The sequence below is a fragment of the Actinoplanes sandaracinus genome (genome assembly GCF_030009775.1).
Taxonomy (GTDB): Bacteria; Actinomycetota; Actinomycetes; order Mycobacteriales; family Micromonosporaceae; genus Actinoplanes; species Actinoplanes sandaracinus.
This window is the reverse complement of sequence record NZ_JASCTH010000043.1, coordinates 1-56,457: the sequence shown is the minus strand read 5'-3', so window position 1 is coordinate 56,457 and position 56,457 is coordinate 1. Positions and strand designations below refer to the sequence as shown.

The following is a 56,457-nucleotide window of genomic DNA, read 5'->3' as shown; positions in this document are numbered from 1 at the left end:
GGCGTCTGGTCCCGCTTCCCGAGCGCCGGCTCCTACTAGGCGTCTGGTCCCGCTTCCCGAGCGCCGGCTCCTACTAGGCGTCTGGTCCCGCTTCCCGAGCGCCGGCTCCTACTAGGCGTCTGGTCCCGCTTCCCGAGCGCCGGCTCCTACTAGGCGTCTGGTCCCGCTTCCCGAGCGCCGGCTCCTACCAGGCGTCTGGTCCGCTTCCCGAGCGCGCTCCGGCCAGGCGTCTGGTCCCACCTCCGGAACGGCGCAGGCCGGAATGGATGAGCGGGCCGCCGCGCGTACCAGGAAAAGGGAGCCCGCCGCGCGCTGCGCAGGGCCGGGTGAAGCAGGGCCGGGTGACGTAGGTGGCCCGCGCCGCTACGGGGGGAGCGGCGCGGACCGAACGTAACGATAACCGTCGTTTCGGTAGAAAGCGAGGAGTTGTCGCCGATGCATAGGAAATGCATAGGTAAGCGGCCTTGCCGGAGCTGGCGGGGGAGACCCGGCGCCTTGTCCGGCGGCGATCGGATGACGCCGGCGTTCGCCGGGCGGCGGACCGTTTCAGGCGGCTGATCGATCCGGCTGCCGGCGGCCGATCAGGGTCCGCAGCTCCGTGACGAGCTGCCGGGGGGACAACGGCTTGGTGAGGTATCCGTCGGCGCCCGAGTCCATGCCGGCGTCGAGGTCGTAGGCGTGGGCGTTGCCGGAGACCATGAGGATCGCCATGTTCCGGATCTCCGGGTTGCCGCGGGCCAACTGGCACAGCTCCATGCCGTTCATGGCCGGCATCCGCACGTCGGTGATCATGCCGACCGGCTTGGCGACGGTGAGGATCCGGGCGGCGGTGTGCCCGTCCTTCGCGCCCAGGGCGTGGAAGCCGGCGGCCTCCAGCGTGACCGTGAGCATGTCGCGGACATCGCTGTCGTCGTCGGCGATCAGGATCAGGTTGGGGTTCATCGGGGTTCCCTCCTCGTGGATACCTGCCTGATCGGCGGGAAACCCCGGGGCCACGAGTGTCATCCGGGTGCCGACCGGTTGCACGGAAACGGCCCCGCTCCACCGGAGCAGGGCCGTTGCGCGCCGAACGTCAGGAGTCGACGGGCCTGGTCTCGGTCGAGGTGATGAAGGCGTCCAGCGAGATCTGCAACTCCCAGCCCTTGAGGCCGGAGTTGAGTTTGGCCGACTCGATCAGCACCGCTCGGGGCTGCTCGCTCTGCAGGTGCTTGAGGAACGGAGTGATCTTCTCGATCCGGCCCTCGATGTTCAGGGTGATCGGAAGCTGGGAGACCGTCGGAGTGGTCTCCGAGACTTCTGGAGCGGAGGCGCCGTATCCGCTGACCTCGATGCCGTAGGTGGTGCCGAGGGTCTGCAACTGCTTGAGGAACTCGGGGATCTTGTTGGTTGTCTTCCCGTACGGCAGGGCCTTCTGCGCCGTGCTCAGGGTCGCCTTGTACTCGTCGACCTTTTTGAGCTGTTCTTTCAGCCCGGCCAGCTTCTTCTGCTCCTTGGCCAGTTGGATGACCGTGTCGGCGGTGTCGGCCTGGACACTGTCCCGGGCGGTGTACTGCGGCTTGATCATCATGAACCAGCCGCCCACGACGAGCAGGATGGCCAGCGCCAGTCCGCCGAACAGCCAGATCTGATCGATGCGGCGTGTGGTCATCATTTACCCCCGCTCGGGCATTCGTCAGCGAAGCGGCCGCACAGCGCCTTGTCGGTGATCGTGATCGAGATGGTGTACGAGAAGCCGTCCTGGCCCTTCGTCACGTTCGTGACGAACGGGTTCACCAGGTCCTCCAGATCGCCGAGCTCGTTGACGTAGTCGGCGACGATGCGCTTGTTGTCGGCCGTGCCGGTGACGGTCAGCGTGCCGACGACCCCGGCCGGGACCTCGGCGTCCCCGGCCGCGGCCAGGGAAGCGGTGATCTCCCTGATGGTCATGGTCGGGTCGGTGTCCTCGGCGCGGTCCCGGAGCAGGTTGATCAGGTTGGTCCAGGAGAGGTCGTTCGCCATCATCGCCTTCAGCTCGGCGTTCAGGATCTCCCCGCCCTCCTGGTACTCGACGAGCGCCCTGAACTCGTCGGTCTTCTGGTCGGTGCGCGCCTTGGTCAGCGACTGGAAGGTGTCGTTGTACTCCTCGTCGGCGGTCTGCTTGGCGACCAGGGCCTGCCAGTACCAAGCGCCGAGGACGGCCAGGGTGGCCACCATCAGGAGCACGATCAGCGTGCGGGTTCGCCGGGCCCGCCGGCCTTCCCGGATCTCCGGGGGCAGCAGGTCGGCGCGGATGGTGAGGATGCGGGCCGCCTGCTGCGGCGACACCGTGGGGTCCACGGGCATCAGTGCGGTGGTGGTCATCGGACCGCTCCGAGGGTCAGGCCGATCGACACCGCTGCCGACGGCACGAAACTGTCGAAACCGCGCTCCCGGGCCTTGCGGGTGTCACGGAGGCGGGCCGTGCTGTCCGCGTACATCACGGGGACGCCGAGTTGCTCCTGGAGGTGCTCGGCGAGGCCGGGCATGAGCGCGCTGCCGCCGCAGAGCGAGATCCGGGTGACCTGCTTCTGCCGCTCGCCGGAGGCGAGGTAGGTGAAGGAGCTGCGCAGCTCGCTGGCGAGCGGGCGGACCGCGTCGACCAGGGCGGCCACGGTGTCCGGATTGCCGTCACCGTGCATGCCGTACCGGCACTTGACGGCCTCGGCCTCGCCGGGCTGCAGGCCGAGGCGGGTGGCGATACTCTCGGTGATCTCGGTGCCGCCTCGGGGGAGAGTACGGACGAACAGCGGTTCACCGTCCGCGTGCACGACCACGCTGGTGATGTTGGCGCCGATGTCGACGATCGCCTCGACCTGGGCGTCCAGCCGGGAGGCGGCGCGGAGCATGGCGAACGAGGCGAGGTCGACGCCCTTGACCTTGAGGCCGGCCTTCTGGACCGCCTGGACCAGGGTGAGCACCGCGTCCTTGGGCATGGCGATCAGCAGTCCGCGGACGGTCGGGTTGTCGCCCGGCTGCTCCAGCGGGTAGAAGTCCAGCAGCGAGCGCTCGACCGCGAGCGGCAACTGTTCCTTCACCTGGAACGGCAGGGCCTGACGCATCTGGCTGGCCGGCAGGTTGGCGACCGACGCCTCGCGCACCACCAACTGCGGGTTGGTGACCGCGAGGGTGACCTTCTTGCTGCCGAACCTGCAGGCGGCCCAGAGCTGCTTGACCGCGTTGGTGACCGCGCCCGGGTTCTGCACCACGCCGGCTACCACGGTGCCGGCCTCCAGCGGCATCTGGCCGAAGTTGACGAGCGTGTAGTCGTCCTTGTTGCGACGGACCTCCACGGCTCGAATGGAGGACGAGCCGATGTCCAGCCCGATCGGTGTTGCGCCAGCCATCGGTCTTCCTTCCTTCTCGGCGGGTTGTCTAAACGGAGGGGAGGAGCAGGTTCGTGTACCAGTCGGCGAGCGGAGCCGCGGCGAAGACCGCCAGGAAGGCGCCGGCCAGCATGTACGGGCCGAACGGGATGCGGCTCTTCCGGCTCGCCAGTTTGAGGGCCAGCAGGACGCCGCCGACCAGGCCGCCGAGCACGAACCCGGCGAAGGCGCCGACCATGACCGCGCTCCAGCCGAGCCAGCCGAGGTAGAAGCCGAGCAGCGGGGCCAGCTTCACGTCGCCGCCGCCCATGCCCCAGAGGGCGAGCACTCGGTAGAGCACGTAGAGCAGCCCCGCGGCGAACAGACCGCGGAGCAGGTCCGCCGGGTCGCCCGCGACCAGGGAGACCGGTACCAGGAGGGCGGCGGCCACAGCGTACGAAGGAAGGACGATCTTGTTGGGAAGCCGCAGGACGTCCAGGTCGATCATCGCCAGGGCGATCGCGACGGCGGCCAGGTAGAGGTAGGCGGGAAGTTCCCAGGACCAGCCGAAGCGGGCCGCGACCGCCACGAACAGGACGGCGGTGCCGGCCTCGACCAGCGGGTAGCGGGCGCTGATCCGGGTGCCGCAGTCGGCGCACCGGCCGCGCAGCATCAGCCAGCCGAGCACCGGCACGTTGTGCCGGGCCCGGACCGGGTTGCCGCACTCCGGGCAGTGCGATCCGGGCGTGACCAGCGACTCGTCGCGGGGGACTCGGTGGATCACGACGTTCAGGAACGAGCCGATCGCGAGTCCGAGGAGAGCCACGATGCCGAACAGCGGGGCCAGGAGCATCGTGGTCCTCCTCCTACTTCGTCAGGGGATGAGCCCGGGTGGCGCCGGCGTCGGTGCCACCCGGGTGTGGTGCGTCAGGAGCAGGTGGCGAGGGTGAGGACCTTGCCCGCGTCGCTGACCGAGCCACCGGCGGTGCTGTCGTAGAGGAAGTACTTGTCGCTACCGCCGGTGTTGGTCGCGCAGATCCGGTAGGACTTCTCGTCGACCTTGTAGTAGGCGAGCTTGGTCTTGTCGGAGAGCGTGATGGTGGCCTTCGCACCACCCGTGGCGTTCAGCGGCGGGAGTTCCAGAACCTTGGCGTCGCCGGTCTCCTCAGACTTGCTCGCCGGGAACTTGTTGCCGTTGTTGGTGTAGTACTGCTCGACCGCGCTGATGGCGCCGCGCACGTCGGACTGCGCCGACTTGTCGGCCGCGCCCTGGCGGTAGTTCAGGTACACCGGCACGGCGATCGCGACCAGGACGCCGATGATGACGACCACGACCAGAAGCTCGATCAGGGTGAAGCCCTCGTCGTTCTTCTTGCCGGCGCGGAGTCGGGCGATGATGTCCTGCATTCGGGGTGCCTCCATGGGCAGAGTGGTGGGGCGGGGATGGGTGAACCGGGCTCGGGCGCCCGGGTGGTGCTGCAGGCCGTCGGGAGTCGGCCAGGAAATGGCTGTTCTGTTCGCGGGTCGTCAGCCCTGAATGCTCTGGCCGATCGTGAACATCGGCAGATAGAGGCAGATGACCATGCCGCCGACCACGGTGCCCATGACGACCACCATGATGGGTTCGATCGATGCGGTCAGTGACTCGGCTGCGGTGTCGACCTCTCTGTCGTAGAAGTCGGCAACCTTGTCGAGCATCTGACTGATCTGACCGCTCTCCTCCCCGACTTCGATCATCTGGGTGACCATCGTCGGGAAGATCGGGTGATGGCGCAGCGCCGAGGACATGGGCTGACCGTCACGAACGGTCGACTGCACGTCCTTCATCGCGGCGTTGATGACTTCGTTGCCGGTGGTCTCACCGACCACGGCGAGGGCCTGCATGATCGGAACGCCGACGTTCAGCAGCAGTCCCAGGTTGCGGGAGAAGCGGCTCATGGCGAGCTTGCGCAGCAGTGGCCCGAAGACGGGTAACCGCATCTTGATCTTGTCGACCCTGAACCGGAACTCTTCGCTGGTCCGCATCTGCCGCTTGTAGAAGACGCTGCCAGCGATCATCGAGCCCAGGGTCAGGGGCCCGATCCAGCCCATGTTGTGGCTGGCCGTGACCAGGAACTGGGTGGGCGCCGGCAGTTCGCCGCCGAGGTTCTTGAACATCGATTCGAAGATCGGGACGATGAAGATCAGAACGCCGGCGATCATGATGAAGGTGAAGCCCAGCACGATCGCCGGGTAGGTCAGTGCGGCCTTGATCTTGCCGCGGAGCACGGTGTCCTTCTCCAGGCTCACGGCGATCTGCTCGAGAGCCTTGTCGATCATGCCGCCCGCCTCGCCGGCCCGGATCATGGCGATCATCAGACGCGGGAAGACCCGGTCGTGCTTGGCCATCGACGCCGAGAGCCCGCTGCCGCCGGCCACGTCCGTGCGCACCTCGGCGATCGCCGTCTTCAGCGGCGGCGACGAGGACTGCTCCTCGAGGATCGACAGCGATCGCAGCAGCGACATGCCGGACGAGGTCATCGTGGCGAACTGCCGCGCGAAGACGGCCAGGTCCTTCAGCTTGACACGGTTCCCCAGGCCGGGGATCTTGATGTCCTTCTGCAGGCCCTGCCCGGCCACGGTCAGGCCGAGCGGCACCTCGCCACGGGTGCGCAGCAGGTGGGTGGCGGCGGCCTCGTTGGGGGCCTCGATGGTCCCCTTGGCCTTCTTCCCGGTGGCGTCGAGCGCCTCGTAGTGGAAGGTCTTCGTGTTCGCCATCGGATCACGCCCTTCCCACGAGCCGCTTGAGCTCCTCGGGGGAGTGGCAGAGCTCCAGCGCGGTCGGCATGTTGACGATGCCCTCGCGCACCTTCTCGGCCAGGTGCTGGTCGAAGGCGAGCATGCCGTCGGCGCCGCCGGCCTGCATGAAGGACGGGATCTGGTGGGTCTTGCCCTCCCGGATCAGGCTGCGGATGGCCGGGGTCGCGGAGAGGATCTCGCAGATCACCGCACGCCCCCTTCCGTCGGCCGTCGGCGCCAGCGCCTGCGTGATCACGCCCTGCAGGCTGGCTGCCAGCTGGGCGCGGATCTGCAACTGCTGGTGCGGCGGGAAGATGTCGATGACCCGGTCGATGGTCTGGGTGGCGCTCTGCGTGTGCAGCGTCGCCATCACCAGGTGACCGGTCTCCGCCGCGGTCAGCGCCGTGGCGGTGGTCGTCAGGTCGCGCAGCTCGCCGACCAGGATGATGTCCGGGTCCTGCCGCAGCGCGTGCTTGAGCGCGCTGGCGAAGGTGTCGGTGTCGGCGCCGACCTCACGCTGGTTCACCACGCAGCGCTTGTGCGGGTGGAGGAACTCGATCGGGTCCTCGATGGTGATGATGTGGTCGGATCGGCTGCGGTTGGCGAGGTCGAGCAGTGAGGCCAGAGTGGTGGTCTTGCCGGAACCGGTCGGGCCGGTCACCAGGACGAGACCACGCGGCAGGTGTGCGAACCGGGCCACCGAGTCCGGCATGCCCAGTTCGTCCAGCGGCTTGATCTTGTGCGGGATGGCCCGGAAGACCGCGCCGCACGAGGTCCGCTGGCGGTAGAGGTTGCCGCGGAAGCGGGAGACGCCGATGATGCTGTGCGCGAAGTCCATCTCCTGCTCGGCGAGGAACTTCTGCCACTGGGCCTCGGTGACCGCCGCGCGAGCCAGCAACTCGGTGTCAGACGTGTTGAGCTTGCCGTAACCGGGTACCGGCCGCAGCGAGCCGTGCACCCGCATCATCGGCGGGGATCCGACGGTCAGGTGCAGATCGGAGCCGCCTGCTTCGACCAGGGTGACGAGCAGGTGGTCGAGCACGTCCAGGCCGTCCGTGGACGCGGCGGTGTCCGCCTGACGTGCCTCGTGCTGGAGCGTGTCCATCTGTTCTCCCGGTCCGTGATCGGTGTTTTCCCCGACTCTTGTTGAATCGGCACACTCGGGACGGGCTTTAGTAGCGGAACCGGTGCGGTCGGAAGCGGAACAGTTGCGGATCAGACGGCGATCCGGGACACCTCGCGGATCGAGGTGAGCCCGCCGGCCGCTTTGACCAGGCCGTCGGTGCGCAGGTCGTACATGCCCTGGGCGAGGGCGACCTCGCGGATCTCACCGGCCGAACAGCGCCGGATGGTCAGTGACTCGATCTCCGGGCTCACCGGCATCACCTCGTGCACCGCGATCCGGCCCTTGTAACCGGTGTTCGCGCAGTTCCGGCAGCCCACCGGCTTGTACAGCACCTCGGGGAAGGGCAGATCCTGCAGCGGCCAGTTGGCGCCGATGATCTCCTCCTCGGTCGGGGCGTACGGCTCCTTGCACCAGTCGCAGATGCGCCGGGCGAGACGCTGGGCGAGGACGCAGTCCAGCGACGAACCGACCAGGAACGGCTCGATGCCCATCTCGGTGAGCCGGGTGACCGCGCCGGGCGCGTCGTTGGTGTGCAGCGTGGAGAGGAGCAGGTGGCCGGTGAGGGCGGCCTCGACCGCGATCTGCGCGGTGTTGCCGTCCCGGATCTCACCGATCAGGACCACATCCGGGTCGGTACGCAGGATCGCAGGCAGCACCGCCGCGAAGGTCAGTCCCGCCTTCGCGTTGACCTGCACCTGGTTGATGCCCCGCAGCCGGTACTCGACCGGATCCTCCACCGTGATCACGTTGACCTCGGGACGGCTGATCTTGCCGAGGGTGGCGTAGAGCGTGGTCGACTTGCCGGAGCCGGTCGGGCCGGTGACCAGCACCATGCCGTGCGGCTTGCTGAACGATGCGGAGAACCGGTCCAGGTTGTGCTGGGTGAAGCCGAGTTTCGCCAGGTCCAGGTCGATGCCGCCGGTGTCGAGGACCCGGAGCACGATCTTCTCGCCCCAGACGGTGGGCAGGGTGGCGGTACGCAGGTCGACCGTCCGGTCCCGGATCATCGCGGTGATGCGGCCGTTCTGCGGGATCCGCTTCTCGGTGATGTCGACCCCGGACATGATCTTGATGCGGGAGATCAGGGCCGCCATCACGCCACGGGGCACCAAGTCCACCTCGTGCAGCACGCCGTCGATCCGGTACCGGACCCGCATGTCGTCCTCGGTCGGCTCCAGGTGCAGGTCGGAGGCGCGGTTCATGACCGCCTGCTCGATCAGGCTGTTCACGTAACGCACGATCGGCGCGTCGTCGCTGCTGGTGGCCTGCGCCGACATGCCGGCCGAGTCATCCGAGTCGTCGGCGATGTCGGCGAGGTCGGCGCCCTCGCGCTGGAGCCGCTCGATGATCCGGCGGACCTCGCTGCGGGCCACCACCACCGGGCGGATCGTCATGCCGGTGGCGGCGCGCACGTCGTCCAGGGCCACCACGTCGGCCGGGTCGGTGACGCCGACCACCAGTTCGCCGTCGTTGATCGCCAGCCCGAGCACCCGGTGGCGCAGCACCACCGGCAGGGGGATCCGCTTGAGAGCCTGCGGGTCCGGGGTGTAGCCGACCAGATCGAGGGTGTTGATCCCGAACGCGGCGGCAGCGGCCTGGGTCAGCTGTTCCTCGGTGACCACCTGATCGTTGATCAGGACCGCACGCACCGACCGGCCGCTGCGCTGGGCCTCCGCTGAGGCGCGGTCCACCGCAGCGGGGTCCACGCCGATCTGCTTGAGGGCGTCCAGGAGCGGGCGGAAGGTCTGATCCATATGTTCCTCAGCGAGGGCGCGACAGAGTGCTCAACTGAACCATCGGACGCTTCGGTGCCGACCTGAGCGGGAAGATCAGCTTGGGGAGTGACGGAAGGTGCGCCGGTACGCCGAAGGTGCCACCCCGATCGTCGCGTGCAGGTGCTGCCGCAGGGCGGTCGCGCTGCCCAGCCCCGACCGGCGGGCCACCGCGTCGACCGCCAGATCGGTGGACTCCAGCAGGACGCGGGCGTGCTCGACCCGCCGGCGGAGCAGCCACTGTCGCGGGCTGAGCCCGGTCTCGTCCCGGAACCGGCGGGTGAAGGTGCGCACGCTCATCCGGGCGTGCCCGGCCATCTCCTCCAGGGTGACCGGTTCGGCCAGCCGGTCCAGCACCCAGGCCCGGGTCGTCTCGGTGCCGGCGCCGTTCACGGCCGGGACCGGCCGTTCGATGTACTGCGCCTGGCCGCCGTCCCGCCACGGCGGCACCACGCAGCGGCGGGCCGCCCGGTTCGCCACCCCGGAGCCGTGATCGGTGCGGATGATGTGCAGGCACAGGTCCACTCCGGCGCCGACGCCGGCCGAGGTCAGCACGTCGCCGTCGTCGACGAAGAGCACGTCGAAGTCCCATGCGACGGCCGGATAGAGCCCGCCGATGCGCTCGGCCCACGCCCAGTGCGTCGCGGCCGGGCGGCCGTCGAGCAGCCCGGCGGCGGCCAGCACCGACGCTCCGGTGCAGATCGAGACGATCCGGGCGCCCCGCGCCGCGGCGGCGACCAGCGCCTCCCGGACGTCGGCGGGCAGGGTGCCGTCGGTCACCGGCCCGCCGCGGTGGATCCCCGGGACGATCACCGTGTCGGCCTCGTCCAGGGTCTCCAGGCCGGCGGAGGGGACGACGGTGAAGCCGAGTTCGGTGGTCACCGGACCGGGCCCGCAGACCCGGATGTCGTACAGCCTCGTGAGATCGTCGTCGCGGGCCGCGATGAAGACCTGCGTGGCCGTGCCGAGGTCGAACGGGACCAGGCCGTCGAGGACCAGCACAGCGATGAGATGACGTGCGTTCCGATCTCGGGTGGCGGGCCGGGCGGCGGGACGGGGCATGGCTCGATTCTTGCGCATGATGGCCTCCGGGCCACTCGTCCGGATCACCGAGAGGCAGAAGGATCGGTGCTGTGAGACGCATCCATCCCGCCTGGGCCGTCGCCGCGGTCGCCTTCGTCGCCCTGATCGGCGCCGCCGGATTCCGGGCCACCCCGTCCGTCATGCTCCAGCCGCTGCACGACGAGTTCGGCTGGTCGCTCGGCACCATCTCCGCCGCCGTCTCGGTGAACCTGCTGCTCTACGGCCTGACCGCACCCTTCGCCGCGGCCCTGATGGCCCGGTTCGGCATCCGCCGCGTCGCGATGGGCGCGCTGCTGCTGATCTCGGCCGGCTCCGGACTGACCCTCGGGATGACCGCGAGCTGGCAACTCATGCTCTGCTGGGGCGTGCTGGTCGGCCTCGGCGCCGGCTCGCTCGCCCTCGGGTTCGTGGCCACCGTCACCGGCCGGTGGTTCGTCCGGCACCGCGGCCTGGTCACCGGGGTGCTCACCGCCGCCGGGGCGACCGGGAACCTGATCTTCCTGCCGGTGCTGTCCCAGATCGTCGAGTCGGACGGGTGGCGGACGGCGGCTCTCACCGTCTCGGTGGCGGCGCTGCTCGTCGTACCCCTGATCGCCTGGCGCCTGCGGGACCACCCGGCCGACCTGGGCGTGCCCGCTCTCGGCGCCACCGAGATCGACGTGCCGGTGAAACCGGCCGGAGGAGCGGCGGGAAACGCGCTGCGCGCGTTGCGGGACGCCGCCCGGACGAGGCCGTTCTGGCTGCTCGCGGGCGGGTTCGCGATCTGCGGGGCGACCACCAACGGGCTGGTCGGCACGCACTTCATCCCGGCGGCCCACGATCACGGGATGGCGCAGACCACCGCGGCGGGCCTGCTCGCGCTGGTCGGGCTCTTCGACATCGTCGGCACCATCGCCTCGGGCTGGCTGACCGACCGGGTGGACAGCCGGATCCTGCTCGGCGCCTACTACGCGCTGCGCGGGCTGTCGCTGCTGGTGCTGCCGTCGCTGTTCGCGGCCACCGCGCACCCCAGCATGCTGATCTTCATCCTCTTCTACGGGCTGGACTGGGTGGCCACCGTGCCGCCGACCGTGACGCTCTGCCGGGAGTACTTCGGCGCGTCCGGGCCGATCGTCTTCGGCTGGGTCTTCGCCTCACACCAGTTCGGCGCGGCGGCCGCCGCCACCGCGGCCGGCCTGGTCAAGGACCAGTTCGGCGCCTACACCATCGCCTGGTACGCCGCGGGCGGCCTGGCGATCCTCGGCGCGATCCTCAGCCTGATGCTGTACGCCGGGAAACGGCTGCCGGATCTCGAGCGGGTCCGGGCTACGGCGTGACCGGGACGACCTCCATCAGACCGCTCAGCACGAGGACCTGCCGCACCTGAGTGGACGGGTTCGCCAGGAGGAACCCGGTGCCGTTGACGCGGGCGCGCTGGAACGCCGAGATCAGCGCGCCCAGCCCGGTCGAGTCGATGAAGGACACGCCGGCCATGTCGACGACGAGCCGCCGCGGACGGCGATCGACCGCGTCGCCCAGTTCGACGCGCAGTTGCTCGACGGTCAGAATGTCGATCTCGCCCTGCAATGGCAGGATGAGTGTGCCGTCATCGGTCACCAGACCCTCCTTTTCTGTGGCCAACGTTCCACGTACGGTAATCGGCATGCCGATTCGGGGCGGTCTGCCACCACGCAACCCCCGCTTCGTGGGCCGCGAGACGCTGTTGACCCACATGCGTGACCTGCTCGGCAACGGCCCGGTGGTGCTGCTGCCGAGCCCGGAGCATCAGCTCGGCGGCACCGGGCGGACTCAACTGGCCGTCGAGTACGCCTACCGTCATGCCGAAGCGTACGACTTGATCTGGTGGATTCCCGCCGAGCAGACCGCCGGAACCCGGTCGGCGCTGGCCGGGCTGGCACAGCGGCTCGGCGTGCCGGAGGCCCACGATCTCAACCGGACGCTCGCCGCCGTGCGGGACGCGTTGAGCCGCGGCGAGCCGTACCGGAACTGGCTGGTCGTCTTCGAGAACGCGAACCGTCCCGAGGACATCACGCCCTACCTGCCCAGCGGGGCCGGGCATGTGCTGGTGACGAGCCGGAACCCACGGTGGACGGCCGAGGTGGCGCAGGCGCTGCCGGTGCCGGTCCTGGACCGGGTGGACAGTGTGGACCTGCTGCGGGCCCGCGCGCCCGAGCTGTCCGCCGTCGACGCCGACCGGCTCGCCGCCCGGCTGGAGGACGTGCCGATCGCGCTGGACCTGGCAGCCGCGGTGCGTGAGACGACCGGCCGTTCGGTCGGCGGCTATCTGGAGGACTACGAGCGCCGCGCCGGCGAACTGGCCTTCCCCACTCCGATCCGGGTGGCCTGGGGCCTGGCCGCTGAGGCGCTCGGCGCGGCCGCCCCGGCCGACCGGGCGCTCCTGGAGCTCTGCACGTTCCTGGCCAGCGCGCCGATCTCGTGGCGGCTGCTCTGGGCGGCGCGGACCTTGCCGCTGGATCCGGAACTCGCCCGGACGGTTCGGGTCGAGCGACGGCTGCGGGCCGCGATGCGGCGGATCGCGCGGTACGGCCTGGCCGGCCTCGACCCGGCCGGCGAGCGGCTGACCGTGCACCCGCTGATCCGGGGCATGTTCGGCCAGGAGCTCAGCTCGGAAGCGCATGCGGCGCTGCTGCGGACGGTCCGGGGCATGCTGGCCGCCGCCGATCCGGGCGATCCGGACGATCCGGCCGGCTGGTACCGGTACGCCGAGCTGGCCCCGCACCTGGTCCACTCCGACCTCCTCGGCGGCGACGTGGAGGAGGTCCGCCAACTGGTGATCAACTGCATTCGGTTCCACTACGCCCGCGGCGACTACGACTCCAGCCGTGACCTGGCGAGCGCGGCGGTGGCCCGGTGGCGCGACCGGCTGGGCGAGTCCGCCGAACAGACCCTGCTCGCGGCGTTTCACCTGGCCAACGCGTTGCGGGCGATCGGGCGCAAGGACGACGCCCGCAACCTCAACCTGCAGACCCTGCGCACCCAGCGGGAGGTGGTCGGCGCCGACGACGAGACCACCCTGGCCACCGCCAACAGCGTCGGCGCCGACCTGCGGATGCAGGGCCACTTCGGCCAGGCCCGGCAGCTCGACGCGGACAACCTGGTGCGCTACCGCCGCCTCTTCGGGGAGAGTTACCCGACCGCGCTGCGCTGCGCCAACAACCTCGCCGCCGACCTGCGGCTGCTCGGTGACTTCCGGGGCGCCCGGGCGCTGGACGAGCAGGTGCTGCGGCACCGGCTGGCGATCTTCGTGGAGGGGCATCCGGAGACCGTGGCGTCCCGGGCCGCGCTCGCCTTCGACCTGTTCGGGCTCGGTGACTACGCCGGGGCGGCGGAGGTGATCGCCGTCCGGCCGGGCGACACGGTGCCCGCCGACCATCCGTTCGCTCTCTGGGCGGGGCGGTGTGCCGCGATGGCCGCCCGCCGCCGCGGTGATCCGTCGGCTCGCGGCCTGGCCGAGGCGAACCTGGCGATGAGCCGGCAGCGGTTCGGTGACCTGAGCGTCGACACCCTGGCCGCGGCCGTCTCGGCGGCGAACTGCGCCCGCGCCGACGGCGACCTGGACGGGGCTCACCACCTGCTGGAACGTGCGGTGGCCCGCTATCACGCGGTGCTCGGCGACGATCATCCGTTCACGCTGGCCGCCTCGGCCGGGCTGGCCGGGGTGGTTCGGGCGACCGGCCGGCACGGTGAGGCCCGCACCATCGACCAGGAGGTCCTCGTGGGTCTCCGGCGCAGTGTCGGCCCCGACCACCCGTTCACGCTGAGCTGCGCGAACGGGCTGGCCGCCGACCTGGTCGCGGCGGGGGAGGCCCAACCGGCCCGGGAACTGGCGGCGGACACGTTGCGCCGCTCCCGGGCGGTGCGCGGCCCCGACCACCCGGACACCGTGGCGTGCGCGTGGAACCTGGCGCTCACCGACGGTGACGAGACGGTCCGGCAGCAGGCCCTGGACGGGCTGGTCAAAGTGTTCGGCGACGGCCACCCGGTGTTCCGGGTGACCGCCGCCGAGCAGCAGGTGGAGACTGAGGTGGACCTGCCGCCGCTATAGAACCTCGGCCGACTGCTTGTCCAGCAGTTCGGTCACCCCGAGGGCCGGCATCGGCCGGGCGAAGTGGTAACCCTGCGCACGCCCGCAGGCCAGTTCTTTGAGCCGTTCCGCCTGGCCGGCGTCCTCCACGCCCTCGGCTACCGGTGACAGGTTGAAGGTGCGTGCGATGTGCATGACCGCCTCGGCCACCGAGGCCCCGCCGGTCTCCGGCATCGCCTGCACGAAGGAGCGGTCGATCTTGACCACGTCCACCGGCAGGGTGCTGAGGTGGCTGAGCGAGGAGAAGCCGGTGCCGAAGTCGTCCAGGGCGATCCGTACACCCAGTTCCTTGAGCGCGGACAGCACCCGGGCGGACTCGACCAGGTCGGTCAGGGCCACCGACTCGGTCAGTTCCAGCACCAGGTCCTGCGGGGGCAGGCCGGTGCGGACCAGAACCTCGCGTACCTCGTCGATCAGCTTGGGGTTGCCGAGCTGCGAGGCGGACAGGTTGACGTTGAGCTCGAAGCCGGGGAACTGGACCTGCCAGTCCATCGCCTGACGGCAGGCCTCCTCCAGGACCCAGCCGCCGAGGCGGGGCACCTGGCCCAACTGCTCGGCCAGCTCCAGGAAGAGCGCCGGCGGGACCAGGCCCTTCTTCGGGTGCCGCCAGCGGACCAGGGCCTCCACGCCGACGGTCATGCCGCCGTTGGTAAGGTCCACGATCGGCTGGTAGTGCACCTCGAACTCGCCGGCCTCCAGGCCGCGCATCAGGTCGGCCTCGGCCACCCGCCGCTGCTCGGCGGCAGCGAACAGGACCGGGTCGAACCGGCGGGCCACCCCGCCGCCGTCCCGTTTGGCCCGGATCAGGGCCTGGTCGGCGCGGCGCAGCACCGCGTCGAGACCGTCGCCGCCGTCGGTGATCGCCACCCCGGCGCTGGCCCGGATGCTCAGCGTGACGCCACCCACCTGCAGCGGGCGGTGCAACTCGGTGAGGACACGTTCGGCCACCGCGACCGCGGCGTGCTCGTCCTCGAGGCTGGGCAGCAGCACCACGAACTCGTCACCGTCCAGGCGGGCGACCGTGTCGTTGGCGCGGACGTTCACCGAGAGCCGGTCGGCCGCGGCGCGCAGCAGATCGTCGCCGACCGCGTGCCCGAGGACGTCGTTGACGTCCTTCAAGCCGTCCAGGTCGACCACGATGACCGCGGTCTTGGTGCGGCGCGGCTCGGCGAGGACCTCCTCGGCGTACTCGACGAACATCCGCCGGTTGCCGATCCCGGTCAGCGGGTCCCGGAAGGCCTGCTGTGCGAGCAGCGTCTGCTGCCGGTTCCGGTCCGGGTCGATCCGGTTGCCGAAGAACTGCTTGACCACTCCGGCCGCCGCGATCAGCAGGACCAGCCAGGTCGCCGCCGTCGGCAGGTCCCCGGTCAGGTGCCGGATGGCGGCCACCGCCAGCGCGGCCGCCACCGTGGTGTTCCGGAGCAGGCCACGCCGTCCGTCCAACAGCAGGACGGCCATTCCCAGGCACAGCGCCGCGAGTAGCGGGATGATCCGGCCCGGCAGTCCACCGGGGTATGCCGGATCAGCCACCGGCCAGGCAAGCAATACCAGCGACGCGAGCACCACCGTGTCGTCTACGACAACCCGTACCCGGTCCCACTGAGCGTTGCGACCCACGTTTCCACCTCCGGCGGAACTCATCGGTCCTGTCCGGTCCCGGTTGAGTCATCCGGGCAGCCAATCCGCCAGCGCGCCGATCTCCGCCTCCGGGACAGCACGGGCAACCGCTCTCACCACCTCCGGCCGACGGCGCAACGCCGGGCTCGGGGAGACCAGGGCGAGGCCGCTCCAGGCCGACTCGTTCCCACGATCAACACCGAGTTCCCTCTGGTACGCCGTGACGGCCGCCCCGTCGTCTCCGCGCACACACGCCTGATCCGCGCCGGCGCCGGCCGCGGGCTCACCCTTGACCAGCGCCCGCACCAGTGGCAGCCGGGGACTGTTCTCCAGGGCCCGCCCCGAACCGGCCGCCAGCACCGCTTCGGCCGCCGGCGGCGCCTCGCCGGCCCGCCAGGCGTGCACCAGCCGGGCGGTGTCGGCCTCGGTGACCGTCAGGTTCCGCAGCCGCCATCGCACCCGGTGATCATTGTTGGCGAGATCGGCGAGCCGGCGCGTCTCCGGCTCGACCGGCTCGTCGAGCCACGGCCGGACCTCGTCGAGCAGGGCCCTGACGAAACGGGTCCCGGCCCTGGTCAGCTCACCGCCACGGAGCAGGCCCTCCGCCGCGTCCGCCACGGACGTCCGCCGGCGGGCGAACTCGAAGGCCGCCATCGGTCCCGGTTCGGACCGGTGGAAACGGGTCACGGCCAGATAGGCGTAGGCGCCGTGGAGCACCCCGAAAGCCGGTCGCGGGTCGTCGCGCCACGGCGAATAGCCCACCGGGCCGTCCGGTTTCACCAGGTCGAACAGGAGGTGGGTGGCGTTCAGCAGGCTGTGCTGGATCTCGTGCACCAGCCCGGCCGCCAGCGCCCCCGGGCCGGGCGGGGCCGACATCGCCACCGCGCCGAACGCCTCCGCCGAGGTGGCGCTGATGCCCTCGGCCGACGGGTCCAGCTCGACCGGGACGATCACCCGGAGCACCGCGGCCAGGATCTCGGCGGCCGGGCGGTGCCGGCGCACCAGCCGGGCCCACGCCTGCTCGAGGCAGGTGCGCCAGTGCTCCAGCCCGGACGGGGTGACCGGGCCGGCCGGCGTGAGGCCCAACCGTGCCCGGACCGGCTCGGCGTCCTCCAGCCGTACGGTCAGGGTCAGGTCCTCGCAGGTCGCGGTGAGGAGGTGACCGCCGGGCGGCGCGGGGGGCGGCGTGCTCCCGGAGGCGGTGCGCAGCGCGTGGGTGGCCCACAGGCCGGTCATCGGGTCGGCGGTCCAGCGGGCCGCCTCCTCCGGGGGGACGGCGCGCAGGCCTGCGTACCACTCAGGGGTGTCGGAAACCTGGCGCCGCAACTGTCGGAGGAGAAGCAGATTGCGGCTGTGCTCGGCGCGGCGCAGCGCGTCGAGGGTGCCTTTCCCGGGGCGTCCGGCGCCGAGCGCCGCGAAGGCGGCATCAGTGAGGCGAAAGGGTTGGACCGTCACAGGGCGGAGTTGAAACCGGCGATCGGCTCGCGGTGCGCGGAGTCGTCGGTCACCCGGCGAACGGCGCGGGCGAGGGCCGAGTCGTCGTGCTCCAGGAGTTCCGCGAGGGTCGAGGCGGAGACGTCGGGCATCACGGAGCGCCACTCCTCCGGCTCGTCGCCGTCCGTGCCTGCGTGCACCGCACCCTCCCCGGTACCGCTCGTGTCGATCGATGCGTTGCCTGAAGGTTACGGCGGTCGCCGGGTCGGGTGACCAGCGGGAGTCACCACGGCGGGTGCTCGCGGGGCTTGCGCGGCCGTGATCTCATGGGACGTCATCACCGCAAGTCGGTAACGGAGGGCAAACGTGCTGGGTGGAGAGCTGGGCGCTGATCATGGCGTCTCACGCGCCGACGAGGGCGCTGTCCCGGGCGGTGTTCCGGTCGATGTCGAGGAGCCGGTGATGCCGGTGCCGGAGTTCCCGACCTTCGATCACACACCGAGGTTGCCGCACCAGTCGCCCGGCAACGGATTCGAGAGCGGGCGAGACAGCCGTGCCCGGTGAACCAGGCCCCTCGCTCCCGCGGCGCGGCCCCGCACCGCCGGTCGACCGGATGGACAACGCCGAGCTGGCCCGGCTGATCGAGGCCGAGCATCCGTACCGGGGGAAGGCGCTCTTCGAGCTCTGCGACCGGGTCGCGCTGGACGACGACGCGGCGACCAAGGTCGGGATGCTGTCGCGGCTGACCTCGCTGCGCCGGGCGCGGCTCTTCGACCGGGTGTCACTGGCCTGGTCGGCGATCATCGCGCTGCTGGCGGCGGAGACGGCGCACTCCCGCGACGAGGCGTACGCGGCGTTCTACGCGCTCGACCCGGAGGAGCAGCGGGACATGCTGGACTATCTGGAGGTCACGAAGGTCGAGGAGGCCCACCCGCGGATCACGTGAGCGGGCCTCCGGCGGGCTTACGACTCGACGCGGACGTCTCTGCGGAACGCGACCCGGTCGCGGACGGCTGAGGCGTCCGGTTTCGGGTCGGGGTAGAACCATGCGACGTCCGCGGCGGTGTGCCCGTCCGCCCGGAGCGAGTAGTAGGACGCCTTGCCCTTCCAGGGGCAGACGGTGTGCGTTTCCGAGGGGACGAGCACGTCCTCACGGATGCTGGCGAGGGGGAAGTAGTGGTTGCCCTCGAGTACCACCGTGTCGTCGCTATCGGCGATCACTTCGTCGTTCCAGATGGCCTTCGGCATGTCCTGAACGTAGCGCGTGGTCGGGTTTGTGTCTGATATGTGCGATTTATTCACCTCTCGTGGGTGAATTGCCGCGACCCGCTTGAAGATCTAAAGTCGAGTTCTTATGGAACTCCCGATGGTGCAGAGCACCAGGCTGGACCAGTTGCGCGGCCCCGTCCGGGCCAAGCGCCACAACGCCCGGACCATCGCCGCGCTCACCGGAAACCCCGGCTGCGACCGCCGCGCCGTCCTCGACGCGGCCGGGGTCGACAAGCTGAAACTAGCCGAACAGGTCGGCTTCCCCGGCAGTTTCGGCCAGTCCCGGTTCGCGCTGTCCCGCGGCAACGCCTTCGAAGCCATGCTCAAGGCCGACGACTGCGCGCTCCTGCGCGAGGTTCTCGCCGCCTCCTCCGAGTTGGCCTACCAGGACCTCGGCGCCGACCACGACGACACTCTCGGCGACCGGCACGAACGCACCGTCGAGCTCCTCGCCGGCGCCCGGGCCGCGCTCGTCGACCACCCGCTGCTCACCCTCGACGTCGCGGGCCAGACGGTCTACCTCGAACCCGACCTCATCGCGTGGGCACACCACGGCCGTCTCCAGGTCGTCGAGATCAAATCCTTCGCGATCATCGACGACCAGGCCGAGAGCGCCAAGGTCTCCGGGGCCGCCGTGCAGGCCGCCGTCTACGTCCTCGCCCTGCGCCAACTGCTGGAACGCCTCGGCCGGGACCCGGCGCTGGTCAGCCACGAGGTCGTCCTCGTCTGCCCGGCCGGCTTCAGCCTCCGCCCGGCCGCGGTCGTGCTGGACGTCCGCAAACAGCTCTCCACCCTGCGGCGGCAACTCTCCCGGATGGCGTCGATCTCCGTCCTGATCGACGCTCTCCCGCCCGGGCTCACCTTCGACCTCTCCCTTACCCCGGAACAACTGACGGCCGCGCTCGCCCACGTCGAACCCCGGTACGCCCCGGAGTGCCTCTCCGCCTGCGAACTGTCCGTCTACTGCCGCGACGAGGCCACCGGCAGCACGGCGGCGCTGGGCCGGACCGTCCGGGAGGCGCTCGGCGGCATCGAGACGGTCGGCGAGGTACTGGCGCTGGCCGAGGGGCGGCGCGAACCCTCCGAGGACCAGGCGGAGGCCGCCGCTCTGCTCCGGGCCGCGCTACGGCTGCGGTCCGAGGCCCTTTCTTGAGTACGCTCACCGCGCTCGCCCGGGCGCAGGCGGTCGTCGCCGCGCGGGCCCAGCCGGTCGCGACCGTGCGGCACCTGCACGTGCACGACCATCCGATGGTGCTCATCCCGCTGGCCATGGCCGGCGAGGCCAACGCGCCCCTGGCCGTGATGGCCGGCACCGACCCGGCCCGGCCCCGGCTGCTCACCGTCACGCAGCCGCGCAACCGGGACGACCGGTTCGCCTTCGCCGCGGACCTCGCCGAGATCCTCCTGCCGTACGCCGACTCGTTCACCACCGACACCGAGGACGTCGCGATCGACCGGGGCAAGGACGTCCGGCAGCGATGCGTCGACGCGCCACAGATCTGGGTGCCCAACCCGGGCGGCGTCGACTTCCTGCGGCTCTTCGGCCGGTACACCCGCTTCCTCAAGACCGACGGCGAGTACCCGGTGGTGGCCGCCGTCCCACTGCTGGGGCGCTGGCTGACCTTCTTCGCCAACTCCGCCGAGGTCCCCGGCTCGTCGTTGCTGGTCAACGCGGTGCAGGCGCTCGGGTTGCACTGGGTGACCGGGCAGAGCAGCGCCGAGGACGCCCAGTTCGGCGTGCAACTCGCCTGGATCGAGTCGGGTGCGGCGGCCGCCCGGGAGGCCGAGAAGGGACCGGTCGCCGGCCCCGCCACCGACCCCGACTTCGACAACCGGGTGCTGGCGCCGCTCATCGAACGCGCCGCGCCGGAACTGCCGGCCGTGCTGCACGAGCTGCTGCTGCCGACCTGGGAGCGGATGTGGCGGGCCCTCGCCCTCCTCCGCGGCCTGCCGGTCGGCGAACGGGTCGGCCAGCGCTGGGACGCCGACCGGGACGCCTTCACCGCCTTCAGCCGGCACCTCGCCGAGGGCGGCCCACCGCAACCCCGCCGCGACGGCGCGGTGGCCGCCGCCGCCCGCCTCCAACGGCTGGAGACCGCGGCCGCCCGGTACGCCGTCCAGCGCGCCTTCGACGACCCGCTGGTCCTCGCCGAGTACCGCCTCACCGGCGCGGCCTTCGCCGGGGTGGTCACCCTCGCCAACCCCGACCGGGTCGACGACAGCGGCAAGCGCCCGGTCCTGCGGCCTCGGATCATGGTCCACACCACCGAGCCGGTACGGGTGGAACCCGGCACCTCCCTCACCTCCCCGGCACGGCCGTCCCAGAAGGCCCGGGTGATCTCGGTCAATCCGGCCGGCGACGGCTGGGACGTCCTGCTGGAACTCTCCGGCGGCATGGGACGGAAACTGGTCGCCGAACCGGGCAGTGTGCCCGCCGTGGGGGAGCACCTCACCCTCACCACGCTCACCGAGGCCTACCGTCCGGGCGGGAGCCTCCCCGAACCGGCCGAAACACCCTGGACGCACGGCGGCCCTCCGGTGGTGGCGCCCGCCCCGGATGCCGGCGATCCCGATGCGGCCGCTGTCCCGGATGCCGGCGATCCCGCTGCGGCCGCCGTTCCGGAGACCGCCGCTGTCTCCGGAGACACCGCCGGCCCCGAAGCTCCCGTCACGCCGGAAGCCGCCGCCGGCTCGGACGATGGCGTCTCCGAGGCCGCCGTCAGGTGAGGCGGACCAGCAGGAGGGCGATGTCGTCGCTGCGACGTGGCGCCACCTCCACGAGGCGGTCGCACAGTTCGTCGCCGGGGCGGCCCGCGTGGTCGCGGAGGACCGTGCAGAGCCGCCCGATACCGTCGTCGAGGAGCTGCTCGCGATCCTCCACCAGGCCGTCGGTGTAGAGCACCAGCGTCGAGCCCGCCGGAACGTAACGGTGTGTGGTGGTGCGCGGCTCCCGGGGTGGCAGGCCCAGCAGCGGCTCCGGCGGCACCCACCAGACCTGCACGGTGCCGTCCGGCAGCAACAGCAGGGGCGGCGGATGACCCGCGTTGGCGAAGCCGACCGCGTAGCCGGACCAGGAGCGTCGGACCCGGGCCAGCACCGCCGTCGCGGAGGCCGACACACGCAGGCCGTCCAGCGCCTGGTCGAGGGCGCTGAGCAGCGCGCCCGGCTCCTCGTCACGGCCGTAGGCGTCGCCGCGGACCAGGTTGCGCAACTGGCCCATGGTCGCCGCGGCCTCGATGTCGTGACCGGAGACGTCGCCGACCGCGACCATGACGCTCCCGTCGGGCTGGACGAAGGCGTCGTACCAGTCGCCGCCGACGGCCGCGCCGTCCTGGGCCGGCAGGTAGCGGGCGTGCAGGTCGATCCCCGGGATGGCCGGCAACTCGGTGAGCAGGCTGCGCTGGAGCACCTCGGCGACGTGCCGCTGCTCCCGGTAGAGCCGGCTGTTCTCCACCGCCAGGCCGGCCCGCCGGCCGACCTCGGCGGCCGTCCACTCCTCGGCCCCGGTGAAGGCGCGCCTGTCCAGGCGGTTGACCAGCAGGATCGCGCCCAGGGCGCGGTGCCGCACCGGCGAGATCACCGGCACGATGAGGGCCGCCCCGAAGCCGGCCCGTGTGGTGACCTCGGCCAGCTCGGCGTCGCTGATCCGGCTTCCCAGGTCGGCGGCGCCGTCGGCGGTGCGGACCGTGCGGCGACCGCGGCGGACCGCCTGGAGCATCGCCCGCAGATCGGCTCCGGAGCCGGCGGCCACCTCGGCGAGCCGGGCCATGTCGGCGGCCCGCTCCGGGTCGCGGTGCGCGGCCGAGACGTGCGCCGGGCCGCCCGGGTCGTCGGCGACCGCGACCACGCACCAGTCGGCGAGGGCCGCCGTGACGATGTCGCCGAGGCGGCGCATCGCCTCGTCCACATCCATCGTGGCGGCCAGCGACTCGGTCAGTTCGGCGAGCAGCTCCAGCTGCTGGTGTGCCGACTCCGCGGCGCGGCGGGCCTCCTCCTCGGCGGTCCGGGCGATGCGCAGGCACACTTCCGAGGAGCAGACCTCGGCCAGCTCGCTGAGCAGGGCGATCTCACTCGGTGTCCAGACCCGGGGCTCCAGGTCGATGGCGCAGAGGGTGCCGACGATCAGGCCGTCCGGGTCGGTGATCGGGGCGCCCGCGTAGGCGATGGCGCCGATCTGGCGGATCATCGGGTTGTCGCGCATGCGGGGGTCGTCGCGCACGTCGGAGACGGCCAGCATCTCGCCGGCCACGACGACGTGCCGGCTGAACGAGTGGGTCAGCGGCATCTCCCGCGCGGAGGCCAGCGGATCGGGCACCCCAACCTGGCCGGCCAGGGACTGCCGGTCCTCGTCGACCAGGCAGACCACGCACATCGGCGCGTCGACCAGCTTGTGCACCAGCATCGCGACCCGGTCGAAGGCCTCGTCGGGCACCGGGCCGCCGAGGAGGCGGCGCACCGACCGCAGGCGCCGCGGATCGGACAGCACGCCGAGGACGGCGTCGCCGATCAGGTCCGACTGAAGCACCATCGCCCCCCGCGGTTTCGACCGCCAGGTTACCGGCGGCAGCGCCGGGTGGGCCGTTTGTGCCGTGACCCGATCATCTGTTTCGGCCCGTCCGAACGGACGACCCGACCCCGCAGAACCGTCCTGGCGGACTCGGCACATCCCCCCGCCCACCCGGCCCTGACGATCCGGCCCCGCAGAACCGTCCCCGGCACACCGCGGGCCGGTCCGCCCCCTGGCGAGCCCGGCGCCGGCCGGACCGGTGCGGCTCAGGCGGCGTGCGGTGGCCGATGCCCGAACGGTTGCCGCCGCCCGGCGGTCAGCCCGGAACGGAGGGTGCCGCGGATCTCCGCCCAGCCGAGCCCGGCGTGCCGAGCCGCGGCGGTCAGCTCCCAGCGCACCTCGGACTCGTCCAGCAGGCCCGCGCCGACGAGCCGGCCGAGCGCGAAGGCCGCCCGGTTCAGGGTGTCGTTCCTGGCGCCGACGACGGCGCGGGCGACCCGGTCGGTCTCGGCCTCCAGCGCGGCCTCCGCGTAGCGATCGGGGCGACGGAGCGGGCGAGGCGGCACGGGCGGCGGCGGCGGGCCCGCGATCAGCGCCACCAGCGCCGCCGGGCTCACCGGCAGGGCCACCGCGGGCCGGCGGATCCAGCGGTAGTCGCCACCGCTCACATGCCGTGACGGCGGGGCCAGGACATAGCCACCGCAGCCGCGCCAGTCCAGCCCGGGCAGCAGACGGACCCGGTTGCCGTAGCCGGTCGGGCGGAACCAGAGATGGCGGCCACCCCCGCCGGTGCGCACCTGCGGGCCGGGCGGGACGTCGCCGCCGAGCAGGTGGCGCAACTCGTGCCAGCCCTCCGCCGAGTCGACGTCGGCCACGTCCATCACCACGCCGGTGCGCAGGCCCACATTGGCGTGCGGCCAGAAGGTCCACCACAGCCGGATCTGACGCGGATCGGTGGTGGCCTCGGTCAGGCCGTGCCGGAGCCGGGGATGTTTGCCGGACCGGTCGCATCGGGCTCCTCTGCCGCAGTCACAGACACCACCGGGGCCAGGCGTGTGCACCGGCAGGACGGGAACTCCGTGCCGGGCGTACGCCAGGGCAGCCGTGAGCGACATTAGAACAACCGTACGACAATTCTCCGGCCTCCGGCAGGGGCCGGCGTCCGGGGTGGCTCACCGCCGGTACAGATGGGCGAGCATCGACTGGTTGGCCTCCCAGCCGTCCGGGAACTTCACCGGCACGTTGAGATGCACCGGCTCGGTGGACGGGTGCGCGTCCAGCAGCTCCGCTATGCCGGCCCGGGCTACCACCACACACGCGTGCCGGTGCCGGGAGGTCAGCACGCAGAGCCGCCCCGACTCCAGGTGGAAGGCGGTGGCGTCGCGACGGCCGGAGAGCGGATGCAGTACCACGGTCAGGTCGTACTCCCGGCCCTGCAGCCGGTTGGCGGTGTCGACGGTGACCTCGGCGGCCTCCGGAGGGAGCAGCGAGCGGATCACCGCGACCTGATCGCGGTGGGCGGCGCCGATGGCGATCCGGTCCGGGGTGAGCGGGCCGGACCCCGACTCCGAGGTGGCGACTCCCTCCCTGGTCAGGGCGCGGGCGGCCAGAGTGGCGCAGGCCGCTGCGGCCTCCGCGTCGGTACGCACGGTGAACCGCTCGGCCAGCTCGTGCAGCCCCCACCCCGAGGCGGCGGCGGTGTCCAGCACGGCGTCGAAGGCGTCACGGGCCGGCGCTCCGAAGGCGAGTGTGCGGTCGCCCGGCCCGGTGCCGGACCGGAACCCGGTGAACGGGTAGAACGCCTCCGCCACCACCGGGGCCGCCGACGCCGGTAGCCGCCAGGACACCGGCAGGCGGTGCACCGGCAGGTCCGGGTTGTGCCGCAGCAGCACCGCCACCGCGCTCTGCATCGGATCCCAGGAGAGCCCGATCCACCGCTCCACCTCCACGGTGGAGAACGGGTCCAGCTGGCCGGGGTCACCCACGAACAGCGCCCGCTCGAAGCGCGGCGCGACCCGCAACAGGGCATCCGACCGCATCTGGTACGCCTCGTCGACGATCGCCCACGGCCAGGTGCCCTCGGTGACCGTGGCCCACTTGGCCGCCGTGCCGATGGTGACCGGCGGTGATCCGAGGTCGCCCACCTTGGCCGCCACCCGGCAGGCCGGATGGGCCCGGACCCGGGCCGACGGCTCGTAGTCGACGGCGGACAGCCGGCCCACCCCGATCTCCGGCGAGCGCGCCCCCAGACGCTCGATCAGGTCGTCCACCTGCTCATTGGTCTGCGCCACGATCATCATCGGCGCGCCGGTGGCGGCCAGCACACCGGCCGCCCGCACCACCAGGGTCGACTTCCCGGCGCCGGGGGGCGAGTCGACCACCACCCCGCGATGGTCACCGCTGGTGAGGTCGTCGAGCACGGCGGTGATGACGGCGGCGGCCTCCGCGGCCGGGCTGACGAGCACGTTGGAACCCACCCCGGCACGGTAGCGCCCCGGGCGGGGAGAACCGGTACTCTCCCCTGCGTCATGGGCGCACGTGAATGGTCCTGGCCGCCGGAGAACCTGGCGGCGCTGCGGCTCGGCCGGCGGCTCGGCGTACGGGTGCCCGCCTCGCAACCACACCGATGGTCGTTCGTGCACATCGTCGCGTGCGACTCCGGTTTCGTGGTCGAGCACTGGGAGTTCGAGTCCGACCGTCTGGAGGGCCACGACTACGACCTCGGAGCCGTCCGGCTGCGGCACGCCGAGGCCGCCGACGAGGCCGAACTGCTCGCTGTGCTGCTCGAATGGCGTCTCCCGCCGGACCGTTTCCAGCACTCGTGGGACACCGTCGGCCCCTGCCCGGAGTAGTTATCCACAGGCCGTCCCCACGCCGGCGCCCGTCTCGCTACCGTCTGCCGCGTAGTCATCACGGTGGATGGAGGCGGTCGTTATGTTCGACGGAAAGGGCCTGGACGGGGCGGAGCGACTGATCGGCCAATGGCGTGGAGCCATCGAGGAGCGCGCCGGTCGCGCGCAGGCCCTGGCATCGCGTCTGGCACAGCTCTCGGAGACGGCACGAAGTCCGGACGGCCTGGTCACGGTCACGGTCGGGGCGCGGGGCGACCTGACCGCCCTCGACCTCGGGGAGGGCATCCGGCAGCGGCCCGCGGCGGTCACCGCCCGGGAGATCGTGGCGACCCTGCGGGCGGCCCGCGGCGCGATGACCGGGGCTGTGACGGCCGTGACCGCCGCGACGGTGGGCACGGACAGCGCGGTCGGCCGGGCGGTCGTCGAGACCTACGCCGACCGGCTCGCCGGCGGTGACGGCCGTGGCTGAGCCGGTCCGGCTTCGACGCGGGCGGCCGGCCTGACCGCCGAGACCGTCCGGCGGGGTTGTGCCCGTGCCGCCGGCCATGCCCGGGAGCACGGCTCACCGCTGCCGGAGCGGGTCCGGGTGATCCTGGTCGATGGAACAATGCTGGACATCCCGTAGCCGAGAGGACCGACGTCGTTGTCCACTCAAGAGCACGTCTACTTCCACTCCCTCCGCCCGCCGCCGGACTTCGCCGCCGAGATCGCGCCGGCGGTGGGCCTGACGGTGATCCGCGGCGGGAACGGTGAGACCTTCCTGTCCCGCCCGCTGCCGGAGAGCGGAGCGGTGGGCGGCGAATTGCATGTCAACGATCTCGCCGATCCCGGGGAGCCGTCCTTCCTCGATGTGTTTCCGCTGGTGCTCGATCTCGGGATCACCGCCGGGGACCGGGGGCGTCAGTTGGCCGAGGCCCGGGCGCTTTTCACCGAACTGGCCGGCGTGTGCCCGGTCGCGATCGCCCTGGTGCGTGGTTACGACTTCCTGATGGGAGTCGCCGACCGGGGCACGGGGCTGGTCTGGTTCCCCGAGAACGTCACCCCGTATGCCGAACACCGGGAGACGTGGCTCCCATTTCGGCCGGACCCGATCGCCGGTTCCGGCGGGTAATTGACGTGCCGCCGAAATGTGCGCGGGAAACGTTCGGGCCCGATTGGGCGGTTGCCGGAAATCCGCCGGTGAGCGGCTGTGATACGCCGCTGTCGTGGTATGCGATTTTGAATGCCGCAAATCGCAATTATGGGGTGTATCGGATTCAAGTCGGATCTTGGTCTGGCTGATGATCGCCGATCCCGGCGCGGGGTCGAGGTGCGCGTGACCAGTGTCGGCGCCGAGAGGGTTCGCCTGACGCCATGAGCCAACTGACGGGTATCTGACAGTAGGGTGGCGTCCCCTCGGGGTCATCACTAGGCGTGAACCCCTCTCCGCGCGGCTCCACCTGAAAAGAGACGCGCGTACTGCAATTGGTTGCAGGCCGCCGCCGCCGTGGCGAGTGGTTCGCCCATTGATCCGCTCCTGCGATGAGCTGCTGGTGACGCGGCCTTTGATCACGCCGTGTGAAGCGTTGTTTGTCTAAGTGTCACCACTTGGAAATAACTATCCGCTTCACTATCAGGTACCGGCGAATAGTAGGACGGCCGTGCAACTTGCGCCCATCCTGCTCTGTGCAAGTTGCATCTTCTGCGTCTCGCCGCCGCCGTGCTCCGCTGTTGTGGCTAAGTGTTGATCGACATTGTCGATTTCATTCATGTTCGTTGTTGTGATCTCGTTCCTCCCTCTTCCAGTCGATCATTGGAAGTGCAACTCTTCAAGCCAGCAGTGACGTCGGTATCACGGACGGTGGTGGTGCGGAATGCGTCCAGACGTTCTCGTCGGTCCGAGTGATTGGCTGATCGAGCAGTTCGGCGACAAGGTCGCCGACGAGCTGTGGACCCGGGTGCCGGAAGCCTTGAGTACGGCTATCGACCGCGAGGTTCACGCTCACCCGGCCATGACCCAGACCATGGAACGTGTCCTGGGGAATCCCCGGTGGCCTCTGCCCTACGAGGAGCTCGTGCTCTTCCTGGGCACGCTGCCCGGTGCGGAGATCATCAGCGTCCCGCGCTCGGTCTACCAGCTGGTCCTGATCAACGGGCACGTCGTGGTGCCCTGGTGCTACGGCCAGTCGGCCCGGGTCTCCATGCGCGACGCCGAGGTGGGCCGTTCGTTCGGCCGGCTCGCTCGCGAGTTGCTGCGCCGGTTCGGCCCACCGTGGCGCCGTTCCCCCGTCGAAGCCCCGCTCCCGCTCGACGCCGTCGACGAGCGTGAGGTCGCGAAGATCTGCGGCGTCATCGCGGGGATCGAGCCGAAACCCGAGGTCATCATCGCCGGCTTCGCGGGCGCCCCCAATCTGGGTCTGCTCCGCGCCTGCCTTGGTGAGATCAAGTCGACCGATAACGGGATGCTGAGCTGGAGCCACCTGGACGATCTGCCGCTACCGCCTCCGGTGATCCCGCGTCCCCGCCGCATGCAGTTCCCCTGAGCCACTGGGGAACCACGAGCCGCACATGAATCAGGACCGGCCCACGGCCGGTCCTGATTCATGTGCGGGGAGAACTCAGACGGGCCGCGGCGCGAGGTACGCGGTGGAGAACGGCTCCCGCCGCGACCGCATGTCCGCGTACGCGGTGACCAGCAGGGGCGGCAGCACGAGCCCGGCCGCCAGGGCGTACATCCCGTTCGCGACGGTCGAGCCGACCACACCGGCGGTTCCGCTGATGCCCGCCTCCAGGACGATGCCGACCAGGCCGAGCGCCAGCGCGGCGACCGTGCCGATGCCGAACAGGGTGGCGATACGCGCCACCGAGGTGCCGAGGTCGGCGTGGAAGAGGGAGAAGCACCGGCCGATCCCGGATCCGCGTTCGAGCGTGACCACCACCGGCAGGACCATCACGGCCGCGGCGACGTAGACGATCGGCAGGATGCACGCCAGAACCGCTCCGAGGGCCAGCAGCCCGGCGAGGATTCCCCATCCGATCAGCGCGGGCACGCGGCGCACACCCTCGCGGAGGGCGGTCGGCAGGCTGACCGGTTGCCCGGTGGCGGCGGCGACGACCAGCCGGACGGTGACGGCCGTGGCGATCGTGGACAGCAGGCCGGAGACCAGGAACGCCGCCATGAGCAGAGCCATGGCTCGCAGGTAGCCGTTCATCGGCGGTAGGCCTCCGCCGTTTCGCAGGGCTTCCTGGACCGTCGCGCTCTCCGCGGTGAACATGGTGTTGGCCGGGACGGTCAGCGCGAGGGTGGGCACGATCACGATCGCGTGCAGGATCAGCGAGGGTTTCCACACCTGCTTGGCCAGGGCGATGCCGCGCTGCCACCAGCCCGCGTAATCGGGGCTGACCAGCGGATCGGCCGGCATGCCGTAGAACGCCGGCGGCATCCCCGGTTGACCGGGCCAGTGATGCCCGTTCCCGTCCACGTTCGCCCATCCCTGATTCACGTACGTCCCCAAGACCGTCGATGCAAGATCAGCGGGGCCACCCTAGCGGTTGCCGGGGTTGCGCGCCGCCCCCGAGCAGCACCGACGCCACGCCCTAGACTCCTGAAATGGCCGAGCAGCGGGAATCGCCCACGACGATCCGCGATCGGGCCGTGGCGGTCGCCGACTACCTACTCGCCGTCCGGGCGCAGATGGATCGCCCGGCCCGCACCGTGCCGTCCGATGCGCACTGGCTGCACGCGCTGCCCGGACATCCCGGCTGCCAGAGCGGTCCCGGCGCCGACGGCGCCTCCTGGCTGCGCGTCGGCCGTCCTGAGATGCCGGCGCCGGTCGCCGTTCCGCCGGGCCTGCGCCGCCGGCTGCGGGGCGAGGTGACCGCCACCGACGAGCCGCGGGCCGAGGCGGCGGGCGACGACTTCGAGACCTGGCGCGACGAGATGTGGCGGCCCTGGGCGCTGGCGACCGCGGCCGCCGAGCAGACCCGTGACCTGCACCGTCGTCTCTTCGACCGGATGCACCAGGTCGACATGGCGGCCGCCACCACCGAGCTGGTCTGGGGCCACGGCATCGTGGAGACCACGGTCGACGGCGCCCGGGTCCGTTACCCGCTGGTCGCCACCCCGGTGCTGATCGAGTACGACGCCGACAGCGCCCTGATCACCGTCTCCCCGGCGGGCCCGTCCCGGCTCCAGGTGGAGGCTCTGGCCGGGCTCGACGAGCGGCACCTCGCCCAGCTCGCCGCCCTGGCCGGCCCGGGTGGCGCGGTCGAGGTCGACCTGTGGGACGACGCCGGCCGGCGTGACTTCTTCGGCCGTGCCCTGTCCCGGCTCGGGTTCGACCGGGTGATCGTCGGCGACACCGAGGAGAAGCCCCGCGCCGAGGCGTTCCTGCGGGATGTCGCCGTGCTCTTCGCCCGTCCCCGGCAACGTCAGCTCCGCGGCTTCCTGGAGAACATGCGGGACAGGCTGACCGGCGGCGATCCCGGTGGCGTCGGCTCTCTCGCCGCGATCGTCGCGCACGAGCCGAGCAGGCTGCTGATGCCCGACGACAAGCCGGAGAGCTGGGAGCGGGTGGGGGAGCGGCTGCTCATGCCGCTGCCGACGAACGAGGCACAGGAGTCGATCGCCCGCCGGCTCGCGCACCACCGGAACGTGGCGGTGCAGGGGCCGCCGGGCACCGGCAAGACGCACACCATCCGCAACCTGATCTGTCATCTGATGGCGAACGGCAAGCGGGTTCTGGTGGTCGCGCAGAAGGAGGAGCCGCTCCGGGTGCTGCGCGACGGCCTGCCCGAGGAGGTCCAGGCGCTCTGCCTCACGGTGCTCGGGCGGACCACGGACCAGCTCGTGCAGTTGCAGCTGGCGGCTCGGGAACTCTCCGACCGGGCCGCGACGCTCGACTCCGAGGCCGAGGCACGCCGGGTGGACCGGCTCACCCGCAACCTCGAGGAGGCGGAGCGCGAGCTGTCCGCGGCGATGGCGGGACTGCGGCTGATCGCCGAGAGCGAGGCTCAGACGTACCAGATCGGTGGGGTCGCTCTTCTTCCCGCCGAGGTCGGCGGGTGGCTGCGGGAGCGCGCCGCCACGCACGGTGGCATCCCGGACCCGGTCACCGGGCCGCCGCCGCTGACCATCGAGGAATTCGCCACGCTGCTGAAACTCGCCTCCCGGCTGTCGCCGGAGGATCGGGCCGCCGCGATGCGGCCGTTGCCGGAGATCTCCGATCTTCCGGACGCCGCCGCCGCGGCGGCGGCGCGGGAGAGGATCGCCAAGGCCGAGGAGCGCCTGTCGCTGCTCGCTGACCAGGGCGTCGACATGGATGCGGTACGCGCTGAGCGCCGTTCCGGCATGACCGAGCTGTTGACCGAGCTCCGCGAGGCGGTGGCCTGGCTGCGCCGGCGCGAGGGCACCTGGACCGACCGGCTGGGCCGGTTGCTCGACGACACGCACTGGCGCACCCTGTGGAACGACCAGGTGGTGACCACCGAGACTCTGTTCGCTGAGCTGGCGGTGCTGGCCCGTGAGGTGACCGGCCACCGGATCTCGGTGCCCGAGCCGATTCTGGCCGAGCCGAAACTGCTGCTCACCCGCCTGACCGAGATCCGCGGCCGGTTCGCGGCCGGCCGGGGCCTGAGCCGGTTGCTGCAGTCCGGCCTGTACCGGCTGGCCGACGAGGTCCGGGTCGACGGCGAGCCGCTGCGCACGGTCGGCGACGTCGATCTGGTGATCTCCGGGGTCCGCCGCGCGCAGGCCCGTCGCCGGCTGGGCGATGCCTGGCGGGAGTGGGTCGAGCGGCTGGCCGTTCCGGAACCGCCGGGTGGCTGGGGTGATCCGGAGGTCTGGGCCGGTGGCCTGCTCGCCGAGGCGAACCAGTCCCTCGATTTCGACCTGAACCGCTGGCCGCCGCTGGCCCGCCGGGTCGCCGCGCTGATGCCGCAGCGTGAGCTGGTGGTGGACGCCGCCACGCTGGCCGGGGTGGCCGAGGTGCTGGAGGCCGCGTCCGAGGTGTTCGGGTGCGAGAAGGCACAGGCCGTGGAGAGGGCCGTGGCCGAGCGGGTCGCGCCCTGGCCCGGTTTGAGCGAGGCCTGGAAGTCCCTGGACGGCTGGGACGCGGCGGTCGGCGAGGTGCGCCGGGTGGCGCTGCTCCAGCCGGACGTGATGCGGTTCCACGCCGCCCACGACCGGCTCGCGGTGACCGCGCCGGAGTGGGCCGCGCTGATCGCGGCCGGGGAGTACCCGGTGGTCTCCGGGCAAGCGTGTCTGGAGGCCTGGGAGTGGCGGCGCGCGCAGACCTGGTTCGACCAGGTGGTCGGCGACGTCGACCCGGCCGTGCTGGCCCGCCGGGTGGAGCGTGCCCGTGACCGGATCCGGCGGCTGACCAGCGAACTGGTGGTGGCCTCGGCGTGGCTGGAGGTGTCCCGGGCGCTCGACGACCGGCGCCGGGCCGCGCTGGCCGACTGGACCACCGCCCTCCGCAAGATCGGCAAGGGAACCGGGCGGGGTGCGGCGACCTGGCAGGCCCACGCGCAGCGGGCGATGGAGTCGGCGGTCACCGCCGTACCGGTCTGGGTCATGTCGGTGGACCGGGCGATCGAGCAGTTCGCCGGGGGCGCCAGGTTCGACGTGGTGATCGTCGACGAGGCGTCGCAGGCCGACCTGTTCGCCCTGCCGGTGCTGTCGCTGGCCGAGCGGGCCGTGGTGGTCGGCGACGACCAGCAGATCGGCCCGCAGCTCGGCTTCGTCGGCTCGGTCACCGCCCTGATCCGGCGGCACCTGAACGGCGTGCCGTCGGCGGAGCACTTCGACCCGGAGTCCTCGCTCTACGACCACGCGGTCCGCCGTTCGCCGGAGCGGATCCTGCTGACCGAGCACTTCCGTTGCGTGCCGCAGATCATCGAGTTCTCGTCGCGGCACTACTACGACGGCAAGATCAGGCCGTTGCGGGCGGACCGGCCGTCCCTGCCGCCGATCCAGACGGTGTTCTGCGAGGCGGGGGTGCGGCAGCCGCTCGCCGGGTTCGGCGACGTGAACCTGGAGGAGGCCACGGCGCTGGTCGAGCGGGTCACCAAGATCGTCGCGGACCCCCGGTACGACGGCCGGACGCTCGGCGTGATCAGCCTGCTGAGCAGCAGCGGGCAGGCCGCCTATCTGATGGAACAGCTGCGTGAGGCGATCGGCGAGGACGAGATCCAGGGGCGGCGGCTGCGGGTCGGCGACGCGTACACGTTCCAGGGCGACGAGCGGGACGTCGTGCTGATCTCGACGGTGGTCTCGGAGAAGGATCCGCGGATCGCGGCGTTCACCAAGCGCGACTACCACCGGCGGATCAACGTGGCCGCGTCCCGGGCTCGCGATCAGCTCTGGATCTTCCACTCGGTGCGGCCGGGTGCGCTGCTCGCCGACGACGCCCGGGGCCGGCTCCTGGCGTACGCCATCGATCAGCGGGCCGAGGTCAACGCGGTGGACCCGGCCGTCCACTGCGAGAGCGACTTCGAGCGGGATGTGCTGAAACTGCTGGTGGGCCGTGGCTACCGGCCGGTCCCGCAGTTCCGGATCGGCGGTTACCGGATCGATTTCGTGCTGAACGCGCCGGACGGCCGGCGGCTCGCGATCGAGTGTGACGGCGACGCCTATCAGGGCCCGGACCAGTGGGAGAGCGACATGCGCCGGCAGTCGGTGCTGGAGCGGGTCGGCAACTGCGTGTTCGTGCGGATCCGCGGCAGCGTCTTCGCCCGTGAGCCGGAGGTGGCGATGCGGCCGGTCTGGCAGCGCATCGGTGAGCTGGAGATCACCACGGTCGACGGCGCCCTGATGTCACCCACCGCGCATTGACGGATGCTCTGGGTGCATGTGGACGGTCGGAAGCGGGTAGGGAAATGCGGAAGGTTCCACCCCAAATACGTGTAGTGACTGTCCGTCATGGAGTGACTCGGGTAATTCGACGCAAATGTAGGGTAACGAGGTCATCCATTCGGTTGTTTCGGCACTCTGGATGGGCGATAATTCCCTGCTCCTAGCCTTGCCCGCGGATTCGGTGAAAGTTTGACGCTTGCGTCCACTGTTACTACAGCCCCGTGACGGGTCGTAATAGGTGAGGGGTCTTGGTGGCGAGGGAAGCAGCCGTGCGCGAGGGGGGAGGTGGCGGTCTATGACGGTGCCCGAAGAACGGGAGCGCCTGACTTCCGTGTCGCCGCACACCCTTCCGGAGCCACGGCAGCCGGCCGACGACCGGGCCGCCTGGTTCACGTACACCGCCGCCGGTGATCAGATCGTCTGGTCGCCCGGATTCTCCGCCATGGTCGGCCGCGCCCCCGCCGAGAAGGGGGTGACCCGGCAGATCCTCGCCCGCCACGTGCACCGCGACGACCACGCCAAGGCGCTCGGCGCCATCACCGAGGCCTGGGCCAGCCGGACGACCGTGCACATCACGGTCCGGCTGATGCGTGCCGACGGCGGCTGGTTCGACGCCGACTGCACCCTGGAACCGATGGCCGGCCCGGACGGCGCGGTTCGCGGCATCCGCGGCACGGTCCGCGACGTCTCGGCCCGCGAGCGGGCCCGCCGCGAGTCCGCCCGCCTCACCCGCCGCGGCGAGACCGTCCAGGCGTCCCTGGTGGAGCCGGACCCGGCGACCGGCCTGCTGATCCGGGCCCGGTTCGCCGACGAGATCGACCGCGCGCTGCGCGGCGCGGGCGGCGCCCTGCTGCTGGTCCGGGTCCAGGCCGAAGAAACCGCCGAGGGGGTACGACCCGAGCACAACGCCGACCTGCTGCACCGCGTGGCCCGGGTGGTGGAGGAGAGCGTCCGCCCGGAGCACCTGCTCGGCCGGGTCGGACCGAACGAGATCGCCGTGCTCTTCGCCCGCACCACCTGGCGCGCGGCCCGGGACCAGGCCCGCGAGTTGGTGGCGGCGCTGCGCGAACACGCCTGCTGCTGGGGTGGCCTGGTCCGGTTCGAGCGCGACGCCGAGGCCGGCAGCCACGGCCTGCTGATCGACGCCGAGCAGGCGTGGCGGCAGTCCCGCGACGCGGACCGCCCGATCACCCTGGTCGCCCACCCCGTCCCGGTCCGCGACCGGCAGGGCTCCTACCGCACCCGGGTCGCGGACGCGCTCGGCACCGATCGGTTCACCCTCTACTCACAGCCGATCCTGGAGTTGCAGAGCAACAAGGTGACCCGGCACGAGCTGCTGCTGCGGGTGCTCGACGAGACCGACGGGCCGCAGTCGCCGATCCAGGTGCTGGACACCGCGGAGCGGCTGGACGCGATCTTCGACATCGACCTCTGGGTGGTGGAGCGGGCCATGCGGCTCGCCGCCGAGCAGCCCGGGCTCTGCCTTCAGGTCAACCTCTCCGGCCGCTCGGTCGGTGACCCGCGCCTCACCACCGAGGTCGAGAAGCTGCTGGAGCGTTACCGGGTGGACCCGGCGCAGCTCACCTTCGAGATCACCGAGACGGCGCTGATCGGCAACCTCAGCGAGGCCCGGCGCTTCGCCGACCGGGTCCGCGACCTCGGCTGCGGCCTGGCCCTCGACGACTTCGGCTCCGGGTACGCGTCCTTCCGGTACCTGCGGCTCTTCCCGATCGACCTCGTCAAGATCGACGGGGAGTACGTGGTCGATCTCGTCGACAACCCGCAGGACCAGGTGCTGGTGCGGGCGCTCGTGCAGGTCTGCCAGGCGTACGGCATCCACACGGTGGCCGAGTTCGTGCAGGACGAGGCGACCCTGCGGATGCTGCGTGAGCTGGGCGTCGACTACGTGCAGGGCTATCTGATCGGTCGTCCGGCGCCGGTGCTGCCGGGCGGGTTGCGAAGCCTCTGACCTGGGTACCGTCCCTGCATGGAGCACTTCACGATTGCCACCGTCGCGGAGACGAACCCCGATTTCCGGCGAGTGCTGTGGACCGGCAAGCACACCCAGCTCGTGATCATGACGATCCCGCCGGGCGGCGAGATCGGCGAAGAGGTTCACGAGGTGGATCAGATCCTGACCTTCGTCAGCGGAGTCGGCAAGGCCGTCGTCTCCGGCCAGACCCGCAAGGTCGCGCAGGGTGATCTGGTGGTCGTGCCCGCCGGACGGACGCACAACTTCCTCAACGAGGGCCCGAACCCGCTGGTCCTCTACACCGTTTACGGCCCGCCGGAGCACGCCGACGGCGCCGTGCACAAGACCAAGGAAGAGGCGGACGCTCTCGAGGAAGCGGGCAAGGACGAGCCACCCAGCAAGTAGAGAACCCGTCTAGGTACACGACGCCGGAACCGGCCGAGGCCCCCCAGCCAGCCGGTTCCGGCGCCGTGTCGGGGTTAAAGTCCCCGCACAGCCTACCCGCCGAGGTTCACGGAAGTCGATCGAATCGATGGGCCATCCGTAACGCCTTGGCTGGATCTCGCTGTCCGGTCACCACCGTAGCCGTCGATCGCCACTAACCTGCCAGGATGGACGAGCCTCGGTGGTTGACCGATGAGCAGCAGAACGCATGGCGGCACGTGGTCGAGGTGCTCGTCCGGATTCCCGCCGCGCTCGAGGCTCAGCTCCAGCGGGACTCCGGCCTGACCCACATGGGCTACCTGGTCCTGATGACCCTCTCCGAGCGCCCGGACCGCCGCCTGGCCATGAGCAAGCTGGCCAAACGGGCCAGCGCGTCGCTGTCCCGGCTCTCCCACGTGGTGGCCCGGCTGGAGGAGAAGGGCTGGGTGCGCCGGGAACGAGACGCCGACGACGGCCGGGTCCAGATCGCCGTGCTCACCGACGCCGGCTGGGACAAGGTCGAAGAGGCGGCGCCCGGCCACGCCGAGGCCGTCCAGCAACTCATCTTCGACCGGCTGAGCACGGCACAGGTCCGGCAGTTGACCAAGGTGGCCGAGGCGCTGCTGGAGACACCATTGGAGGTCCGTTCCCGCCCCGTTCCGCGCTGATCGGTGGCAGGGTTGTCCTCATCGGACGAGACGACGGTGAGAGGTGCGTGCGGATGAGCCAGCGGGTGCGGGGCGTGATCGCCCGGGAGAAGGGCAAGCCGGTCGAGGTGGCCACCATCGTGGTGCCCGATCCGGGGCCGGGCGAGGCGGTGGTGAAGGTGCAGGCCTGCGGGGTCTGCCACACCGACCTGCACTACCGCGAGGGCGGGATCAACGACGAGTTCCCGTTCCTGCTCGGCCATGAGGCGGCCGGTGTCGTCGAGGCCGTCGGCGACGGCGTCACCGACGTGGCGCCCGGCGATTTCGTGGTGCTCAACTGGCGGGCCGTCTGCGGAAACTGCCGGGCCTGCCTGCGCGGAAAGCCGTGGTACTGCTTCGCCACCCACAACGCCGCCCAGAAGATGACGCTGGAGGACGGCACCGAGTTGTCCCCGGCCCTCGGTATCGGCGCCTTCGTGGAGAAGACGCTGGTCCACGCCGGGCAGTGCACGAAGGTCGACCCCTCAGCCCGGGCCGCGGCGGTCGGCCTGCTCGGCTGCGGGGTGATGGCCGGCATCGGCGCGGCGATCAACACCGGCGGCGTGACCCGCGGCGACTCGGTCGCGGTGATCGGCTGCGGCGGTGTCGGCGACGGCGCGGTGGCCGGAGCGGCCCTGGCCGGCGCCACCACGATCATCGCGGTCGACACCGACGACCGGAAACTGGAGTGGGCGCGCGGCTTCGGCGCGACCCACACGATCAACGCCCGCGAGGCCGACGTGGTCGAGGCGGTCCGCGCGCTGACCGGCGGCAACGGGGCCGACGTGGTCATCGAGGCGGTGGGCCGGCCGGAGACCTACCGGCAGGCCTTCTACGCCCGCGACCTGGCCGGCACCGTGGTGCTGGTCGGGGTGCCCACCCCCGAGATGACCCTGGAACTGCCGCTGCTCGACGTCTTCGGCCGCGGCGGGGCGCTGAAATCCAGCTGGTACGGCGACTGCCTGCCCAGCCGGGACTTCCCGATGCTCACCGAGCTCTACAAGCAGGGTCGGCTCGACCTGGACGCGTTCGTGACCGAGGAGATCACCCTGGACGGGGTCGAGCAGGCCTTCGGGCGGATGCACGCCGGTGACGTACTCCGCTCGGTCGTGATCTTCTAAGCCGGGCCTTCCCGGCGGCCCCGGTGTGAGCCGGGGCCGACCGGCCGGCGGGGAGTTCGCCTTCGAGGTGGCGCGGGTGTGGCAGCCGGTTCCCGTCACACCTCGACGGTCTGCCACAGCCGGCTCCGGCGGCCCAGCAGATAGGGCGAGTCCAGGCGTTTCGCGACGATCCCCGGCAGGCCCTGGGCGCGCGCCGCCTCCCACGCGAACTCCCCGCCGCCGGGGAAGAACGGTGGCGTCTGCCAGTTCGGCCCGGACAGTGACAGACCCTCCAGCAGCTCGCGGCGCTCGGCGTAACGGACCAACTCCACCGTCGAGTGCCCCTCCAGCCACAGCAGGTCGTACACCAGGAACTGCACCGGCGTCCGTTCCGCGGCCCGCCGTGCCGCGGCGGAGTCCTTCGGCGCGCCGCGCCGGGCCAGCAGGCCCGGATCCGGGCGGGGGCCGGCGAAGGCGACGACCTCACCGTCGAGCACGGCCTCGACCGGCGCGAGCGCCGGGCCGAGCGGCCGGATCTCCGGATACCACGAGGTCACGTCGGTGCCGTCACCGTCCGCGAGCCGCACTCTTCCGCCTGAGACGTACGCGAGGACGCGGCGCCCGCCCCAGCTCATCTCGTACCCCCAGTCGGCGTCGTCCGGCGGGAGCGCCGCGGCTCCGGTCGCGAGCATCGGCGCCACCGCGTCCGGCATCGGCTCCCAGCCCGGCTCGGCCGGATCCATCCGGCGGACCATCCAGTCCCGGCCACCGGTCTGGAAGAAGACGTACCGCCCGTTGGTCCGCTCGCCGTGGAAGGTGACGCCGATCTCGTCGTCGCGCCACTTGTCGGCCTCGTACGTCCCCCGGTCGAAGATGGTCATCCGGCCGCCGCCGTACTCGCCGGCCGGGATGTCACCGGCGAAGTCCAGGTACTCCAGCGGGTGATCCTCGGTGTGCTTCGCCAGGTTGTTGCGGGCCTGCTGCCGGGGCAGGCCGCGCGGCACCGCGAAGGAGACCAGCACGCCGTCCCGTTCCAGGCGGACGTCCCAGTGCAGGCTGCGGGCGTGATGCTGCTGGATGACGAAGCGGTGCTGTCCTTCTTCTTCCGCCTGCCGCCGGCCCGGCTGCCGCCGGTCTGTCTGTCGTGGGACGGGCACCGGCTCCGGGGTCCGGCGGGCGTCCCGCTTGCGCCGGTACTCGTCGAGGCGGTCGGTCATACCTGGATTGTCTGCCCGGCGCCGGCGGGAAATACACCGATGTAATTAGATGGTCAGCCGAAAGTGTCGTACCCCGGTGGTTGGCTGTCGTCATGGTCACTTCCACCGTCTTCGGGGCGGCGCCGCGTTCCCTGCACCGCTTCTACCGCCGCCGCCGGGCCGTCGCCCTGGCCCGGGCCGGGCGTGCCTTCGCGACAGCGCTCTCCGCGGAGCGGGCGGCACCGGAGACGGTGGCGTACAAATCGGACCTCGCGCTGATCGTGGGTGTTCCCCCGGCCAGTGGCGGGGGGTAGTCTTCTGGCTCCGGCGCGTATCCATCGATAAGAAAGCGTTGGTGTGATGAGCTTGCGCATCCTCGTCGTGGGCGCCGGCATCGCCGGCCTGGCTGCGGCCCGGGGGCTGCGCATCGCCGGTTTCCGGCCGGAGGTCGTGGAGGCGCTGCCCGCCACCGTCGTTCCCGGCGCCGGCATCCATCTGCCCGGCAACGCGTCGCGCGCCCTGCGGCTGCTGGGCCTCGATGTCCCGCTGCGCCCACTGGGCGATCTGATCTTCCGGCAGGTGTTCCTCGACACCCGCGGCCGCGAGCTGTTCGAGATGGACGCGGCAGGGCTCTGGGCCGGCGTCGGGGAGTCCCGCGCCCTGTCCCGCGCCGACCTCCAGCAGGTCCTGCTCACCGGCGTGGGCGGCGAGGTGCGCTTCGAGACCGAGGTGCGCGACGTGCAGATCGTCGACGGCGCCGCCAAGGTCGAGTTCTCCACCGGCGGCATCGCCGAATATGACCTGGTCATCGGCGCTGACGGGCGGCGCTCCCTGATCCGTGACAAGGTCGGGCTGGGTGGCCCGGCCGTGCCGACCGGGCAGATCGTCTACCGCTCGGTCGTCACCGGTGGTCCTCCGCTCACCGACTGGACGGCGGTGCTCGGCCGGCGGTCGTCCTTCGTCGTCATGCCGATGGGTGGCCGCAGGCTGTACTGCTACGCCGACGAGACGGCGCCGGACAGCCCCAGCCCCGAGGACCCGATCGAGAGGCTGCGGGACCTCTTCGGGGCGTTCGGCGGCCCCGTTCCGGCCATCCTCGACAAGATCGAGAAAGTGCAGGTCGCCCGGACCGACGAGGTCGTGCTGCCGGCCTGGTCGAAAGGCCCGGTCGTGCTGGTCGGCGACGCCGCGCACGCCACCGCGCCGACCCTCGCGCAGGGCGCCGCCATGTCCTTCGAGGACGGTTACGTTCTCGGTCAGGAGCTGCGGTCGGCGGCCGGTGACATCCCGGCGGCCCTTCGGGCGTATGAACAGCGGCGCCGCCCGCGGTGCGCCGAAGTGCGCGAGCGGACCAGGGAGCGCGACCGCGCCCGCGACGTTCCGCCGTCCCTCAGGGACCCGATGCTGCGCCGTCGAGGGCTCCGCATCTTCACCGATCACTATCGGGCGCTGGTGACTCCGGTCTGACGTTTGGTCACCCCGCGACGGCCGAACGTCGGTGGGGGACTATTCTGCCACCGAGGTACGCCCGATCTTCGGGGGAACCCGAGAGGGACGAACGAGACAACGGAGGCAATTCGTGACGACCGTTGCGCCGTCGCCGATCGCGACCCGACCATACCCGGTGCGACGGCAGGTCAAGGGTTCGGCGTTTGCTCGGATCCTGCGCACGACGGACGCGAAGCAGATCGGGATCATGTACATGATCACGGCCTTCGTGTTCTTCCTGCTGGGTGGCCTGATGGCCCTCCTGATGCGCGCCGAGCTGGCCCGGCCGGGCATGCAGATGCTGTCACCGGAGCAGTTCAATCAGCTCTTCACCATGCACGGCACGATCATGCTGCTGTTCTTCGCGACGCCGATCGTGTTCGCGTTCGGCAACTACGTCGTGCCGATCCAGATCGGCGCGCCGGACGTGTCGTTCCCGCGGCTCAACGCTTTCGCCTACTGGCTCTACCTGTTCGGTGGCCTGATCACCATCGGCGGGTTCGCCACTCCGGGTGGCGCGGCTGACTTCGGCTGGTTCGCCTACACGCCGCTGAGCAACTCGCTGCACTCGCCGGGCGTCGGCGGGAACATGTGGGTGGTCGGCCTGGCCATCTCCGGCCTGGGCACGATCCTCGGCTCGGTCAACCTGATCACCACGATCCTGACCCTGCGGGCCCCGGGCATGACCATGTTCCGGATGCCGATCATGACCTGGAACATGCTGGTCACCGCGCTGCTCGCGGTCATGGTCTTCCCGTTCCTGGCGGCCGCGCTCTTCGCTCTCGCCGCCGACCGCGTCCTCGGGGCCCACGTCTTCGACGTGGAGACCGGCGGGCCGATGCTGTGGCAGCACCTCTTCTGGTTCTTCGGCCACCCTGAGGTCTACATCATCGCGCTGCCGTTCTTCGGCATCATCACCGAGGTCATCCCGGTCTTCAGCCGCAAGCCGCTCTTCGGCTACAAGGGCCTGGTCGCGGCGACCCTGCTGATCGGCGCGCTGTCGATGAGCGTGTGGGCGCACCACATGTTCGCCACCGGCCAGGTGCTGCTGCCGTTCTTCAGCTTCCTGAGCTTCCTGATCGCGGTCCCGACCGGCATGAAGTTCTTCGTCTGGATCGGCACCATGTGGCGCGGTCAGATCAGCTTCGAGTCGCCGATGCTCTTCGCGGTCGGCTTCATGGTGACGTTCCTGTTCGGTGGTCTCTCCGGCGTGCTGCTCGCCTCGCCGCCGATCGACTTCCACGTCTCCGACTCGTACTTCGTGATCGCCCACTTCCACTACGTGCTCTTCGGCACGATCGTGTTCGCGGTGTTCTCCGGCATCTACTTCTGGTTCCCGAAGATGTTCGGCCGGATGCTCGACGAGAAGCTGGCGCGAGTCCACTTCTGGCTCACGATGATCGGCTTCCACGGCACGTTCCTGGTGCAGCACTGGCTCGGCACCCAGGGCATGCCCCGCCGCTACGCCGACTACCTGCCGGCCGACGGGTTCACCTTCCTGAACACGTTCTCCACGATCGGCTCGTTCATCCTCGGCCTGTCGACGCTGCCGTTCATCTACAACGTGTGGAAGTCCTACAAGGTCGGCAAGGTCGTCACGGCCGACGACCCGTGGGGCCACGGCAACTCGCTGGAGTGGGCGACCAGCAGCCCGCCGCCGCTGCGCAACTTCGACCGGATGCCGCGGATCCGCTCCGAGCGGCCCGCCTTCGACGTGAAGTTCCCCGAGCTGGCGGCCGGCCAGACGATCGCCGGCCCGCCGGAAGGCGGCGCCCGGCCGCTCTCCTCGGAGTCGGACGGCGGCGCCACGTACAGGGAAGACGTGGCTGCCGACCGCGATCGCTGATCGCCTCGCAGGACAACAGAACGGCCCGCACTCTCCGGAGTGCGGGCCGTTCCGCATCCCAGCGCGGCGGCTGCATCCCCGCGCCGCCGATCGTGTGCGTCTGGTGTGACCCCTGGTCGTGGTGGGTCGGTTGGTTCTCCGCGCGGCCGGGCGCGTGTGGTGTGACATCCGGTAGTGGTGCGGCCGTTGGTTCTCCGCGCGGCCGGGCGCGTGTGGTGTGACATCCGGTAGTGGTGCGGCCGTTGGTTCTCCGCAGCCCGGCGCCTTCGCTGTGACGGCGAGTCGTGGTGCGGCGGTGGGTTGGCCGTGTAGGTGGTCGTCAGTGTCCGGTGATGTCCGTTGAGGTGCGCCCGCTGGCTCCCGCGCTGAACGGTCATCGGCGTTTCCTGTGATAGCCGTCCCATGCAGGGAAATCACCCCGGTGGCACGGTGACGAGACGTCATTGATCAAGGCCTGAGCTGCGGTGACGGCCAATTCTCCGGTCAGCACTGGCCACCAGCCGGCGGTGTGATGCGGCGCTCGTCACAGGGTCGGCGCGGGGGAGGCGTCGGGGCTCGTAACCGGTTGGCGTCGTGTCATACCCCCACGGCAGGATGTGTGGTGGAGGTCAGGATCCAACATGTCACTCACGCCTTACCGCGAAACACTCGCCCTGCCGAAGATCACGTCACTGCTGGTGGTCGCCACGCTCGCCCGCGTGCCGATCGCAGCTGCCACCGTGGTGCTCACGCTGCACGTCGTCGAAGGGCTTCACCTGTCCTACGGCGCGGCCGGCCTGGTCGGTGCGGCCACGACGATCGGCGGCTCATTCGGGGCGCCGGTAATGGGCCGGCTCGTCGACCGGCTGGGGCTGCGGCCGGTCCTCGTCCTGACCACGGTCGCCGAGGTGATCTACTGGGTGGTGGCGCAGGCGTTGCCGTACTGGGCTCTGCTTCCGGTCGCCGCGGTCGGCGGGTTCCTGGCCCTGCCCGCCTTCTCCGTGGCCCGGCAGGCGATCGCCGCCCTCACCCCCGAGTCGCACCGGTTGCCCGCCTTCGCCCTCGACTCGATGACCACCGAGCTGTCGTTCATGGCGGGCCCCGCCCTCGGCGTGCTGATCGCCACGACCGCCGGTTCCCGCGCCGCCATGCTCACCCTGGCGGTCGGCATCCTGCTCGCCGGGGTCGGCCTGTGGCTGCTCGACCCACCGGTCCGGGCCGCCCACGAGGCCCCCGTCTCCAGCGGTGAGCGGGTGCCCCGGCGCAGCTGGCTCAAGCCCCGGTTCGTCGCCGTCCTGGCCGTCACGATGGCCGCCACCCTGGTCCTCGCCGGCACCGACGTCGCCGTGGTGGCGGTGCTGCGTGACTCCGGCCAGCTCGAGTGGGCCGGCCTGGTCCTGGCACTCTGGGCCTTCTTCTCCCTCCTCGGCGGCTTCGTCTACGGCATGAACCGGCGCGGCGGCCTGCCCGCGCTGGCCCTCTTCGCGCCGATGGCGCTGCTCACCATCCCCGTCGGCCTGGGTCACAGCCACTGGGCGTTGCTGGCCCTGCTGCTGATCCCGGCCGGCTCCCTCTGCGCCCCCACCATCACCGCAAGCTCCGACGCCATCAGCCGGATGATCCCCGCCAGCGCTCGCGGCGAGGCCATGGGCATGCACAACTCGGCCCTGACAGTCGGCATCGCCTGCGGCGCCCCGCTCGCCGGCCTGGCCATCGACCATGGGGGCCCGGCGTGGGGCTTCGTCGCGGTGGGCTCGGTCGGCGTCCTGGTCGCCCTGCTGGTCCTGCCCGTCGAACTGCGCCATCGCCGCGCCACCCCACCCCCGTCCACCCCGTCGCCTTCGGCGGCCCCTGCCAGCCGTTCGACTCCGGCTGCTTCGGTCAGCGGTTCCGCGTCTGCTGCTTCGGTCAGCGGTTCCGCGTCTGCTGCTTCGGTCAGCGGTTCCGCGTCTGCTGCTTCGGTCAGCGGTTCCGCGCCTGCTGCTTCGGCCGGCCGTTCCGCGCCTGCTGCTTCGGTCAGCGGTTCCACGCACGCCACCCCCGCCAGCGACTCCACTCCGGCCCCCTCTGAGACCCCCGCCACCCCTGCCACCTTGGGCCCCGCTGTCACCTCGGTCGCCGCCGCCTCGGCTCCCGCGGCGGACTCCGCCAAGTCACCTGACGAACTTCGGTAGTTCTTAGCCGAATCACCTCGGCGGGCTCCGGCAGTTGTTGGCGGGGCGTCGCTTTGGCGGTGGGAATCGCTCGGAAACGGCGTGAACGGCCGGCAACCGCGCGTCCAATGGCTTCTCGGGTGAGTTGATCTGCTGGCCGTGCGGAAGCGCTGTCTCACGTCCGTTTTGACCGCGAAATCGCACGGCCAGCAGATCAACAATCGGCGTGAGCGGCCGCGGCCACGGGAAGCACCCGAACTCGGTGGATCGTGGCGGCTATGCCGGCCGGCCGTGAGTGCTGCCTCGATCCGCTCGGGACCGCACTCATGACCAGCCAGCGGAGGTCGGACTGGCTGCCGCCGTGCGCCCGGGGACGGACACTCCCTGGCGGGTTACGGCAGGCCTTGGCCGGTTCACCGTGACGGGCCCGGCAAGCCATGTCCAGGATCACCTGCTGGGCCCGGCGGTCCCGACCGTACTGTGCGGTCGGCCCGAGAGCGGCCTGTCGATCCACACCGCTGTCCGCCGTCGCGATCTTGAGCGCTCCCCAGCCGTTTCAGCGATCTTGGTGCGGTGGCCACCTGAAACGGTGGTCGTCGCACCAAGATCGTGACTGGGGCAACCGTCGTGTCGGTTGCGGTTGCGTCTGAGGGCTTCTAGCTAGCCTCGGGCCTCGCGGCGGGCCCCGGCCGGATCGTGTGACGGGGTGGGGTCGCGTCTTGGGTGGGCTGCGTGACGGGGTGGGGCCGCGTCTTGGGCGGAGTGCGTGACGGGGTGGGGCCGCGTCTTGGGCGGAGTGCGTGACGGGGTGGGGCCGCGCCTTGGGCGGAGTGCGTGACGGGGTGGGGCCGCGCCTTGGGCGGAGTGCGTGACAGGGTGGGGCTGCGCCTTGGTGAGACTGCGTGACGAGGTGTGGCTGCGTCTGGGCCGGATCACCTTACGCCTCCCGTAGCGACCGGAGGATCTCAGCGGGTGCCGACTTGTGTCGTGCGGGCGGCCCTCGGGAGCAGCTTGCTGGTCTCATATCGCGCTCCGCCCCGCGTCAATCTTGAAGCGCTCCCCACCCATTCGATGATCTTGGTGCGGTGGCCACCTGAATCGGTGGTTGGCGCATCAAGATTCCGGCTGGGATGGCCGTCGCACGGGTTGCGGCCGACTCCGGCGGGCCTCGTGGGCTCGGCGGCAGGGTCCGGTGTCGGGTACAGGCAGGGGCTCGGCGGCGGGATTCGGCTCGGCGGCGGCGTTCGGTAGGGCTCGACGGCGGACCCCGGTAGGGCTCGGTGCCGGGCCTCGGTAGGGCTCGGTGCCGGATCCCGGTAGGGCTCGGTGACGGACCTCGGTAAGGCTCGGTGTCGGGCTGGGTCGCGGTTCGGCCGGACCGCGTGACGGGCCTGGCAAGCCGTTTGGCTGGCTCACCTGACGCCTCCCAGCGCCTCGCGGCGGGTGCCCGACCCGCGTTGGGCGGCCGACACCTCGGAAGTGGCCTGCCGGATTCATATCGCGGTCCGTCAGTCGCGGTCGTGAAGCTCTCGCCCCGGTGCAGCGACCTTGGTGCGGTGACCACCTGAATCGGTGGTCGGCGCATCAAGATCTGGCTGGGATAGCCGCCGGATGGCCGTGGCCAACTATGGAAGCCTTCGGCGGGCCGCCGCAGGGCTTGGCTGGACCGCGTGACGGTGTCGGGCAAACCTTGGCTGGACTGCGGGCCCCTGACGTTTCGCGGCTACCCGAGCGCCTCTCGGCGGCTGCCGACACGCGTGGGTCTGCCGGCACGCGTGGGTTTGCCGGCACATCGGAAGCGGCTTGCCGGATTCGAATCGAGGCCTGACAGTCGCGATCTCGAAGTACTCGCCACCGGTGCGGCGACGGTCACGTCCACCGAAGTGTTGTATGACCTGGAATTTCCAAACGAAAGACGCGGCGACCTTGGTGCGGTGGCCACCTGAATCGGTGGTCGGTGCATCAAGATCACTGCTGGGGCGACCGTCGGATTGACGGTGGCTGTGGTGGCTAGAGAAGCGGCACGTCCTTGGTTCGCTCGGGAGACAGGGCAGCCGCGGTCGGTGCTCCACAGCCTTGTTGGGCGACGTCGCCAGCGGTGCGGGATGCCGGGTGATGCGGTGGCTGTCGCGAGGGGCGAGGTCCTCGAGGGCGGGAGCCGTGGTGAACGGAGTCGGGGTCCTCGAGGGCGGGAACCGTGGGGAAGGAGGTCGGGATCCCCGAGGGCCGGAACTGCTGGGTAGGAAGCAAGCCCGGGTTGGCGCGGTTTCCTGGTGCGTGCCGTGGAAGCGGCAGGCCGGGTTCTCGAGGCTCCCGGTGGGTGACGTGTGGAAGCGTCAGGCCGGGTGGCGACGCTCCTGGTCAGTGACGTGGGGGCGCCAGAGGGGGTGTGGGGTTTCTGGTGGGAGAGGTGGGGCGTCAGGCTGGGGTGTCGAACTCCTGGTACATGACGTGGAGGCCGACCCGGCCGTGGACCGGATGGTCGAAGGATCGGGGAACCGTGCCGATCACCCGGAACCCTTCGCGCTCGTAGAGCGAAACCGCCGCCTCATTGGTCTCGACCACGGCGTTGAACTGCATGCTCGCGTACCCGCGCTGTTGCGCCCAGTCGACGGCGAACCGGCACAGTGCGGTGCCCACACCGTGGCCGCGGGCGGTGGCGGCGACCATGAAGCTGGCGGTGGACACGTGCGCGCCGGGCCCGGGGCGGTTGGCGCCCATCTTGGCGGTGCCGACGACCCGGCCGTCCGTGACGGCGACGACCGTCAGGCCGGGTGGCCGCTCCATCCACATGTCGTGGGCGGTGGCGGCTGTCATCGCCGGGTCGTACGGAAACGTCTGCCCGTCCTCGATCACCTGCTGGATGATCTCCCACACGGCGGGCCAGTCGGACTCGGTGACGGGCCGGATCTCAGGCGTCAACGACGGGCTTCCCGGTCATCGCCACGGAGGCGGCGCGGAACTGTTCGAGGGCGGCATCGGTGCTGGCCCGGGCCACGCCGGCGGTGAGTTCCAGCAGCACGGTGGTGGCGAAGCCCTCGGCGGCGGCGTCGAGCGCGGTCGCGCGTACGCAATGGTCTGTCGCGATGCCCACGACCTCGACCTCAGTGACTCCCTTGGCCCGCAGCCACCCGGCGAGGGTTTCCCCGGACTCGGTGTGGCCTTCGAAGCCGGAGTACGCGGCCTTGTGCGCGCCCTTGTGGAAGACCGCCTCGATGCGGCCGGTGGCCAGTTCGGGGTGGAAGTCGGAGCCGGTGGAACCGGCGACGCAGTGCGCCGGCCAAGTGTCGACGAAGTCGGGGTGGTCGCTGAAGTGCGAGCCGGGGTCGACGTGGTAGTCCTTGGTGGCGACCACGTGCTCCCAGCGGTCGCCGGCTTTGTCGAGCACCAGCGAGATGCCCTTGGCGACGGCAGCGCCGCCGCCGACCGGCAGTGAGCCGCCCTCGCAGAAGTCGTTCTGCACGTCCACGATGACCAGCGCGCGTGACATGGGAACCCCCTAGACGGTGGGAACGATGACGACCGGGATGGCGGGATCGCCGGCGGAGAGCTTGAGGCCCTCCCACGGGATGGAGATCAGGGCCTGCCGCAGGTGCTCACGTGCCTCGGGCAGGCCGGGGGTCTCCAGCACCTCACCGGCGGCGACGTAGGTGCGTTGCAGCAGCCGGTCGTTGGGCTGGTGGTCGGGCACCCCCTGGGAGTAGATGATCTCCTCGATGGCGGTGCCGGTGGGCTTGTGCCGGCGGATCGCGGTCTTGCGTCCGCCGACGGTGGCCTTGTTCTCGGAGCGCTTGACCACCGGGCGGCCCTCGACCTCGACCAGCTTGTAGACCAGGTTGGCGGTGGGCGCGCCGGAGCCGGTGACCACGGCGGTGCCGGCGCCGTACATGTCGACGGGCTCGGCCGCGAGGGTGGCGATCGAGTACTCGTCCATGTCGCCCGAGACGATGATCTTCGTCTCGGTGGCGCCGAGCGAGTCCAGCAGCTCCCGGGAGTGCTGCGCCAGCACCGACAGGTCACCCGAGTCGATGCGGATGGCGCGCAGGTCCGGCCCGGCGACGGCGATCGCGTTGCGGATGCCCTGGCTGATGTCGTACGTGTCGACGAGCAGCGTGGTGTTCTTGCCCAGCGCCGCCACCTGCGACCCGAAGGCGGTCGGCTCGTCGTCGTGCAGCAGCGTGAACGCGTGTGCCGAGGTGCCGGTGGTCGGGATGCCGTAGGCCCGGCCGGCCGCGAGGTTCGACGTCGAGGCGAACCCGGCCAGGTAGGCGGCCCGGGCGGCGGCGACCGCCGCGTGCTCGTGGGTGCGCCGCGAGCCCATCTCGATGATGGGGCGCCCGCGGGCCGCGGTGACCATGCGGGCCGCGGCGGCCGCGATCGCGCAGTCGTGGTTGAAGACCGAGAGGATCAGCGTCTCCAGCACCACGCACTCGGCGAACTTGCCGGACACGGTCAGGATCGGCGAGCCGGGAAAGAACAGCTCACCCTCGGTGTAGCCCTCGATGTCGCCGCCGAAGCGGTAGGTCGCCAGCCAGTTCGCGGTGTCCTCGTCGATGATTCCGGCCGACCGCAGGAAGTCGATCTCGCCGGGTTCGAACCGGAAGTCGCGGATCAGCTCGATCAGGCGGCCGGTGCCGGCCACCACCCCGTAGCGTCGTCCGGTGGGCAGCCTCCGGGCGAACACCTCGAAGACGCAGTTCCGGTCGGCGGTGCCGTCCCGGAGCGCGGCGCTGATCATGGTCAGCTCGTACTGGTCCGTCATCAGAGCCGGCGCGATGGTCTCCACGTCCCCACCCTATTGCGCCCATGGCCCACCTGTCCGCCGTGGGGCTCGACGCGGCCGCTGACCTGCGGTTCGATGGCTGGTTCACCGGTTCGCCGAATCCGGTGGCACCATGGTGGGCATGGCGTTGCCTCAGGTTGCTCCCGTCGAGACGCCGGAGATTCAGGAAGTACCGGCCGAGGATCGGCCGTGGGTGACCATCGTCTGGGACGACCCGGTCAACCTCATGTCGTATGTGACCTGGGTCTTCCAGAAACTCTTCGGCTACAGCAAGGAAAAGGCCGAGAAACTGATGATGGATGTACACACGAAAGGCAAGGCGGTGGTCTCCATCGGCGCGCGGGAGCGCATGGAGATGGACGCTAATCAACTGCACGGATACGGTCTCTGGGCCACGGTCGACCGGGGTTGACCGTCGAGGAGTCCCGGCAATTCGGCAATCGGGTGGGGAAAAAAGATGTTCCGACGCAGCGGTGGACACTGTGTTGCCACGTTCGCGCACGACGAGGTTCGGGTCCTGCGTAAGGTGGCCGCCGAGGTGGTCGGTCTGCTGACCGAAGGGATGGACCACACCGATCCGGTGGTCTCCCGCCTTTTCCCGGACATCTATCCGGACCGGCCGGAGGACTCGCAGGAGTTCCGCCTCTACACCGAGGGCGATCTCAAGACCAGCAAGATCGACCAGGCCGGTGCGATCCTCGCGGCCCTGCCCGACGAGGGCGAGGGGGAGGTCCGGCTCGACGGCGAGGCCGCCGACGCCTGGCTTCGGGCGATCAACGACGCCCGGCTGGCGATGGGCACCAGGCTGGAGATCCACGCCGAGACGGATCTGGGCGACGAGTTGGACCAGGCCGTGCTGGAGGACGCCGGTTCGAGCCGGGTGTTCCAGCTCTCGGTCTACGCGTACCTCGGCTACCTGCAGGAATCCCTCCTGAACGCGCTGCCGGAGATCAAGTAACCGTCACAGGTGTGTGCACCGCCACCAGCCGGGTGCGGAAATGCCACGGTAATGTGAACCCCGTGCTGACCATCGACCGTGCGATCGTCGACGCGATCGTCGCTCACGCCCGCCGGGACCACCCCGACGAGGCCTGCGGCGTCGTCGCCGGCCCGATCGGCAGTGACGTGCCCACCCGGCACATCCCGATGGACAATGCCGCGCGTTCGATGACCTTCTACGAGTTCGACTCGATGGAGCACCTGCGGGTGTGGCGCGAGATGGACGATCTCGACGAGGAGCCGGTGGTCATCTACCACTCGCACACCGCGACGGAGGCCTACCCGTCCCGGACGGACATCTCCTTCGCCGGCGAGCCGAACGCGCACTACCTGCTCGTCTCGACCCGCGAGCCGGACTCCGAGGAGATCCGCTCGTTCCGTATCGTGGACGGCGTGGTGACCGAGGAAGAGGTCAACATCGTGGATGCGACGGTGAAGGCGTGATTTCCGCAGCTGTGCAGTCGTACATGTTCGGGCAGAGCCCGGCGTCGGTCTTCTATGAGTGTCGCTGCCGGTAACGCGACCGATCGACCGATCCCGCCCGTTCACGTTCGACTTCTCTAGGAGAAATACAGCCATGGCCATCGAAGTTCGCGTCCCCACCATCCTGCGCAGCTACACCGGCGGTTCCAAGATCGTCGAGGGTGCCGGCGACACGCTCATCGAGCTGATCGACGACCTGGACGCCAAGCACAACGGCCTCAAGGGCCGGCTCATCACGCCTGAGGGCGGCCTGCACCGGTTCGTGAACATCTACGTCAACGACGAGGACGTCCGCTTCCTCGGCGCGCTCGACGCGAAGGTGAAGGACGGCGACTCGGTCACCATCCTCCCGGCCGTTGCCGGTGGCGCGCTCGGCTTCGCCGCGGCCGCCGCCCTTCTGGGTAAGTAACAGGGGGCTGCCGACATGGCTCGTTACGAGAGCCTGCTGGACGCCTGCGGGGGCACGCCGCTCGTCGGCCTGCCCCGCCTCTCCCCGGCGGTGCCCGACGGGGCGCCGCCGGTGCGGCTCTGGGCCAAGCTGGAGGACCGCAACCCGACCGGCAGCATCAAGGACCGTGCCGCACTCTTCATGGTGCGCGCGGCCGAGGAGTCCGGGCATCTGCGCCCGGGCGACACCATTCTGGAGCCGACCAGCGGAAACACCGGCATCGCCCTGGCCATGGTGGCCAAACTGCGGGGTTACCGGCTGGTCTGCGTGATGCCCGAGAACGTCTCCGCCGAGCGGATCCAGATGCTCCGGATGTACGGCGCCGAGATCATCCACTCACCGGCCGCGGGCGGCTCGAACCAGGCCGTCGCGACCGCCAAGCAGATCGCCGCCGAACACCCCGACTGGAAGATGCTGTTCCAGTACGGCAATCCGGCGAACGCCCGCGCGCACTTCGAGACCACCGGTCCCGAACTGCTGCACGACCTGCCCACGATCACGCACTTCGTGGCGGGGCTGGGCACCACCGGCACGCTCATGGGCACCGGGCGGTTCCTCAAGGAGAAGGTCGAGGGCATCCAGATCGTCGCGGCCGAGCCGCGTTACGGCGAGCTGGTGTACGGCTTGCGCAACATCGACGAGGGCTACGTGCCCGAGCTGTACGACGCCACGGTGCTGGACCGCCGTTTCTCGGTCGGTACCCGCGACGCCGTGTTGCGGACTCGTCAGCTGGTCGAGGTGGAGGGCATCTTCGCCGGTTTCTCCAGCGGGGCGATCCTGCACGCGGCGCTGGCCGTGGCGCACGAGGCGGTCAAGGCCGGCAAGCGGGCCGATGTGGCGTTCGTGATCGCCGACGGTGGCTGGAGATACCTGTCGACCGGCGCCTACGGCGGCACGCTGAACGATGCGGAAGAGGCTCTCGAAGGCCAGTTGTGGGCCTGACCGCTCGACGGTGACGGCTCAGTAAGACAGCGCCACCAGGATGTCGGCGACCATCGGTGGGGCCGCGGCCAGCAGCAACAGCCAGGGCAGTGTGCGCTGGTGGATGGCGAGAACCGCGGCCACCACCGGCGCCACGCTCAGCATGGTGAGTACCGCGAGCGCCGGTAGGTACCACATCGGCGCTCCGCCGAAGACCGCCACGACGGCGTAGAGGCCGACGCCCACACCGCAGAGCCCGAGCCCGGTGCCGTAAACGGCGACGGCGAACATCCGTGCGGCGCCGGGCGCCGGGTCGTCGGGGGCGGGAAAGCGGAAGACGGCTGGTTCCTCCGTCCACGGCATCGCCGCCGGGGCCACGATGCGGGTGGTACGGGCATGCTCGAGCGCGGTCACATCGCCTCCGTTTGATGATCTTCGGAGCATTCACACTGAGCAACGCCGGTGGATCACCGGACGTGACGGTGCAAAGGTGATGAGCCAGGTCATCAACGCTGTGACGTGCGTTGTCGATTTAGCGACAAATCGATCAGTTGTTAACGCCAGGCAGTGGTCGCGGCGTACGCTTCGCACCGTGATTGACTGGTCAGACAAGTCCGGCACGGACCGGTCGGTCGGGATGGGGACGGCGTGGAAAACGCCCACCGAGTGTGAACCAGAGGGATCCGGATGCGACTAACCGTTCTCGGTTGTGCCGGCAGCTTTCCCGGCCCCGAGTCGGCGTGTTCGGCCTACCTCGTGGAGGCTGAGGGGTTCCGGCTCCTGATCGACTTCGGTTCCGGGTCGCTGTCGGCGTTGCAGCGGTACTCGGACATGCGTCGCATCGACGCGATCCTGCTCACCCACCTGCACTGCGATCACATGCTGGACGCGTGCACCTATGTGGTGGTGCGCCGGTACGACCCGGCCGGGCCGCTGCCGGCGCTGCCGATCTACGCCCCGCTGGGCGCGGCCGAGCGGATCGCCGCCGCCTACAGCACCGAGGGCGAGCCGGTCGACGATGTCTACACCTTCTACGGTCTGCAACCGGGCACGTTCCCGATCGGCCCGCTGACCGTCACCGTCGACCGGGTCAACCACCCCGTCGAGACGTACGGCGTGCGCCTGGAGCACAACGGCCGGGTGCTGGCGTACTCGTCGGACACCGCGCCGTGCGAGTCGTTGCTGCGACTGGCCGCGGGCGCTGACCTCTTCCTGTGTGAGGCGAGTTACCAGGACGGTCTGGTCAACCCGCCTGACCTGCACCTGACCGGCGGTGAAGCCGGTGAAGCGGCGACCAAGGCCGATGTGCGAAAGCTCCTGTTGACCCATCTCGTACCGGCATGGGCCAGTGAGGCCTCTATTGTGGAAGCTGCCACCGCAGCCTATGCCGGACCGGTCGAAGTCGTCCGTCCCGGCGCCAGTTACGATCTCTGAGCCGGTCCGGGGGGCAACATCGGCTCAGTATCGCCGCACTACGTGTCGTGACCTTGGAGCTGTTGCATGCGCATCGTTCGCCTGGCCAACTTCGTCACGGCACACACCGGTGGCCTGCGGACGGCTCTGCGTGAGCTGGGCCTCGGCTATGAGGCCGCCGGGCACGAGGCGGTTCTGATCGTTCCCGGTCGTCACCACTCGGACAAGATGACCAAGCAGGGCCGGGTCATCACTCTGCCCAGTGCCCCGTTGCCGCGGACCGGCGGTTATCGCGTGCTCGCCGGCCGGCGTGAGCTGTCCAGGCTGCTGGACAGCCTGGAGCCGGACCGGATCGAGGTCTCCGACCGCACCACGCTGCGCTGGACGGGCGACTGGGCCCGCAGGCGTGGCGTCCGGTCGATGATGGTGTCCCACGAGAGCCTGGCCGGCCTGCTCGGGGTGTGGGGCATGCCGAAACGTGACGCCATGGCCGACCTGCTCAACCGGCGTACCGCCGAGGCGTTCGACACGATCGTCTGCACCACGGCGTACGCCGCCGCCGAGTTCCGCCGCCTGAGCGTGCCGAACCTGGTGGAGGTGCCGCTCGGTGTCGACCTTGAACTCTTCCATCCCAGCAAGATGGACGGCGCGGTGCGGTCCCGGTACGCCCGGTCGGACGAGCTGTTGATGGTCTACTGCAGCCGGCTCTCCGCCGCCAAGCGGCCCGAGCTGGCCGTGGACACGGTGGCGTCGCTGCGTAACGGCAAGGTGCCGGCGGTGCTGGTGATGGCCGGGGACGGGACGCGGCGGACCGCGCTGGCGTACCGCGCGGCCCGGCTCCCGGTCCGCTTCGCCGGGCACATCTCCGAACGCCAGGCCGTCGCCTCGCTGCTGGCGAGCGCCGACGTGGTGCTGTCGCCCGGTCCGATCGAGACGTTCGGTCTGGCCACGCTGGAGGCGATGGCCTGCGGCACGCCCGTGGTGGTGAACGAGCAGAGCGCCCTGCCCGAGGTGGTCGGCGACGGCGGGGTGTCGGTGCCCGGGACGGCCGAGGCCTTCGCCGAGGCGGTCAGCCGGCTGATGGAGCGGCCACGGGTGGAGCGCCGTGGGGCGGCCCGTGCTCAGGCCGAGAGATACGGATGGGCGAAATCGGTCGAGGGTTTCCTGCGGTCGCACCGGGCGCTTCCGGCGCTCGGGGCGGTGTCCGCGTCGGCGCTCCTCCGGCCGGCGGTGCCCTTCCCGGCGTACCTCGAGGGGGTCCCCGCGCCTCGCCGGGTGAACGTGCCGGGCCGTGAGGCCGGGGCGGACGAAGCCGGCGCCGCCCGCTACGCATAGGGTTGGGTCATGGCGCGTCCCGACGGCCGTACGGCCGACCAGCTTCGACCGGTGACTCTGACCCGGCACTGGAGTATCCACCCCGAAGGCTCGGTGCTGGTGGAGTTCGGCAACACCCGGGTGCTGTGCACCGCGAGCGTCACCGAGGGGGTCCCCCGGTGGCGTAAGGGGTCCGGCCTCGGCTGGGTCACCGCGGAGTACGCGATGCTCCCGCGTGCCACGAACACCCGCGGCGACCGGGAGAGCGTCAAGGGCAAGGTCGGCGGGCGGACCCAGGAGATCTCCCGCCTGATCGGCCGCAGCCTGCGCGCCTGCATCGACCTGAAAGCGCTCGGCGAGAACTCGATCGTCCTCGACTGTGACGTGCTCCAGGCCGACGGCGGCACCCGCACAGCGGCGATCACCGGCGCCTACGTGGCCCTGCATGACGCGGTCACCTGGCTGGCCGGGCGCAAGGCCCTGGCCGGCAAGGTGGACAAGGTGCTGCACACCTCGATCCAGGCGGTCAGCGTCGGCATGTTCGACGGCGAGGCGCGCCTGGATCTGAACTATGAAGAGGACGTCGCCGCCGGAGTCGACATGAACATCGTCTGCACCGGTGAGGGCGACTTCGTCGAGGTGCAGGGGACGGGGGAGAACGGCGTGTTCCGCAGGGCACAACTGGACGCCATGCTCGACCTCGGCGTGCTCGGCTGTTCCGAGCTGGCCGCCGCGCAGCAGAAGGCTCTGGCCGCGTGAGCGCGCGACTGCTCCTCGCCACCGGCAACAAGAAGAAGCTGGCCGAGCTCCAGCGCATCCTCGACGCCGCGCTCGGCCGCGCCCAGATCGAGCTGGTCGGCCTCGGCGACTTCCCCGACTATCCGGACGTGCCCGAGACCGGCCTGACCTTCGGCGAGAACGCGCTGATCAAGGCCCGTGAGGGCGCCAAGCGCACCGGTCTGGCCACGGTCGCCGACGACTCGGGCATCGCGGTGAACGCGCTCAACGGGATGCCCGGTGTCTTCAGCGCCCGCTGGTCCGGTAAGCACGGCGACGACCAGGCCAACCTCGACCTGGTGCTGGCCCAGATCTCCGACGTGGCCGACGAGCAGCGCGGCGGGGCCTTCGTCTGCGCGGCGGCGCTGGTGCTGCCGAACGGGCGCGAGCACCTGGTGGAGGGCCGCCAGACCGGCCGGCTGCTGCGCAGCCGGCGCGGTGAGGGCGGCTTCGGTTACGACCCGATCTTCGTCGGTGACGGCCAGGACCGCACGAACGCCGAGCTCAGCCCCACGGAGAAGGACGCCATCAGCCACCGCGGCAAGGCGTTCCGTGAGCTGGCGAAGGTGATCGCCAAGGAACTGCCTCGCTGACCGGCCCGGGCCTGTTCTCGATACCGAAGGTATGTGGCCGGGACGCGGGCGGGGCCGTTCCCGTCAGGCTGCTCGTGTGACATGGGCGGGCAGGGTCTTGGCGGTCTTGGCGGGGTGGTGTGCGAGGGTGCCGGCCGGTTGGTGCCGGGTGTCGGGGGCCTGGGTGGTGGTGGCGGCTTCGGTGCG

At 70.7% G+C, this 56,457-nt stretch carries 49 protein-coding genes and 2 pseudogenes; 27 read left to right on the top strand and 24 right to left on the bottom strand.

All coding sequences use genetic code 11. The features are described 5' to 3' along the window. Window positions 1-546: 546 nt before the first annotated feature. From QLQ12_RS42745 to QLQ12_RS42700, 10 genes are all read right to left on the bottom strand, one after another. Window positions 547-942 (bottom strand): response regulator transcription factor, encoded by a 396-nt coding sequence (locus tag QLQ12_RS42745; protein WP_282766790.1) that lies wholly within the window; start codon window positions 940-942, stop codon window positions 547-549. A 130-nt stretch (window positions 943-1,072) separates the two neighbouring features. Then, on the bottom strand, window positions 1,073-1,651 hold the full coding sequence (gene pilO / locus QLQ12_RS42740) for a type 4a pilus biogenesis protein PilO (protein ID WP_282766789.1): 579 nt from the start codon (window positions 1,649-1,651) through the stop codon (window positions 1,073-1,075). After that, window positions 1,648-2,340 (bottom strand): hypothetical protein, encoded by a 693-nt coding sequence (locus tag QLQ12_RS42735; protein WP_282766788.1) that lies wholly within the window; start codon window positions 2,338-2,340, stop codon window positions 1,648-1,650. The genes pilO and QLQ12_RS42735 overlap by 4 nt, the downstream gene beginning before the upstream one ends. Beyond that, complete coding sequence (pilM, locus tag QLQ12_RS42730; RefSeq protein ID WP_282766787.1) at window positions 2,337-3,362, bottom strand: type IV pilus assembly protein PilM; 1,026 nt, start codon at window positions 3,360-3,362, stop codon at window positions 2,337-2,339. Before pilM ends, QLQ12_RS42735 begins: the two co-directional genes overlap by 4 nt. 28 nt (window positions 3,363-3,390) lie before the next feature. Further along, window positions 3,391-4,173 carry a prepilin peptidase gene (locus tag QLQ12_RS42725; RefSeq protein ID WP_282766786.1) on the bottom strand — a complete coding sequence of 261 codons (783 nt, stop codon included), beginning with the start codon at window positions 4,171-4,173 and terminating at the stop codon, window positions 3,391-3,393. Window positions 4,174-4,247: 74 nt separating this feature from the next. Beyond that, window positions 4,248-4,742, bottom strand: a complete 495-nt coding sequence (locus QLQ12_RS42720; protein WP_282766785.1) for a type II secretion system protein — start codon at window positions 4,740-4,742, stop codon at window positions 4,248-4,250. Between the two features lie 105 nt (window positions 4,743-4,847). Then, window positions 4,848-6,077, bottom strand: a complete 1,230-nt coding sequence (locus tag QLQ12_RS42715; RefSeq protein WP_282766784.1) for a type II secretion system F family protein — start codon at window positions 6,075-6,077, stop codon at window positions 4,848-4,850. 4 nt (window positions 6,078-6,081) lie between these two features. Continuing rightward, window positions 6,082-7,203 carry a type IV pilus twitching motility protein PilT gene (locus QLQ12_RS42710; protein WP_282766783.1) on the bottom strand — a complete coding sequence of 374 codons (1,122 nt, stop codon included), beginning with the start codon at window positions 7,201-7,203 and terminating at the stop codon, window positions 6,082-6,084. A 110-nt stretch (window positions 7,204-7,313) separates the two neighbouring features. Beyond that, window positions 7,314-8,978, bottom strand: coding sequence for a GspE/PulE family protein (locus QLQ12_RS42705; protein WP_282766782.1), 1,665 nt, complete (start codon window positions 8,976-8,978; stop codon window positions 7,314-7,316). Between the two features lie 75 nt (window positions 8,979-9,053). Then, on the bottom strand, window positions 9,054-10,076 hold the full coding sequence (locus tag QLQ12_RS42700; protein ID WP_407651703.1) for a GlxA family transcriptional regulator: 1,023 nt from the start codon (window positions 10,074-10,076) through the stop codon (window positions 9,054-9,056). A gap of 53 nt (window positions 10,077-10,129) precedes the next feature. Here QLQ12_RS42700 and QLQ12_RS42695 point away from each other — a divergent pair, with 53 nt between their 5' ends. Continuing rightward, window positions 10,130-11,395 (top strand): MFS transporter, encoded by a 1,266-nt coding sequence (locus tag QLQ12_RS42695; protein WP_282766781.1) that lies wholly within the window; start codon window positions 10,130-10,132, stop codon window positions 11,393-11,395. Here QLQ12_RS42695 and QLQ12_RS42690 read toward each other — a convergent pair. Next, window positions 11,385-11,675: an STAS domain-containing protein gene (locus tag QLQ12_RS42690; RefSeq protein WP_282766780.1), complete on the bottom strand. Its 291-nt coding sequence runs from the start codon at window positions 11,673-11,675 to the stop codon at window positions 11,385-11,387. The two genes, QLQ12_RS42695 and QLQ12_RS42690, sit on opposite strands and share 11 nt — an antisense overlap. A gap of 46 nt (window positions 11,676-11,721) precedes the next feature. Between QLQ12_RS42690 and fxsT the strand changes: the two genes are divergently transcribed. Continuing rightward, window positions 11,722-14,145, top strand: coding sequence for an FxSxx-COOH system tetratricopeptide repeat protein (fxsT, locus tag QLQ12_RS42685; RefSeq protein WP_282766779.1), 2,424 nt, complete (start codon window positions 11,722-11,724; stop codon window positions 14,143-14,145). Here fxsT and QLQ12_RS42680 read toward each other — a convergent pair. From QLQ12_RS42680 to fxsA, 3 genes are read right to left on the bottom strand one after another with little or no spacing between them, the layout of a single operon-like run. Then, a complete protein-coding gene (locus QLQ12_RS42680; RefSeq protein ID WP_282766778.1) occupies window positions 14,140-15,801 on the bottom strand; it encodes a putative bifunctional diguanylate cyclase/phosphodiesterase in 1,662 nt (553 codons plus the stop codon). The two genes, fxsT and QLQ12_RS42680, sit on opposite strands and share 6 nt — an antisense overlap. A 48-nt stretch (window positions 15,802-15,849) precedes the next feature. Beyond that, window positions 15,850-17,256 (bottom strand): aKG-HExxH-type peptide beta-hydroxylase, encoded by a 1,407-nt coding sequence (locus tag QLQ12_RS42675; protein ID WP_282766777.1) that lies wholly within the window; start codon window positions 17,254-17,256, stop codon window positions 15,850-15,852. After that, window positions 17,253-17,435: an FxSxx-COOH cyclophane-containing RiPP peptide gene (fxsA, locus tag QLQ12_RS42670; protein ID WP_282766776.1), complete on the bottom strand. Its 183-nt coding sequence runs from the start codon at window positions 17,433-17,435 to the stop codon at window positions 17,253-17,255. Before fxsA ends, QLQ12_RS42675 begins: the two co-directional genes overlap by 4 nt. Window positions 17,436-17,788: 353 nt before the next feature. Between fxsA and QLQ12_RS42665 the strand changes: the two genes are divergently transcribed. After that, the gene (locus QLQ12_RS42665; RefSeq protein WP_282766775.1) at window positions 17,789-18,181 is read left to right on the top strand and encodes a hypothetical protein; all 393 of its coding nucleotides are present in this window, start codon (window positions 17,789-17,791) and stop codon (window positions 18,179-18,181) included. A gap of 17 nt (window positions 18,182-18,198) precedes the next feature. Here the strand turns inward: QLQ12_RS42665 and QLQ12_RS42660 are convergent, their stop codons facing one another. Continuing rightward, the gene (locus QLQ12_RS42660; protein WP_282766774.1) at window positions 18,199-18,483 is read right to left on the bottom strand and encodes a DUF427 domain-containing protein; all 285 of its coding nucleotides are present in this window, start codon (window positions 18,481-18,483) and stop codon (window positions 18,199-18,201) included. A 106-nt stretch (window positions 18,484-18,589) separates the two neighbouring features. Here QLQ12_RS42660 and QLQ12_RS42655 point away from each other — a divergent pair, with 106 nt between their 5' ends. Beyond that, window positions 18,590-19,657 (top strand): hypothetical protein, encoded by a 1,068-nt coding sequence (locus tag QLQ12_RS42655; RefSeq protein WP_282766773.1) that lies wholly within the window; start codon window positions 18,590-18,592, stop codon window positions 19,655-19,657. Further along, window positions 19,654-21,231 (top strand): hypothetical protein, encoded by a 1,578-nt coding sequence (locus QLQ12_RS42650; protein WP_282766772.1) that lies wholly within the window; start codon window positions 19,654-19,656, stop codon window positions 21,229-21,231. The genes QLQ12_RS42655 and QLQ12_RS42650 overlap by 4 nt, the downstream gene beginning before the upstream one ends. On the opposite strand, the gene QLQ12_RS42645 is transcribed toward QLQ12_RS42650, so the two are convergent. From QLQ12_RS42645 to QLQ12_RS42635, 3 genes are all read right to left on the bottom strand, one after another. Beyond that, a complete protein-coding gene (locus QLQ12_RS42645; protein WP_282766771.1) occupies window positions 21,224-23,032 on the bottom strand; it encodes a GAF domain-containing SpoIIE family protein phosphatase in 1,809 nt (602 codons plus the stop codon). The two genes, QLQ12_RS42650 and QLQ12_RS42645, sit on opposite strands and share 8 nt — an antisense overlap. A 245-nt stretch (window positions 23,033-23,277) precedes the next feature. Beyond that, window positions 23,278-24,126: a bifunctional DNA primase/polymerase gene (locus tag QLQ12_RS42640; RefSeq protein ID WP_282766770.1), complete on the bottom strand. Its 849-nt coding sequence runs from the start codon at window positions 24,124-24,126 to the stop codon at window positions 23,278-23,280. A gap of 57 nt (window positions 24,127-24,183) precedes the next feature. Further along, entirely contained in the window at window positions 24,184-25,488 is a 1,305-nt protein-coding gene (locus QLQ12_RS42635; RefSeq protein WP_282766769.1) for an AAA family ATPase, read from the bottom strand. Window positions 25,489-25,539: 51 nt separating this feature from the next. Here QLQ12_RS42635 and QLQ12_RS42630 point away from each other — a divergent pair, with 51 nt between their 5' ends. From QLQ12_RS42630 to QLQ12_RS42615, 4 genes are all read left to right on the top strand, one after another. After that, the gene (locus tag QLQ12_RS42630; protein ID WP_282766768.1) at window positions 25,540-25,863 is read left to right on the top strand and encodes a hypothetical protein; all 324 of its coding nucleotides are present in this window, start codon (window positions 25,540-25,542) and stop codon (window positions 25,861-25,863) included. A gap of 82 nt (window positions 25,864-25,945) precedes the next feature. Further along, window positions 25,946-26,332, top strand: a complete 387-nt coding sequence (locus tag QLQ12_RS42625; RefSeq protein ID WP_282766767.1) for a YbaB/EbfC family nucleoid-associated protein — start codon at window positions 25,946-25,948, stop codon at window positions 26,330-26,332. Window positions 26,333-26,506: 174 nt separating this feature from the next. Beyond that, on the top strand, window positions 26,507-26,974 hold the full coding sequence (locus QLQ12_RS42620) for a hypothetical protein (protein WP_282766766.1): 468 nt from the start codon (window positions 26,507-26,509) through the stop codon (window positions 26,972-26,974). Between the two features lie 742 nt (window positions 26,975-27,716). Further along, entirely contained in the window at window positions 27,717-28,385 is a 669-nt protein-coding gene (locus tag QLQ12_RS42615) for a hypothetical protein (RefSeq protein WP_282766765.1), read from the top strand. A 75-nt stretch (window positions 28,386-28,460) separates the two neighbouring features. Here QLQ12_RS42615 and QLQ12_RS42610 read toward each other — a convergent pair whose 3' ends face one another. Further along, on the bottom strand, window positions 28,461-29,345 hold the full coding sequence (locus QLQ12_RS42610; protein WP_282766764.1) for a hypothetical protein: 885 nt from the start codon (window positions 29,343-29,345) through the stop codon (window positions 28,461-28,463). A gap of 107 nt (window positions 29,346-29,452) precedes the next feature. Between QLQ12_RS42610 and QLQ12_RS42605 the strand changes: the two genes are divergently transcribed. The 5 genes from QLQ12_RS42605 to QLQ12_RS42585 all read left to right on the top strand — a co-directional run bounded on the left by QLQ12_RS42605 (window position 29,453) and on the right by QLQ12_RS42585 (window position 37,899). Further along, the gene (locus QLQ12_RS42605; protein WP_282766763.1) at window positions 29,453-33,676 is read left to right on the top strand and encodes an AAA domain-containing protein; all 4,224 of its coding nucleotides are present in this window, start codon (window positions 29,453-29,455) and stop codon (window positions 33,674-33,676) included. A 316-nt stretch (window positions 33,677-33,992) separates the two neighbouring features. Further along, window positions 33,993-35,666, top strand: coding sequence for an EAL domain-containing protein (locus QLQ12_RS42600; protein ID WP_282766762.1), 1,674 nt, complete (start codon window positions 33,993-33,995; stop codon window positions 35,664-35,666). An 18-nt stretch (window positions 35,667-35,684) separates the two neighbouring features. Beyond that, window positions 35,685-36,074 carry a cupin domain-containing protein gene (locus QLQ12_RS42595; protein ID WP_282766761.1) on the top strand — a complete coding sequence of 130 codons (390 nt, stop codon included), beginning with the start codon at window positions 35,685-35,687 and terminating at the stop codon, window positions 36,072-36,074. 206 nt (window positions 36,075-36,280) lie between these two features. Continuing rightward, window positions 36,281-36,760, top strand: coding sequence for a MarR family winged helix-turn-helix transcriptional regulator (locus QLQ12_RS42590; RefSeq protein ID WP_282766760.1), 480 nt, complete (start codon window positions 36,281-36,283; stop codon window positions 36,758-36,760). A gap of 53 nt (window positions 36,761-36,813) precedes the next feature. Beyond that, window positions 36,814-37,899 carry an S-(hydroxymethyl)mycothiol dehydrogenase gene (locus tag QLQ12_RS42585; RefSeq protein WP_282766759.1) on the top strand — a complete coding sequence of 362 codons (1,086 nt, stop codon included), beginning with the start codon at window positions 36,814-36,816 and terminating at the stop codon, window positions 37,897-37,899. Between the two features lie 95 nt (window positions 37,900-37,994). On the opposite strand, the gene QLQ12_RS42580 is transcribed toward QLQ12_RS42585, so the two are convergent. Beyond that, complete coding sequence (locus tag QLQ12_RS42580; protein ID WP_282766758.1) at window positions 37,995-39,095, bottom strand: DNA polymerase ligase N-terminal domain-containing protein; 1,101 nt, start codon at window positions 39,093-39,095, stop codon at window positions 37,995-37,997. 92 nt (window positions 39,096-39,187) lie between these two features. Here QLQ12_RS42580 and QLQ12_RS42575 point away from each other — a divergent pair, with 92 nt between their 5' ends. The 4 genes and pseudogenes from QLQ12_RS42575 to QLQ12_RS42560 all read left to right on the top strand — a co-directional run. Next, entirely contained in the window at window positions 39,188-39,388 is a 201-nt protein-coding gene (locus QLQ12_RS42575; RefSeq protein WP_282766757.1) for a hypothetical protein, read from the top strand. Between the two features lie 46 nt (window positions 39,389-39,434). Continuing rightward, window positions 39,435-40,541 (top strand): FAD-dependent monooxygenase, encoded by a 1,107-nt coding sequence (locus tag QLQ12_RS42570; RefSeq protein WP_282766756.1) that lies wholly within the window; start codon window positions 39,435-39,437, stop codon window positions 40,539-40,541. Between the two features lie 112 nt (window positions 40,542-40,653). Further along, a complete protein-coding gene (ctaD, locus tag QLQ12_RS42565) occupies window positions 40,654-42,408 on the top strand; it encodes an aa3-type cytochrome oxidase subunit I (RefSeq protein ID WP_282766755.1) in 1,755 nt (584 codons plus the stop codon). 620 nt (window positions 42,409-43,028) lie between these two features. Beyond that, a pseudogene (locus QLQ12_RS42560) lies at window positions 43,029-44,246 on the top strand (MFS transporter); the annotation flags it as partial. Window positions 44,247-46,958: 2,712 nt separating this feature from the next. Here QLQ12_RS42560 and QLQ12_RS42555 read toward each other — a convergent pair. The 3 genes from QLQ12_RS42555 to QLQ12_RS42545 are packed head-to-tail and all read right to left on the bottom strand — an operon-like array spanning window position 46,959 to window position 49,326. Further along, window positions 46,959-47,462, bottom strand: a complete 504-nt coding sequence (locus QLQ12_RS42555) for a GNAT family N-acetyltransferase (protein WP_282766754.1) — start codon at window positions 47,460-47,462, stop codon at window positions 46,959-46,961. Continuing rightward, window positions 47,452-48,030, bottom strand: coding sequence for an isochorismatase family protein (locus QLQ12_RS42550; protein ID WP_282766753.1), 579 nt, complete (start codon window positions 48,028-48,030; stop codon window positions 47,452-47,454). Before QLQ12_RS42550 ends, QLQ12_RS42555 begins: the two co-directional genes overlap by 11 nt. Window positions 48,031-48,039: 9 nt before the next feature. Next, window positions 48,040-49,326, bottom strand: coding sequence for a nicotinate phosphoribosyltransferase (locus QLQ12_RS42545; RefSeq protein WP_282766752.1), 1,287 nt, complete (start codon window positions 49,324-49,326; stop codon window positions 48,040-48,042). A 118-nt stretch (window positions 49,327-49,444) separates the two neighbouring features. Here QLQ12_RS42545 and clpS point away from each other — a divergent pair, with 118 nt between their 5' ends. From clpS to QLQ12_RS42520, 5 genes and pseudogenes are all read left to right on the top strand, one after another. Beyond that, on the top strand, window positions 49,445-49,735 hold the full coding sequence (gene clpS / locus QLQ12_RS42540) for an ATP-dependent Clp protease adapter ClpS (RefSeq protein WP_282766751.1): 291 nt from the start codon (window positions 49,445-49,447) through the stop codon (window positions 49,733-49,735). Window positions 49,736-49,780: 45 nt separating this feature from the next. After that, window positions 49,781-50,281, top strand: coding sequence for a DUF2017 domain-containing protein (locus QLQ12_RS42535; protein ID WP_282766750.1), 501 nt, complete (start codon window positions 49,781-49,783; stop codon window positions 50,279-50,281). Between the two features lie 62 nt (window positions 50,282-50,343). Then, window positions 50,344-50,840 (top strand): annotated as a pseudogene (locus tag QLQ12_RS42530) (Mov34/MPN/PAD-1 family protein). Window positions 50,841-50,899: 59 nt separating this feature from the next. Then, on the top strand, window positions 50,900-51,214 hold the full coding sequence (locus QLQ12_RS42525) for a MoaD/ThiS family protein (RefSeq protein ID WP_282766748.1): 315 nt from the start codon (window positions 50,900-50,902) through the stop codon (window positions 51,212-51,214). 15 nt (window positions 51,215-51,229) lie between these two features. Continuing rightward, window positions 51,230-52,195 (top strand): PLP-dependent cysteine synthase family protein, encoded by a 966-nt coding sequence (locus QLQ12_RS42520; RefSeq protein WP_282766747.1) that lies wholly within the window; start codon window positions 51,230-51,232, stop codon window positions 52,193-52,195. 18 nt (window positions 52,196-52,213) lie between these two features. On the opposite strand, the gene QLQ12_RS42515 is transcribed toward QLQ12_RS42520, so the two are convergent. Further along, entirely contained in the window at window positions 52,214-52,588 is a 375-nt protein-coding gene (locus QLQ12_RS42515; protein ID WP_282766746.1) for a hypothetical protein, read from the bottom strand. Window positions 52,589-52,861: 273 nt separating this feature from the next. Here QLQ12_RS42515 and QLQ12_RS42510 point away from each other — a divergent pair, with 273 nt between their 5' ends. From QLQ12_RS42510 to rdgB, 4 genes are all read left to right on the top strand, one after another. Further along, complete coding sequence (locus QLQ12_RS42510; protein WP_282766745.1) at window positions 52,862-53,608, top strand: MBL fold metallo-hydrolase; 747 nt, start codon at window positions 52,862-52,864, stop codon at window positions 53,606-53,608. Between the two features lie 66 nt (window positions 53,609-53,674). Next, window positions 53,675-54,922, top strand: coding sequence for a glycosyltransferase (locus tag QLQ12_RS42505; RefSeq protein WP_282766744.1), 1,248 nt, complete (start codon window positions 53,675-53,677; stop codon window positions 54,920-54,922). Window positions 54,923-54,931: 9 nt separating this feature from the next. After that, window positions 54,932-55,660, top strand: a complete 729-nt coding sequence (rph, locus tag QLQ12_RS42500) for a ribonuclease PH (RefSeq protein ID WP_282766743.1) — start codon at window positions 54,932-54,934, stop codon at window positions 55,658-55,660. After that, a complete protein-coding gene (gene rdgB / locus QLQ12_RS42495; protein ID WP_282766742.1) occupies window positions 55,657-56,271 on the top strand; it encodes an RdgB/HAM1 family non-canonical purine NTP pyrophosphatase in 615 nt (204 codons plus the stop codon). The genes rph and rdgB overlap by 4 nt, the downstream gene beginning before the upstream one ends. Window positions 56,272-56,457: the final 186 nt, after the last annotated feature.

What these genes read in the sequence shown, in the direction of transcription:
- QLQ12_RS42625 (WP_282766767.1), top strand. Translation starts at nt 25,946, where the DNA reads ATGTTCGACGGAAAGGGCCTGGACGGGGCGGAGCGACTGATCGGCCAA.
- QLQ12_RS42525 (WP_282766748.1), top strand. Translation starts at nt 50,900, where the DNA reads ATGGCCATCGAAGTTCGCGTCCCCACCATCCTGCGCAGCTACACCGGC.
- QLQ12_RS42510 (WP_282766745.1), top strand. Translation starts at nt 52,862, where the DNA reads ATGCGACTAACCGTTCTCGGTTGTGCCGGCAGCTTTCCCGGCCCCGAG.
- QLQ12_RS42720 (WP_282766785.1), bottom strand. Translation starts at nt 4,742, where the DNA reads ATGGAGGCACCCCGAATGCAGGACATCATCGCCCGACTCCGCGCCGGC.
- QLQ12_RS42505 (WP_282766744.1), top strand. Translation starts at nt 53,675, where the DNA reads ATGCGCATCGTTCGCCTGGCCAACTTCGTCACGGCACACACCGGTGGC.
- QLQ12_RS42715 (WP_282766784.1), bottom strand. Translation starts at nt 6,077, where the DNA reads ATGGCGAACACGAAGACCTTCCACTACGAGGCGCTCGACGCCACCGGG.
- QLQ12_RS42570 (WP_282766756.1), top strand. Translation starts at nt 39,435, where the DNA reads ATGAGCTTGCGCATCCTCGTCGTGGGCGCCGGCATCGCCGGCCTGGCT.
- pilO (WP_282766789.1), bottom strand. Translation starts at nt 1,651, where the DNA reads ATGATGACCACACGCCGCATCGATCAGATCTGGCTGTTCGGCGGACTG.
- QLQ12_RS42585 (WP_282766759.1), top strand. Translation starts at nt 36,814, where the DNA reads ATGAGCCAGCGGGTGCGGGGCGTGATCGCCCGGGAGAAGGGCAAGCCG.
- QLQ12_RS42655 (WP_282766773.1), top strand. Translation starts at nt 18,590, where the DNA reads ATGGAACTCCCGATGGTGCAGAGCACCAGGCTGGACCAGTTGCGCGGC.
- QLQ12_RS42520 (WP_282766747.1), top strand. Translation starts at nt 51,230, where the DNA reads ATGGCTCGTTACGAGAGCCTGCTGGACGCCTGCGGGGGCACGCCGCTC.
- QLQ12_RS42645 (WP_282766771.1), bottom strand. Translation starts at nt 23,032, where the DNA reads ATGGTGCTTCAGTCGGACCTGATCGGCGACGCCGTCCTCGGCGTGCTG.
- QLQ12_RS42640 (WP_282766770.1), bottom strand. Translation starts at nt 24,126, where the DNA reads ATGTCGCTCACGGCTGCCCTGGCGTACGCCCGGCACGGAGTTCCCGTC.
- QLQ12_RS42575 (WP_282766757.1), top strand. Translation starts at nt 39,188, where the DNA reads ATGGTCACTTCCACCGTCTTCGGGGCGGCGCCGCGTTCCCTGCACCGC.
- rph (WP_282766743.1), top strand. Translation starts at nt 54,932, where the DNA reads ATGGCGCGTCCCGACGGCCGTACGGCCGACCAGCTTCGACCGGTGACT.
- QLQ12_RS42745 (WP_282766790.1), bottom strand. Translation starts at nt 942, where the DNA reads ATGAACCCCAACCTGATCCTGATCGCCGACGACGACAGCGATGTCCGC.
- QLQ12_RS42725 (WP_282766786.1), bottom strand. Translation starts at nt 4,173, where the DNA reads ATGCTCCTGGCCCCGCTGTTCGGCATCGTGGCTCTCCTCGGACTCGCG.
- QLQ12_RS42710 (WP_282766783.1), bottom strand. Translation starts at nt 7,203, where the DNA reads ATGGACACGCTCCAGCACGAGGCACGTCAGGCGGACACCGCCGCGTCC.
- QLQ12_RS42600 (WP_282766762.1), top strand. Translation starts at nt 33,993, where the DNA reads ATGACGGTGCCCGAAGAACGGGAGCGCCTGACTTCCGTGTCGCCGCAC.
- clpS (WP_282766751.1), top strand. Translation starts at nt 49,445, where the DNA reads ATGGCGTTGCCTCAGGTTGCTCCCGTCGAGACGCCGGAGATTCAGGAA.
- QLQ12_RS42550 (WP_282766753.1), bottom strand. Translation starts at nt 48,030, where the DNA reads ATGTCACGCGCGCTGGTCATCGTGGACGTGCAGAACGACTTCTGCGAG.
- QLQ12_RS42590 (WP_282766760.1), top strand. Translation starts at nt 36,281, where the DNA reads ATGGACGAGCCTCGGTGGTTGACCGATGAGCAGCAGAACGCATGGCGG.
- QLQ12_RS42630 (WP_282766768.1), top strand. Translation starts at nt 25,540, where the DNA reads ATGGGCGCACGTGAATGGTCCTGGCCGCCGGAGAACCTGGCGGCGCTG.
- QLQ12_RS42705 (WP_282766782.1), bottom strand. Translation starts at nt 8,978, where the DNA reads ATGGATCAGACCTTCCGCCCGCTCCTGGACGCCCTCAAGCAGATCGGC.
- QLQ12_RS42535 (WP_282766750.1), top strand. Translation starts at nt 49,781, where the DNA reads ATGTTCCGACGCAGCGGTGGACACTGTGTTGCCACGTTCGCGCACGAC.
- QLQ12_RS42660 (WP_282766774.1), bottom strand. Translation starts at nt 18,483, where the DNA reads ATGCCGAAGGCCATCTGGAACGACGAAGTGATCGCCGATAGCGACGAC.
- QLQ12_RS42735 (WP_282766788.1), bottom strand. Translation starts at nt 2,340, where the DNA reads ATGACCACCACCGCACTGATGCCCGTGGACCCCACGGTGTCGCCGCAG.
- QLQ12_RS42580 (WP_282766758.1), bottom strand. Translation starts at nt 39,095, where the DNA reads ATGACCGACCGCCTCGACGAGTACCGGCGCAAGCGGGACGCCCGCCGG.
- fxsT (WP_282766779.1), top strand. Translation starts at nt 11,722, where the DNA reads ATGCCGATTCGGGGCGGTCTGCCACCACGCAACCCCCGCTTCGTGGGC.
- QLQ12_RS42595 (WP_282766761.1), top strand. Translation starts at nt 35,685, where the DNA reads ATGGAGCACTTCACGATTGCCACCGTCGCGGAGACGAACCCCGATTTC.
- pilM (WP_282766787.1), bottom strand. Translation starts at nt 3,362, where the DNA reads ATGGCTGGCGCAACACCGATCGGGCTGGACATCGGCTCGTCCTCCATT.
- QLQ12_RS42700 (WP_407651703.1), bottom strand. Translation starts at nt 10,076, where the DNA reads ATGCGCAAGAATCGAGCCATGCCCCGTCCCGCCGCCCGGCCCGCCACC.
- QLQ12_RS42615 (WP_282766765.1), top strand. Translation starts at nt 27,717, where the DNA reads ATGCGTCCAGACGTTCTCGTCGGTCCGAGTGATTGGCTGATCGAGCAG.
- QLQ12_RS42605 (WP_282766763.1), top strand. Translation starts at nt 29,453, where the DNA reads ATGGCCGAGCAGCGGGAATCGCCCACGACGATCCGCGATCGGGCCGTG.